Source organism: Acidobacteriota bacterium (assembly GCA_022340665.1).
GTDB lineage: Bacteria > Acidobacteriota > Thermoanaerobaculia > Thermoanaerobaculales > Sulfomarinibacteraceae > Sulfomarinibacter.
In genome coordinates this window covers 1-41,439 of record JAJDNM010000042.1, presented here as the reverse complement: position 1 = coordinate 41,439, position 41,439 = coordinate 1, and the positions used below count along the sequence as shown (strand labels likewise).

Below are 41,439 nucleotides of genomic sequence, written 5' to 3'. Positions count from 1 at the left end.
GCCGTAGCCGCCGCCGCCGGGAGTTTCGAGAATCAGGCGATCACCCGCGTTGACTTCACACCCGTCGATACCTTCGAGCTCACGCCGCACACCGTCCGCACCGACAATGGCCTGGCGACCCGCTTCCCCCTCTCTCCCACCTGCCGCGCCGTAGGGTCGATAGACCCGGTGCTGGCTGAGGATCGAGAGCTCGAGTGGTGCTAGGAACTCGATCTCGCGGACCAGGCCGTCACCGCCGATCCACCGCCCCGAACCGCCCGAACCACGACGTATCGCAAATCGTCGGAGCCGGACCGGATAGCGATGCTCGATCACCTCCGGATCGGTGATGCGCGTGTTGGTCATGTGGGTATGGACACCGCTCGCGCCGTCGCGGCCTGCCACCGCACCGCTTCCGCCACCGACGGTCTCGTAATAACCAAACGACTCATCGCCAAAGGTGAGGTTGTTCATCGTCCCCTGGCTGCAACCTGCCAGACCGAGAGCTTCGAGCAGGGTATCGGTGAGCCGCTGACTGGTCTCGACGTTGCCGCCCACCACCGCCGGACAGCTCACCGGATCGGCGTCATACCCAGGATTGAGGAGTCCACGCGGAATCCGGATCTCAATCGGTTCCAGCAGTCCTTCATTGAGCGGCAGCTCGACATCCACCAGCAATCGCAGAACGTACATGACGACCGAGTGCACGATCGCCGGAGTCGCATTGAGATTGCCACCATGGACCTTCGCGCTGCCGGTGAAATCGAGCACCGCACGGTTGCCCCGAACGGTCAAGGCCGCAACCAGAGGCGACCCGTCGTCGAGGAACTGGAGGCCTTCGTAGCGCCCTTCTCCCATGCGTTCGAGCGCGGCCTCGATCTGCCACGCGGCTTGCCGGCGCAGCCCGTCCATGTGGGTCTGCACGTGGTCGCAGCCGACTGCCTGTGCCAACCGGGTCAACCCCTCCCTCCCGCGCAGGATAGCGGCCAGCATCGCTCTCAGATCGGCCATATTATCGGCCGGCGTCCGGCTCGGGTACGGCCCCTCCCGAAGGAGCCGTTCAATCCGCTCCCACTGCGGTTCACCTTGCTCCAGAATCAGGGTCGGCGGGATGACGACGCCTTCCTCGGCCAGCGACGTCGCATTCGGCGGCACCGAACCGGGCCGGACGCCACCGATCTCGGCGTGATGCGCGCGGCAGGCCACGTAGCCGAGGAGGCGATCGTCGATGTGGACCGGCGCCGCCAAGGTGACGTCCGGCAGGTGTGAACCACCGAACGCCGGGTGATTGGTGACCACCACGTCACCCGAATCGGGCACTTTGAAGTCGACCAGTTCGCGCACACACAGTCCCATGGCACCGAGATGGACCGGAATATGAGGCGCGTTGACCACCAACCGCCCCGCCGGGTCCAGCAAAGTGCAGGAGAAATCCTCCCGCTCCTTGATGTTGGTCGAGATAGCAGTTCGCTGCAGAATCTCGCCCATTTCTCGTGCAATCGACGAGAAACGATGGCTCATGAGCTCGAGCTCGACCGCTTTCGGGCGGCTCGTTCGGAAGTCCCGATCAGCCGCACTCCCGGTTTTCAGGATCTTCAGACGGACGCTGCCGTCGCCCAGCGATCGGGCGCGCCAGCCCGGTCGCACGACCAGCGCGCTGTGATCCTGCTGAACCAGCGCTGGACCGGTGACCTCGGAGCCGGCGGCCAGCTCGGAAGCCTCATACAGCGGTACGTCCCGCCACCCCCCGTCGATGAAACACCGCTGGCGTCGCGTCGCATGCGCGCGGGCCAGATCGAAATCGTACTCAGCCCCGAACGTTTGCACGTCGGGTCGGCGGCTGCTCGCCACTACCCGAAGCGAAACCACCTCGATGCCGCGATCTGTCGGTCGGTAGGAGAACAGCCGGTAGTACGCTCCCTCGAAAAGCCGCCGAATATCTTCGCCCGGTGTCGGCTCCACCTCGAGCGTCGCGTCCTGACCTTCGTACCGCAGCTCGACGATCACCCGACGATCGATCGCCTCGGCGACAACGCCTTCGTCCGTGAGCTCGGCGGCGGCCTTTGCCGCGAGCTCGTCGACCCAGCCATCCAGATCGCATGAAACCTCGTCAAGCCGGCGCAGGACCTCGCGCTGCGCGAATCGCTCGACGACGGCGTGACCGAGCCCGAGGGCACTCAGGAGACCCGCGTCGACGGGCAGGAATATCTCCTCCATGCCGAGGATTTCGGCGAGACGGCAGGCATGCTGGCCCCCGGCACCTCCGAAGGCGACCAGGGCGTATCCCGAAGGGTCGACCCCTTTGCGAACCGAGATGTGGCGAATGGCTTCGGCCATGCGTTCGTCCGCAATCCGCAGAAGCCCCTCAAGAATCTCCTCGTCGCTCCCTCCCCCCCGGCCTGCCGCCTCGAGTTCTTCCCTCAGCTCCCGGAACCGAACCCAGGGGGTCTCGAGGTCGATCGGTATCGGGAATCGTTCCGCCACCAGCCGCCCGAGAAGGAGGTTCACGTCGGTCAGGGTCAGCGGTCCTCCCGCACCGTAGCTCGCCGGCCCGGGCATCGCTCCCGCACTCTCAGGCCCGACTGACAATCGTCCCTGGTCGACGCGGCAGATAGACCCGCCACCGGCGGCCACGGTCTCGATGGCGAGGGCCGGAACCGCCAGTTCGACCGGACCGACCCGATGAGAAAACACGTACTCGAAGTCGCCATCGAAGCGTGAGACATCCGTGCTGGTGCCGCCCATGTCAAACGCGATCACCCGCGGCCGGTTGCAGCGACGTCCCACCAGTGCCGCACCGACGACGCCACCCGCCGGACCGCTGAGCAGGCTGTCCATCGACCGGTATGCACCGGAATCCACCAATCCTCCCGCTGAGGTCATCACCTGCAAGCGCGACTCCCGACCTCCCAGGCCATTTCCGACCGCTAGCAGGTAGTCCGAAATAACGGGTCCGAGATACGCATCGACGGTGCAGGTCTCCGATCTCCGCAGGAGGCCCTGGAAGGGGCTCAGGGCGCTCGATCTCGCCACGTACCCGAAGCCCGCCTCGGCGAGAATCTGCTCGAGCTCCTGCTCGTGGACCGGATTTCGGTGGCCGTGAAGGAGCGTGATGCTCGCACAGGATATTCCCTGCTCGAGTAAATTGGCTACGATCGGCGTCAGAGACGCTCGGTCCATTTCCTCGATCACCGAGCCGTCCGCGGCAAGCCGTTCGTGCACACCGATGACGATCTCTGGAAGCGGCGACGGCTTCTCGATGTGGAGCGCGAAGAGATCCGGCCGCCGCTGATCGCCGATTTTCAGAAGGTCTTCGAAGCCGGCGGTGATGAAGTGTGCGACCCGCGCCCCGGCCCGCTCGAGCAATGCATTGGTCCCACGGGTCGTCGCCAGGCGCATCGTCATCAGCGGCAGCGGCTGACCGTTCACCGCCTTCGTGATCAGCCGCGCCGCCAGCAGCGGCGCCTCCTGGTTCGACTTGAGCTCGACCGGACAGCCGGAGAACAGGTTCTCCGGCAATGCTCCGGCGACGCGAACCCATCCGTCAGCGGCGTCGTGCTCGCAGATCCGGACACCGCGATCATCCCCCAGGACTGTTAGCTCCATACCGTTCAGGAGACCGACGGGAAGGTACATTGATCGGGCAAGGAGAATCCTGTCTCCCTCGACTTCCAGGATTCGATCTCGTAAAGCCCCGCTGGACAATACCTTGCATCGATGCATCTGCCCGGCAGGGTCGCGGGCGATGCAATCGGTGAAAGTCCCTCCGGTGTCGATCCAGACCTGCCACGGCGTCCCGGACTTCAACGGCACAGCTCACCCCGTTCATGCAGAGGAGAAAAGGGAAAGAGGGGAAAAGGAGACGTTGGGTGGGAAATCCGAAATCCGAAATCCGAAATCCGAAATCGGTAAGTGGGCGGCATTCCGAATTCCTAATTCCTCATTCCGAATTCCTCACCGTCCCTTCCCTGTCACCAGGTACGTCGCGAAACTCCCCAGCCAGTGCCCACCCTCGTAGTGCTCGCCGGTGACCGAAGCCAGACCCGCCGCGCTGTGGGCGTCCGCTGCGGCCCTCAGCGCCGGCAGGCGCGGATCATCCTCGGGCAATCCGGCGAGAATGCCTTCGAGCATCCACGCCCGGCTCAGGTTGAGGCCATCGAGGTGGGCGAGCTTGCCATCGGACCGGTCGGTCACCACTGCCACCGGAAGCCACCCGGCACCTCCGTCGGCTGGAATCTCGGGCAGGAAAGCATCCAACCACCGCGCGAATTGGCTCGGCGGCAGGATGCGCCGCATCAGATCCGCTTCGGCGATACACGGTGACAGGAAATCCTGTCCGGAGGGTTCGTAGCCGAGGGGGCACGCCCGGTCCTCGAGGTAGAAACGGAGGGATGCACCCTTGACCAGGGTCACCATATCCTCGTCCCCGACTGCCTCCGCCCAGTCCAGGACCAGGCCGAACGCGAATGCGGTCTGGCTGTGCTCTCCGACCCGGATCGGGTAGTGCAGCTTGGGCAGCCAACTCTTGATGCGCTCGGCCGCGACCTTCTCCAGTGGGGCGAAATTTGCGCTCCACTTCCGCGCCTGCGGATCTTCCCAATCCCTCAACTCCTCTGCCAGGCAGAGCAGCCACGCCAGCCCGTATGGCCTTTCGAAAGAGGCCCGACCCTCACCCGCCAAATATGCGGCGTCGGCGGACAGGTTGGCGGCCGTCAGACTGCGGGCCAGGGCTGTTCGGGCGGCAGCCGCGAACTCCGCCTCCGGATACATCCTCGCGAGCCTCGTCAAGAGCCAGTGGCCGTGGACCGAGCTGTGCCAGTCGAAGCACCCGTAAAAGGCGGGCGTCAGCTCGCGTGGCGGTGCCACGTCCTCATCCGAAGAGAGGACGTGCGCGATCTTGTTCGGGTACTCCTGGTGCACGCACTCCAGGGCGAGGCGGGCAAACCGCTCCACCGTTGCCGAGTCCATCGTTATCTGTTCGGATGCACTCGACGTCGCAGAGAAGAACACCACCGACAGCACCAGAGAAGAAGGAAACCGCACCGTCATACCGCCTCCCTCGGCAATACTACACGCCGCTAACCGTTGCCGACGGAGAGAGCCCCGTACTACCTCACCTGTTTGATGTTCTCGATCGTTCCGTCGACGCCGTTGTAATCCTCCACCTCGACGCGTCCGTCTGCATCGATCCTCAGCGCGGCGGCGACGTGGAGCCGTCCCTCGCCGCGTCCGAAGCGGTCGACCTCGAAGACGGCGATTCCGAATGGGTAGTTGCGGGAGTCCTCTTCGAGGATTTCCTCCTCGGCTCGGATCCTCCGGGGAGTCAGAAAGAGATAACGGTAGTCACGGCCCAAGGGCTCGACCACGACCAGAGCGACCGGGAATGTGGTGGCTCCAAGACGGAGCTGGCCGTCCCGCCGCCCCTCGAGGGCCGCCATCAGGGCAAACTGGCCACCATTTTCCAGCACCGTCGCGAGGCTCTGCAACTCCTCGGCCGGAGTGAATCGGTTGGCGACCAACGTCAGGAGCATGCGGCTCCTGCCTTGGCGAGTATTCACCACTGCCTCGCCGCTGAACTCTCTTCCGGGCTCCGAGGCAAAAGCGGCCGGCACCTGGAGGATGAGTGGAAAAGCCAGGAATAAGCGAGTCAACCCACGCATGACGCCTCCCTTGGCAATACTACACGGAAGGCAAGATGTAGAAGAGGAGGAGGACAGGCGAACAGCGGGAAAAGGCAGAAGGTGACCAGGGAACGGTTTGCCCTGCTCCGGTGTTCCCCCGCAGGTGCCCGGCCATGTGCGAACCGCTTTTCCTTTACACTCCCGCACGGCCTAGGTAGACTTGCATCCGACGCGCCGCGTCATAACATAAGCGGCCTGATCGCAACACTTGGAGGACCCATGAGCGTAGGCATCGTTGGCTACGGCGCCTTCATCCCGAGGCGTCGGATCAAGCTCGAGGAGATCGCCAAGGTGTGGGGCGCCGACGCGCCCTCCTACCGCCGCGGACTCCAGTTGCATGAGAAATCGGTGCCCGGCGCCGATGAAGACACCGTGACCATGTCGGTTGAAGCGATGCGCAACGCGCTCGCCCGTTCGGGGGGCATCGACCCGCTCGAGATCGGAGCCCTCTACATCGGTTCCGAGTCGCACCCCTACGCGGTAAAGCCGTCCGGTACCATCGTCGCGGAGGCGATCGGCGCAACGCCGGCGATCCACATCGCCGATTTCGAGTTCGCCTGCAAGGCTGGCACTGAAAGCCTGTTCGTCGCTCAATCGCTGGTCAAGGCCGGCGAGGTCACGTACGCGGTCGGCATCGGCGCTGACACATCGCAGGGTGCGCCCGGCGACGCGCTCGAGTACTCGGCGGCTGCCGGAGCAGCCGCCTTCATCTTCGGCGACGACGAGGAACGCCTCCTCGCCGAGGTGCTCCACACCTACTCCTGGACCACGGACACACCGGACTTCTGGCGTCGGGAGTACATGCACTACCCCCGGCACGGCAGCCGATTCACCGGTGAACCCGCCTACTTCAGAACCAGCATGTCATCGGCTCGGGGCATCATGGACGAGGCTGGTCTCGAGCCTAAGGACTTCGCCCACGCCATCTTTCACCAGCCCAACGGCAAGTTTCCGATGCGGGTCGGCAAACGACTCGGATTCAACCAGGAACAGCTCGAAACCGGTTGGCTGTCGCCATGGCTCGGCAACACCTACTCCGGGGCCTCGCCAATGGGGTTCACCGCGGTTCTCGACATTGCCAAGCCGGGAGACCTCGTGCTGCTCACCTCGTTCGGCTCGGGTGCGGGATCGGATTCGTTTGTCTTCCGCATCACCGATCGCATCGAGGTGGTTCGCGACCGGGCGCCGATGACCCGACCACAGCTCGACGAAAACCAGATCTACGTGGACTACGGCACGTATGCCAAGCTCCGCGGCAAGATCCGCATGGCCGAGTGAGGAGGTGGCGATGCGCGATGTAGCCGTTGTTGGAATCGGAATGGGAGACTTCGGAGAACTGTGGGAAAAATCTCTCCGTACGATCTGGGCGGAATCCGCCCTCGCGGCGCTGACCGACGCAGGTGTAGGCGAGGTCGACCTCATCACCGTCGGGTGCATGGCCCCCGGCCTCTTCGTCGGGCAGGAGCACCTCGCGTCCCTGCTCGCCGATGAGCTCGGCATGGCTGGCGTGCCGGCCGCTCGGGTCGAATCGGCGTGCGCATCCGGCGGCCTGGCCCTTCGCACCGGTTTCGCTGAAGTCGCCTCGGGACTTTCGGACACCGTCCTGGTGACCGGGGTCGAGAAAATGACCGATGTCGATGGAGCCGATGCGACCTACGCGCTCGGGACTGCCGCCGACCAGGAATGGGAGGGGTTCCACGGGATCACATTCCCGGGCCTCTACGCCATGCTGGCGCAGATCCACATGCAACGCTTTGGTACGACATCCGAGCAGCTGGCAGCGGTGGCGGTGAAAAACCACGCCAACGGGCTTCTCAACCCGCACGCTCAATACCACCTCAAGGTATCGATCGAGGACGTCCTGGCGTCGACAATGGTTGCCGATCCGCTGCGTCTTCTCGATTGCTCGCCAGTGACGGACGGCGCCGCTGCAATGGTTCTGACGACGGTCGAGCGCGCCAAAGAGCTCGCCGGCGACCGGCCGGTCGTGAAGATCACCGGGTCGGGCCTTGCAACCGACGCCATCACGCTCGCCAACCGGGAAGACCTGTCCGAGCTCGGCGCGGTACGTAAGGCCGCAGAGCGTGCCTACGAGATGGCCGGCCGGCAGCCCAACGACCTGCACGTGGTCGAGGTGCACGACTGCTTCACTATCGCCGAGGTCATGACGACCGAGGCGATCGGGCTCTTCGAGCGGGGCGAGGGCGGTCCTGCGGCCGAAAACGGCCTGACGTCGCTGCAGGGGAAGATACCGGTCAATACATCCGGTGGCCTCAAGTCGAAGGGCCATCCGGTAGGCGCCACCGGCGTGGCGCAGGCGATCGAGATCGTCAGCCAACTTCGTGGCGAAGCCGGACAGCGACAGGTCGAAGGAGCCGAGGTCGGGCTCGCGCAGAACATGGGCGGCTCCGGCGGCAGCTCGATCGTTCACATCATGGAGGTGGCCTGATGGATTCTCCGGCACGCGCATGGCGTGAGTACCCACAGCGGTATCGGCTCGAGGCCGCCAAATGCACGGTGTGCGGCAAGATCCTCTATCCGCCCAGAGTGGTCTGCCCGAAATGCGGCGCCTCTACCTTCGAGACGATCACGCTTCCCCGCGAGGGCACGGTCGTGACCTACACCGTCGTTCGCGTTCCGCCGGCAGGCTTCACCGAGCAGACTCCGCTGCCGATCGCGCTCGTTGAACTGATGGAGGGACTTCGCGTGATGGTCCAGGTCGGCGATCTCGCCGATCCTTCCGACCTCGAGATCGGCATGAAGGTGCGCCTCGAGTTCCGGCGTGTTTCCTGGGACGGCGAGGCCGGCGTGATCTTCTACGGCCACAAAGCGGTGACCGCCTGAGAGGCAAGAGCCGCGGAGCGGCGACAGAATAACTCCAACGAAATGTCTGCGGCTCACACCGCAGATGGGAATCGGCCGCCCCCTTCGGGGGCTGTTCCCATTTTTTCATGACGACCCTGGGGCTGACGCCCCAGGCTAAGCATCTCTCGCCCCTTCGGGGCTGGCTGAACCCTTCGCGTCCCGGCATCGTCCGGCGGACGAAGCCGGATGCCGCAGATTGACGTTCACAGTGAGATGGGTGAGAATGCTTCCCATGAACGAAACAGACTTTACGACGAATCTTTGCAGCATCAACGAGATCGACCCCGAGAAGGTGGCCTTTGTCCAGCAGAGAGCGTTGCCCGAACAAACGGTGGAGCGCGTGAGCCGTCTGTTTTCTGCCCTTTCGGACCCGACCCGCCTCAGAATTCTGCACGCGCTTTCGCTTACCGAGGAGCTCTGTGTCTGCGATCTCGCCGCACTGGCCGAGCTTTCTGTATCCGCCGTCAGTCACCAACTTCGCCTTCTGCGTGACCGCGATCTGGTGCGCGCACGACGCGAGGGACGGATGGTGTATTACAGCCTCTCGGATGACCACATCGCGACCCTGATGGGCACCGGCATCGAGCACGCGAACGAATAGACCTACTTGATTTCGAATTTCGAATTTCGAATTTCGGACTTCCCGCCTACCCCCCCCAAGGCAGTTTTGAGTTTTGAGTTTTGAGTTTTGAGTTTTGAGTTTTGAGTCTTGAGTTTTGAGTCTTGAGTTTTGATTCTTGAGTTTTGAGTTTTGAGTTCCACATCATCCCCCTCGGTGGTCCGAGGGGGCGGACGGGATTCCTCATTTCTAATTCCTCATTCGAAAACACCCCACGGTTACAATCGATAGAGGATTTCTCTCGATGAAGATGTCCTTCAACAGTTCGTCGGGATCAGGAACCGGTTGCGCCGGCAAGGGCTTCGGCACGCTCTTCTTCGGCATCTTTTTCCTGATGGGCACGCTTTTCACGGTCTTCATCCTCGGAGAAACCATCCGCCAACTCGCCCCGTGGTCGTGGCCCGAGGTCGACTGCACGATCCTCTCGTCGGAGGTCGGAGAGACGGGCGATGACAGCCAGCCCTACCGACCGGTGGTTCGTTTCCGTTATGAAGCAGCCGGCCGAACCTACGAAAACGACGACCTGACGCGGGGAGACGACGGCACCTCGAGCTACGACGAAGCGCGGGACTACGCGGCAGAGTATCCTCCAGACACGGTGACGACCTGCCGGGTGAATCCGGATGATCCGTCCACCGCAGTCCTCGAGCAGCAGATTCCGTGGATTGCATTCGTTGTGTTCTTCCCGCTCATTTTCGTCGCCATTGGTGGCGGAGGTCTCTACGCCGTCTGGCGGAGTTCCGTATCCGACGGCGACACGACCATCGAGTCGATCTCGCAGAACGCTCCGTCGCGGCGGGGTTACCTGTTCCTGGTCGTTTTCGGACTCATCTTCGTGGTCGTGGGGTGTGCGGTTTTCATACCACTCGCGGGCCTGCCGGCGTTGCGGCTGGCACGATCGGCGACCTGGGATTCGACACCCTGCACCATCGTCGGTTCGCGCATGCGATCTTGGTCCACCGACGACGGGACATCGTACCGAGCCGACATACTCTACGAGTACCGGGCCGGCGGCCAAAGCTGGCGCTCTAACCGGGTCGATTTCTTTGGCTCCCTCTCTTCCGGCGCCGATAGCGCCCGGGAAACCCTCGAGCGATTCCCGGAAGGCGCCGCGGCTGTCTGCTGGGTCGATCCCCGTTCGCCAAACCACTCGGTCCTCGACCGGGAGGTTCACCCGAAATTCCTGCTGGGCCTGCTTCCACTGGTCTTCATCGTCGCCGGCCTGGCGGTTGCCGGGCACGGCTGGAGAATGAGCCGCCGCCAGCAGGCATCCCAGGAGTTCGTTCCGGAAATCCCCGCCGAGGCTGACGGATCGCTGCTCCTGGAACCGGATGTCGGACCGGTGGGCAAGGCCGCGGGCGCGGTGTTTTTTTCCATTATCTGGAACGGGCTTGTTTCGGTATTTGTCTGGCAAGCCTGGAAGACGTGGGACAGTGGGCATCCAGACTGGTTCCTGACCATCTTCCTGGTTCCTTTCGTACTCGTCGGGCTCGCCTCGGTGGGGTTCATCGTTCACTCCCTGCTGGCCCTCGCCAACCCGCGCCCGCGGGTGACCCTGACCCCCGGCAACCCCAGGCTCGGCGACAGCATCCACCTCGAGTGGCAATTTGCCGGACGCGCCACCCGCATCGAGCACCTGCGGGTTTCTCTCGAGGGCCACGAAGAGGCGACCTATCGCCGCGGCACGGACACCATCACCGAAGAGGAGGTCTTCGCATCGTATGACCTCGTCAATACCGTCAACGACTGGGAGATCCCCCGGGGCACGGCGGAATTCACCATACCCGCCGACACCATGCACAGCTTCGAGGCCACGTCGAACAAGATCGTCTGGGAGTTCACGATCGAGGGCGAAATCGGTCGATGGCCCGACGTCGACCAGAACTTCGCGATCCAGATCCGCCCTCAGCGTGCCGGAGATGTCACCTGATGCTCACGCTGCACACCTCCGGCGGCGGCACCTGGTTCAAACCGGGTGGACTCCTGGAAGGCCGGGCAACCTGGCATCTCGACGAGGATGCCGAGGCGATCGAGATCCGGCTCTTCTGGTACACCGCCGGTAAAGGCACCCAGGACGTCGGAATCGTGCGCTCTATCCGGGTCGACATGCCCGAGCGATCCGGGCACCGCGATTTCTCCTTTCTCGTGCCCGAGGGGCCGTACTCCTTTTCTGGAAAGCTGGTCACGCTCGCCTGGGCCGTCGAGCTCATCGCCCTGCCGGGCGGTGAGACCGAACGGCTCGATCTGCAGATCGGGCCGCAGCCGGTCGAGGTCGATCTCAGATGAGTGCACGGGTCACGGCCCGGGAACGGCCTGCGGACAACCCGTTCGCCAGCCACCGCATCGAACGCCTCGTCTACCGAGCCGACGGCACGAGCCTGGTTGGATTGTTCGAGAGGCTCGAAGAAATCGGGGGACGCGGCTTGATTGTCGGCCCGAAGGGCAGCGGGAAATCAACCCTCCTCGAGGAGCTCGCGTCGGCCCTTCCCGGTAAACAGGTGGTGGTGCAGCTCGACGGGAGCTGCCCCCGCCCGTGGCAGCAGACAAAACACCGACTGCCGACACCGGTGACCGCACGCCACACGGTGTTCATCGACGGAGGTGAGCGCCTCGGTGTCGTCGCCTGGAAAAGACTCCTCCGCACCACACGTGCCGCGGCATATCTCGTTGCGACGATGCACCGGCCTGGACGGTTGCCGACGCTGATCGAGTGCCGCCCGGACCTCGCCGTACTCTCCGATCTCGTTTCGGAGCTCGCCCCCACTGAAGCGCAAGCACTCGAGCCGCACCTCGGCCAGCTCTTCCACCGCCACGGGGGCAACATCAGATCATGCTTGCGGGAGCTGTATGACGTGTACGCTGGCAGGTCGAATTTTCAATTTTGAATTCTCAATTTTGAATTACTGACGCTCTGCGGGCGTCGTGACTCGCCGCCATCAGCGCGTGGCCGTACGCTTTCCACGCGCCCTCGAGGCGACCCCCTCAGCTACGGCCACGGTGCGCTGTTGTCGGAGAGTTGCCGCCCAACCTCCCAGAGCACGGGGGTGGGCGATGGGAATTCTAAATTCAAAATTGAGAATTCAAAATTATTGCTGCTCGGGTGGTCGGTCCGCGCTCATCTGAATTCCTTTGGCGCCGACCTTGCGGGCGACATCGAGGACGTGGACGACGATGCCGTAATCGGCTCCCTGATCGCCCTTCAGAATAATGCCCTCGTCCGGAGCGCGTTCGACCAGCTGCCGTATCCGTGATTCGAGGTCCGATTCCGGCACGATTCGATCGTTGATCCAGATCGTCCCGTCGACCGCCACCTTGACTTCGGGCGGGCGTTCCTCGCGATTGATGCCGACACTCTCGGCGGTCTCGGCTTCGGGCAGCTTGAGCTTGAGCCTTTCGTCACTGACGAACTGTGTGGTCACCGCATAGAAGATCAACAGCAGGAAGATGACGTCGATCAGTGGCGACATCTGGACCTCGGGCTTGCGCCGTCCGCGAAGGGGGGCGAGACGCATCAGTCTTCCTCGGCGTCGTCCGTCGGATGTTCGCGGACGAGGTGCAGGAAGTCGAGGATCTGCGCCTCGATATCCGACAGGATCGAGACCGCCCTCGACTCGAGGTAGGAGTGGGTGAAGAGGGCCGGGATGGCGATTACCAGGCCTGTGGCTGTGGTGATCAGCGCCTGCGAGATGCCCGACGAGAGCTGTTCGGTAATGCCCGAGCCTGCCGTCGCCACGACGCTGAAGATCTTGATCATCCCGATCACGGTGCCTAGAAGACCGAGCAGCGGCGCTCCCGCGACGATCGTCGCGAGCGCCGGAAGTCCCCGCTGAAGGCCCATCAGCTGCAGGCGACCGGTATCCTCGAGGATCTCTTTGAGCTCCTCGTACGGCGCGTGACGGTTTTCCACCAATGCGGAAACGAGATCAGTGAACGGCCCCGGGTGACGCCGACAGAATTCGACCGCGGCATCGTACCTGCCGCTCGCGAGCAGGCCTGACAATGTCTGTACTGTCGAATTTTCGAGAAAGTTGCTCCGTCTCAGCACCCACAGTCGCTCGATGATGATGGCGAGTGCCACCAGCGACAGAATGCCGAGCGGGATCATCACGGGTCCGCCTGATATCAAAATGTCGACCACTCAGTGCTCCTATCCGTAGTGCATCATTGTCAATCCCGTGGACGGGAATTGTAGAAGAAGGTGATGGTAACACCCTCGCGATCGACCCCCGTCAGGTCCGACGGGAGGGGTTCGAAGGGTGACGAACCGAATATGGCGTCGCGCGCCGCGAAGTCCATCGGCGGCTTGCCGGACTCATCGACGATCTGCAGACCGGTGACAGTTCCGTCGCGCTCGATAAAGAAGCGAATTTTGACCACCCCCTGCACGCCAAGCCTGGCAATCTCCGGAATGCGCCAGTGACGGCGAATCTTGGCCAACATGGCCTTGGCATAAGGTCCCCAGTCGTACCACTGGGTATCGAAGGATAGTCCGCCGGCGTCTACCTGTCCGCCCTCCGTGTCGGGTCTCTCGAAAAGCCCACCCTCCTCCGGTGGGAGAGCCCAGGCCCCGGGAGGTGGCAGCTTGATGGACGGTTGCTGTTGCTCGGGCTCCGGCACCTCTTCGCCAGCGCCTTCCGTATCGGGTTCGGGCTGTCGATCCTCGGTCGGGCGCTCGATCGGCTCTTCCCGGGACCGATCTGGCGGCGGCACCCGCGGGACCTGCTCGCCTTGCCTCTGCGGCGGAGATCCCGCGCCGAACTGTTGTCCCCCGTCAGCTTCCACCAGTTGTGGTGTGTTGCCCTGCACGCTGGGACGTGATGCCGCTTCGCCCTCGCCACCGTGGGCGCGTCGGTCGAGGTCGGACAGCGGTACCCGGTCCGACACCGGCTCTTCCTCGCGCTCCTCTGCGAGATCGACAAACTCGAACTCGAGAGGAGGCTGCTCATCCAGCGCCGCCTCGGGCGTCAGTTGTACTGCTGCAGCGTCCGACGTCGGCCACAGTTGTTCGACCTGCGGCGCCACCAAAAAGACCAACAGCAAATGGAGCAACAGCGATATCTCGAGTGCTCTGCGAAATGTGCTTCGATCTCGTCGCACATGCCTACCCTAGCAAGTTTCCTGCCACAGCTGGTCCGTCGTGCGGTCTCACGCGCCTGAGTCGCGGTAATTCCTCTCTACATGTGCCATTTGCGCTCGGCGAACGACCGCGATGGTGCCACAAACGATGCCGCATTGGCAGATGGTACACGCATCCACGTGAAGAAACCTTTGCATATCCCGGAATGATCCACCGTGGTAACCCGTTCGAACAAGGAGCGAAATACAGAACGCATATTTTTGCTGGAGGAATCACATGCGAAAGACGGTAATCTTCACAACCCTCGCGCTCGCACTCGGCTTCGGAACCGCCACGGCACAAGGAACGTATGAAATCGACACCGTTCACTCGAACGTCGGCTTCAAGGTCCGCCACCTGGTTTCCAAGGTCAGCGGCGATTTCAAGGACTTCAACGGCACCTTCGTGGTTGACTTCGAAAACCTCGACCGGAGCAGCGTCGACTTCAAAATCACGACGGCGAGCATCGATACCAAGAACGAAAAACGCGACCAACACCTGCGCTCCGCTGATTTCTTCGATGTCGAGACCTACCCGGAGATCACGTTCAAAAGCTCGAAGATCACCAGGGTGGACGACGACACATTCGCGGTTGCAGGGACGCTGACCATGCGTGGCGTGAGCAGGGACGTTACTCTGATGGTGGACTTCCTCGGTGAAATCGAGGCGATGGGCGGCGTGCGGGCGGGATACGAGCTCAGCACCACGGTCAACCGCAAGGATTACGGCGTCTCCTGGAACCGCGCACTCGATACCGGCGGATTCGTCCTCGGGGACGACGTCGAGGTCGACATCGCGCTCGAGCTGGTGAAGCAGTGACAACCGGAGCCTTGAGTTCTCACTTTTGAGTTTTGAGTTTTGAGTTGCCCCTTCCTCACCCTTGGAAAAACGGGAGTGATGCGTGGAAACTCAAAACTCATACCTCAAAACTCAAAACTAAGCCCGCGCACCCATCCTCGACGGTGCTGCCTGTAGGATAAGAGCAATGAACAGCTACGACTTTGACTTATTCGTCATCGGCGCCGGCTCCGGCGGTGTTCGTGCGGCCAGGTTTTCGGCGGGTTACGGTGCCCGGGTTGCTGTGGCCGAGACGTCGCGCCTCGGCGGCACGTGCGTCAACCTCGGCTGCGTGCCGAAAAAGTTGATGGTGTACGCATCGGCTTTTTCGGCCACAGCGGAGGACGCGACCGGTTTCGGCTGGACGGTACCGACATCGGACTTCGACTGGGCGACCTTGATCGCCAACAAGAACCGCGAGATCGAAAGGCTCAACGGGATCTACCGCGGGTTGCTCGAGGGCTCCGGGGTGAAGATCGTCGAGGGCAGGGCACGGCTGCGTGATGCCAACACGGTCGAGGTCGGTGACGAGACATTTACAGCCGAAAAGATTCTCATCGCGACTGGCAGCCGACCCTTCATACCACCAATCCCGGGCGCGGAGCTCGGCATCACCTCCGCCGAGGTCTTCCAGCTCGAGGAACAGCCACAGAAAATCATCATCATGGGAGGCGGCTACATTGCGGTCGAGTTCGCCGGGATATTCAACGGGCTCGGGACCGAGGTCATGCTGGTTTACCGCGGACCGGTCTTCCTGCGCGGCTTCGACGACGACATCCGGACGACCCTTGCGGAAGAGATGCGGAAGCGAGGCATCGATCTGAGATTCAACAGCACCGTCGATCGCATCGAGTGCAGAGGAAATCGATACGCGGTCCACTTCAACACCGGCGAGGCGGAAGAGGCCGACCAACTCCTGTGCGCGATCGGACGCGTTCCCAACACCGCCGGGCTCGGGCTCGAGGCTCTCGGCGTACACCTCAGCGAACGCGGTGCGGTGGTCGCCAACGAATATATGGAGTCGTCGGTCTCCGGGATCCATGCCATCGGCGACTGCATCGACCGCATCGCCCTCACCCCCGTCGCCCTCGCCGAAGGCATGGCGATCGCGGAAACCCTCTTCAACGACAACCCGACTATCGTCGACTACACCAACGTACCGTCGGCCGTTTTCAGCCAGCCCGCCGTCGGCACGGTCGGGCTGACCGAAGCCGAAGCTCGCGAAGCGGGATTCGATGTGGAGATCTACCGTTCCATCTTCCGGCCGATGGTCCACACGATGTCAGGCCGTAACGAGAAGACGATGATGAAGCTGGTTGTCGACAGAAAAACCGACACGGTGCTCGGCGTCCACATGGTCGGCCACGAGGCGGGCGAAATCATCCAGGGAATGGCCGTGGCTCTCAAGGCCGGTGCCACCAAGGCGACCTTCGACCGCACGATTGGCATCCACCCGACTGCGGCTGAGGAATTCGTCACCATGCGCACGCCGGTCGAATTTTGAATTCTCAATTTTGAATTTTGAATTTTGAATTCCTACCCGCACTCCCAGTCCTCCGTGGGTGCGGGGGAATTTCCGAATTCCGAACTCAGAATTCCGAATTCGCTGCTCTGAGCGCCTCGCTCAGAGCAGCGGGCGTGTTGCAGTTGGCGACAACGCCCCGATCGCTCACGTCCACTCCGACGGCTCCGACCTCGCGAAGAACCTCGCGCAGGGTCGGCCCGCCAAACTCACCGCCGGCGATGGCCGAGGCAATCGCGCGTTCCAGGCAGATCGGGTGCCCGTGCTTCCCTTTGTACGACGGGATCACGGCCCGCTCATTCGATGCCACCAGGGCTTTGACCGTCGTCGGGTCCACCAGCGGGTGGTCGACCGGCAGCACGGCAACCCTCCGCCACCCGGGATTTAGGATCAGGCGCGAGAGGCCCGTGCGCAACGAGCCGAACATGTCCATCCCGGGCTCGGGCAGGGCCAAGGCCTCGAGCCCGTCGATCCCAGGGTCGTCCGTGCCCGGCGGGAGTGTCGCCACCACCGGAAAAGCCCCTGCGTTTCTCAGCGAAGCTGCACACGCCTCCAGGAATGTCGAGCCGTCGGGAAGCCTGGCCCACGCTTTCGGCCCACCCCATCTCTTCCCCTCCCCCCCCGCCAAGATCAGTCCCGCCAGACGCGGCGTTCGTTCGTCACGAGGACCCGGGGTGGTTGGGCGGCAACTCAAAACTCAAAACTCAAAACTCAAAACTTAAAACTCAAAACTTAAAACTCAAAACTCACTACTATGGTCATTCATCACGCCACAACGCAACCCGGCGAACGCCGGTGATTTGCGACGTGACTGCGCCCTGCTCGACCGCGCGGACGACCGTTTCCGGGTCGTCGACGACGGTGCCGCAGAGTACCTCGAAGCCGAACTGGAACAGGGTCTGCGTCAGCGGCGTGCTCGGGCCGAGCAGCATGACGAAGGCGTCGGGGCGCACGCACGCCATGATTGTCGGCAGCGTGTGATTGGCGAGAGTGGTCGCGGTTACCGCAACGACGTCTGCCTGGGGAAGCAGGTCATCCATCGCTTCCTCGCCGAGATCCTCCCCCCGGCGGTTGATACCACGCTCGAAGACCCACAGCAGTTCGCAGTCTTCACGCAGCCTGTCGGCAAAAGGGAAGCGACCGACCATCGCCACCCTCTTGTCGCGTCCGCGTTCGCGGAGGACCTCCACCGCCTTCTCCTCGCGCAGTGATGTTGCAGTGGGACCGAGCAGGGCGTTGGCTGCAGCGAGGCCGATGGCGCTTTCGGGCGGCGAATCCGAGTGGAGCAACCTCGTGAGCTGCTGCGGCGTCCGTCGGTGGAGCTCTCCGGCTGCTGCGACCGGTTTCGATCCGTGGAGGTGTGCCTCCGAATGCATGGCCGAGGCCAGCCCGGTGCCGACAGTGGTGCGAACCACGACCCAGTACTGTCCAACCCTGACGTCGATCAGATCTGCGGCGGGCGCCTGCGACGCAGCGGCGATGATGGCGTCGACGCATGAATCGGCGGTCGGACCGGGGCTCTCCATACCGGTCACTCTAACAGGTGCTCAAAGCGCGAAGAATCCGTTTATACTCTCCATGTGTTTCCGTTGCAGCAATTTAGTCTCAATATGATCTGAACTTCGATCGCTTCGAGGGAGGGTTTCATGAGTCGGAAGAAGGAGCTGAAAGACCAGACCGAGAGCGGCGTCACGAGACGGGGCTTCCTCGGGTCGGTGAGCGCTGGAGCGGTGGCGGCAGCTACCGGCGTTGTGCGCCCCGCCGAAGGGGTGCCGGAGATCACTTCGCCCGATGAGATGCTGCAGGTGGCGCTGAACATCAACGGGCGGATCCACCGTCTCCTGGTAGAACCCAGGTGGACCCTGCTCTTCGTCCTCAGGGAACGGCTCGGCATCACCGGCACCAAGGCCGGCTGCGAGCGCGGCGAATGCGGCAGCTGCACGGTCCTGATCGACGGCCGGCCGCGTTACGCCTGCATGACCCTTGCGGTCGAGGCGGTGGGCTCCGAGATCACCACCGTCGAGGGACTGCTCGATGGCGAAGAGCTCGGCCCGGTGCAACAGGCATTCGTCGAGGAAGACGCTTTCCAGTGTGGTTACTGCACCCCGGGCCAGGTGATGGCGGCCGAGGGTCTGCTCCGGATCCAGCCCTCCCCTTCTCCCGATGAGATCCGGCGCGGGATGAGCGGCAACCTCTGCCGCTGCGGCGCCTATCCGCACATCGAGAACGCGGTCGCAAACGCCGCCGAAAAGAAGAAGGGAGGCCGGTGATGGACAAGGACACCGCCTATCACATCAACGGTCCGGTCCCGGAAACTCCCGGCAGCGGAGAATGGCCGGATCCCTGGAAGGAAACCAGGGTCGTCGGCACGCGGGTGGCCAAAGTCGACGCCTACGAGCGCGTCAGCGGAACCGCCGTCTACCCGCACGACGTCTCCCTGCCCGAGATGCTGCACGGCGCAATTCTCCGCTGCCCACACGCTCACGCCAAGGTGTTGAAGATCGACACCAGCAAAGCGGAGAAGATGCCTGGAGTCCAGGCGGTACTCACCGGAGACTCTCCGGGGGCAGACATGCCGTGGTACCAACGGCGCGGCGAGTTCTACGGTCGTCTCCTCGATCCCCACTGTCGGCACGAGGGCGAGGAAGTTGCGGTGATCGCAGCCGAGACGCCTTTGCAGGCCTTCGACGCTATTCGCGCAATCGAGGTGAAGTACGAGGTCCTGCCCTTCGTCGTCGATCACAAAGCTGCTCTCGATACTTCCGCACCGGAGATTCTCGAAGGTGGAAACCGCGTCGGCGAGCCGCAGGTCCGCGAGCGTGGCGACCTCGAAGCGGGGTTCGCCGAAGCCGACGTCGTGGTAGAACACGTCTTCGAGACGCCATACGAGATCCAGGCGCCGATGGAGCCGCACGGCTCGGTGGCGAGGTGGGACGGAAACCGGCTCACCATCTGGGACACTACCCAAGGTGTGTACAACGTGCAACAGACCATGGCCCAGGCCATGGGCCTGCCGCTGGCAAATGTCCGCGTGATCGGCCACTACATGGGAGGCGGATTCGGGTCAAAGCTCGAGGTCGGAAAGTACACGGTCTACGCCGCCCTGCTGGCGAAGATGACCGGCCGGCCGGTGAAGATCTTCCTGCCGCGCGAGGATTGCTTCCTGGTGACAGGCAATCGCCCGGGCAATACCATCACGGTCAAGATCGGGGCGAATAAGGACGGCACGCTGACCGCGATCGATTACAGGAGCCTCGGTTCGGGCGGGGCCTATCCTTCTGGTGCGGGCACCGGAACGCTGGCAGCCTACCTCTACAAATGCCCCAACCTCCGCACCGAGGACACAACGGTCCTCATCAACTCCGGCAGGGCTCGGCCGATGCGCGCGCCCGGCTTCCCGCAGGGCGCGTGGGCGCTCGAACAGGTGATGGACGAACTCGCGCAGAAGCTCGACATCGACCCCGTCGAACTTCGGCTCAAGAACCTCCCCGAGGTGTTCCAGTCTGAGGAAGGTATCCCCTACACCTCGAACCAGCTCGCAGAGTGCCTGCGCAAGGGAGCGGAAGAGTTCGACTGGAAGGGATCGAGAAAGAGACCCCAGCGGGGCGACCATTTGCGAACCGGCGTAGGCGTCGCAGCCTGTTTCTGGGGTTATGGCGGCGGGCCGCCGTCGACGGTGATCGTCAAGCTCTACTCCGACGGCAGCGTCAACCTCAACATGGGCGCATCGGACATCGGCACCGGCACCAAAACCTGGGCGGCGATGATCGTGGCCGAGGAACTCGGAGTGGCGGTCGAGAAGATCCAGATCGAGCACGCGGACACTGCCACCACCCAGTACGCGACTTCTTCCGGCGGCAGCAAGACGGTGCCGTCCGACTCTCCCGCGGTGCGCGCCGCAGCCTACGCTGTCAAACAGGAGCTGCTGCGAATGGCGGCCGAACAACTCGAGGTGGACGAGATCGATCTGGAGCTCGACGAATTCAAGATTACAAGCCGGACGGACCCGGAGAAAACGGTCGAGGTGACCGCGCTCGAGAAGCTGGATCGGCAGGGCGTCGCAATCGGCACCGGCTACCGCGAGCCCAACCCCGAAGGCAAGGCTACCTTCCCATTCGCCGCCCAGTTCTGCGAGGTGGAGGTTAACACCCTCACCGGCGAGGTGCGGTTGCTCCGCTTCCTCGGCGCTCACGACTCGGGCCGGGTGCTCAACCGCCTGGCCTACGACAACCAGGTCTTCGGCGGCATCGTGATGGGCGTCGGCTTCGGGATGACCGAGGACCGGGTGCTCGACCCCCAGACGGGCAAGATGGCCAACGCCAACTTCCACGACTACAAGATTCCGACAATGATGGACGTCGCGGTGGATCACGCCTGTGTGCCAATCGACATCCCTGACAACGATTTCAACACCACCGGCACCAAGGGACTCGGCGAGCCGGCAACCATCCCAACCGCGGCGGCCATTGCCAACGCGGTCGCTCACGCCATCGGCATCCGCGTGACAGACACTCCGCTCAACCCCACCCAGCTGGCACGTCTGCTGGCCGAGCAGCGGAAGGAGGCTTGAGATGCTTCCCAAGTTCAACTACGTCCGCCCCACCACCATCAACGAAGCTCTCAACGTTCTCAACGACCGCCCGGCGGTGATTCACGGCGGCGGCACCGACCTCATGGGCTGTTTCCGCGACGGAATCGTCCGTGCCGACACGATAGTCTCGCTGTCGGCGATCAAAGAGCTGGTGGGCATCCGCAAGGCTCCCGACGGTGGTCTGCGCATCGGCGCGCTGACATCGGTCGCCAATGTTGCCTCCGCCGAACCGGTCGCCTCGTCCTTCACCGCCCTGGCCGAGGCGGCCTCAGAGGTCGCCAGCCCACAGCTCCGCAACCAGGGCACCATCGGCGGCAATCTCTGTCAGAGACCGCGATGCTGGTATTATCGCGGTGATTTCCACTGCCTCCGCAAGGGTGGAGACATGTGCTACGCCTTCGAGGGCGACAACCGCTATCACTGTATTTTCGGCGGGGATCTGTGCTACATCGTCCACCCGTCGGACACCGCACCGGCCCTCGCTGCGCTCGGCGCCGTGTGCCGGATTTCCGGCCACGCCAGCAGCCGCTCGGTGGCGGTCGAGGCCTTCCATGTGCCGCCAACCGAGGATCCGCGGCGCGAGACGGTGCTCGATCCCGACGAGATCCTCACCGAGATCGTGTTGCCGGCGCCGCGGTCGGGGCTGCGATCTTCATATCGTAAGGTGCGGACGCGTGGGGCTTGGGACTTCGCCATAGCCGGTGTCGCCCTGGCCGTCGTCTTCGACGGCGACACCGTCCGCTCGGCGAGGATCTTCCTCTCCGGCGCAGCTCCGGTGCCGTGGCGGGCACAGGGCGCCGAGGAGGCGATAATCGGCACCACGCTCGACGGCGCGACCATCGAAAGAGCCGCAGCGGCGACCGTTGCCGGAGCCGAACCGATGACCCACAACGGATACAAGGTCCCGCTTTTCGAGGGCCTGATGAAGGAACAATTGGAGTCGATCAAACACCGTTAAACCGTTTGGACGTTGAACGTTGAACGTTTCAACGTGGAACGTTATTGGGGCATGACAAAAACCGGGTCTTGCGAGGTGCCGTCGATGACGGTGATGTAGGCCAGATACGGCTGGTCCGCAGAAACGACAATCGATCCCGCGGGATCGGGCTTCACGAAGTTCCTGCCGAAGAGATTCTCCACCGACCACTGCTGCAATGTCTTCGGCGGAAGCGTTTTGAAGGCGGTTGCACGCAGGGTGCCTCCCTGGTCACGAAGATCGATTGTGAACGGTACCGACTGGCCGCCGGTCACCAGGCCGACATTGGTGCGGAACCCGTCGAGCAGGCGGACCCCCGGAAGCACAGTGTCACCCGAGGTCAACGACGTGGATCGCACCGCTCTCACTCCATTGCCTGAGGAGCCTCCGCCCGGACAGGTCTCGCAGGCCGTGAAGACCCGCGACACAACAGAAACCGTCCTGGTCGATCTGACCATGAGGACGCCTTTGCCGTTGCTGATACCGAATTTCTCGAACAGCACGTCATCGATATTTCGCGTCGTGTGGGGTCCGAGCAGGATGTTTTCAGCCACCATGCCGCCACTCGAATTATCGGTTTTTTCTGGGAGGTATTCGAGTTCGACCGATGCGGTGAATCCAGTGGTGTTCCAAATCGCCACCGAGGAGCTCCAGAAGGTGCCGCCCGCACCAGAAAGGTGCGCCACCACAGGCACGATCCAGGTATAGCCGGGCGCCTTGCCGAGGAACACCGCGGAGTCTGTCGACGCATTGTCGACCAGCGAGGCGTAGACGATCCCGGGCTGGGTCAGGGTGACGCGCACGGTCATCGGAACGCCGTCTCGAGCGACCTCGCCGAAGAGTTGCTTGATCGACCATTGATTCTGCTCGCCGGCCTCGATTTTCCGCTGCACGCCTCCAGCCACCAGCCCGTCGTTGCCCCGAAATAGCTCGAAGGTCGCCCAGGTGGCCTCGTCACCCGCTGTGACCGCGACATTGGTACGGAAATCGCCGTCGTGGAAGAGACCCGGCATCGATACCACGCTGGTCGAATGCTCCACATCAGCCGGAAGCCCCGAACCGAGATTGCCGGTGGAAGCCTCTGCGTAGGCGCGGGAAACCACGACCGGCAGAGCTTTCCCGCCGTGCAGAACCTCCACCTCGAGCGGACCGCGACCATCTCCGGCGCGGAACAGGTTCTGCACCAGATCCTCGAGCAGCAAAGTCGCAAAACCGGCCAGCGAACGAGTCACCTGGAAGCTTGCCTTCGTCGGCGACTGGTAGGTGAAGCGAAGCGTCTGAGCGGTAGAGTTTCGATTGCCGATCGCCACGTCCGAGCGCCAGGCAGTCCCGCCGACGCCGTCTGAGTGAACCACGACCGGCACCGTCACCTTGGACGCCGCTGTCCCGCCTCCGCCCGGCGTGGGTGTCCGGGTCGGGGTTCTCGTAGGTGTTGGCGTGGGGATCGAACTGCCCTGGGTCGGAGTCCGAGTCGGAGTCCGCGTCGGTGTGTTGGTGGCCACGGGAGTCGTTCCGAGCGGATATGCATACTGCGCGCAGGCGATATCAGTGGAGTTGTGCGCGTTGCAGCAGTTGGCGTTCATGAGCGCACCGCCGTCACTCACGTGATCGAACCCGAGTCCGTGCCCGAGTTCGTGGGTGATCATCAGCTCGTATTCGTTCCCGGGCATACATCCGGCTCCGTTGTTGACAACCACAAACAGGGAACTCGCGGTCCACCACGAAGTGCCATCGAACGAATGAATGGAACCGAAGTAGGGTCCGCCAAAGGCCAATGTTCCGCTGCAACCATTCAAATCTGCTATGTCGTCACAGGGGTCGTTGAACACCACGATGTTGTTGCCCGGCGGCGGGTAGTCGTTGAAATCACCGTCTTCGCACGTGCCGAACAAAAAGTTCACCTTGCCGCCGTAGGAAAGGTTGATACTGGTTGGGTCCGGCTCGTTGTTCCACCGGCTGATGGCGTTGCTGACCTCGGTAAAGCCACCACCGGGCACCGAGAAATCACCGCTATCCTCCGCCCGGATTGTGAGCGGCGAACCACCGAAATCCCAACGATTCCAGCGAACACTGCGCGTGCCGTCGTTGTCCTCCATAAACGCGCACCCGGCCGGGATGGCCTTGGCTGGAAATTGGGAAGCCAGATCCTCCCGCAGCATCGGATCCCATTTCCATTCCGTCTCGCCGGTGAGGCTGCGGGTCAACCCCTCGACGAACTGATCCTCCATAACCGGACCGGGGACCAGCGCCGCCTTGCCGAAGCCACCGGCACGGTTGAGGTGCGATGCTTCATCCAGCCGCACCAGAACGCGCCCTCCATCATCGGTGGTCTCGCGCCGCAGCACGCTGTCAGCCATCAGCCGCGGTTGCCACCGGCCACGGGGGTCCCTGTCGGCAAAGAAGAGATAGACCTCGCCCTCTTCGAGCTTCGGCGCACCGGCGACGGCCCAGCCGATCCCGTCACTGAAGCCACCAGGAACGATCGACTCGATCACCTCGCCGACTGCAAGCGGTCCCTTGATGACCTTGACGACCTCCATGTCGGTTGCAGTTGCAAGGTAGCCCGGTCTCTCGACAGCACGACTCGCACCTGCCCGGGCGAGGAAAACAGCGTGGCTGTCGCGAGCCAATTCACCCGGATCCGCCGCCGGAACGATCGTCGTCGCCTCGGCATAACCGGAACTCAGGGCGAGCATCATCAACCCGGCGAGGTAGAGCGGGACTCTTCTCATATCCACCAGTATCAACATTTAAGGGTCGGGGATCAATTTCCACGCGTGAGTATCGTCACTCTCAGGTAACATTTCGCGGAAACTTTTACATTACCTTAACCGGGGGTCATTCGCGAAACGTCACATCGGCTGGCTCGGCCGGCATGCGACCATACGCCTCGACCATGTCCCAGAACCGCGCCTGAATGCCCTCACCAAGCATTCGAGGGGTGATTCGGAAGCGCCAGTTTCCTTCGCCCACCGCCGGCGTGTTCATGCGACAGTCGGCGCCGAGGCCAGCCAGATCCTGGTGAGGCACGATCGCGGTGTCGGCCACTGATCCGAGTGCGAGCCTGATCAGATCCCAGTGGATCTCCCGGCCGGAGCTCGAAGCATATCTTCGTACGAGGTCTTTTTCTTCCTCCGATGCGTCCTCCAGGTACCAGCCGACCGACGTATTGTTGTCGTGGGTGCCGGTGTAGACGACCGAGTTGCGCTCGAGGGCGTACGGGATGAAGGTCGACCTCGGCTCGGGCGAGAATGCGAAATGGAGAATCGCCATCCCGGGTATGCCCAGCTCCTCCTTGAGCGCCACGACGTCGGGAGTGATCTCTCCGAGGTCCTCGGCCACCAGCGGCAGGGCGCCGAGCGCGGTACGAACGGCTTCGAAAAACGGTCGTCCGGGCCCCGGACGCCAATTCCCTTCGACCGCAGTCTCCGCCCTCGCCGACACCTCCCAGTAGGCCGCAAAGCCCCGGAAGTGATCGAGACGTACCAGATCGGCCATCTCGAGCATGTGACGAAGGCGCGAGATCCACCACGAATACCCGTCGGCTGCCATGTAGTCCCAGTCGTAGAGCGGGTTACCCCAGAGCTGCCCGGTCTCCGAGAAATAGTCGGGAGGGACGCCCGCCACAACCGTCGGATTTCGGTCTTCGTCGAGCAGGAAGATCTCGGGATGGGCCCACACCTCGGCCGAATCACGGGCTACGAAGATCGGCACGTCGCCGAAAATCCCGACGCCCAGCTCGCGCGCCCAGTCCCGTAGAGCAGTCCACTGGCGGAAGAAGAAAAACTGGCAGAACTCGACGAAATCGACCTCCTGCTGGTGCTCCTGCATCCAGCTCACGAGAGCATCCGAGTCACGCCTCGCGAGGGGACGTGGCCACTCGTACCACGGCATTCCATCGTGGCTGTCGCGAATCGCCCGGAAGAGCGTGTAATCCGCGAGCCACGCCCGGTGTTGCTCGCGAAACCCGGCGAGCTGCCGCATCAGCTTGGGAGGCGATTCGTCACGAAAACGCAGGTAGGCCCTGCGGAGAAGCCCGATCTTGTATCGCCGGACCTCTTCGTAGTCGACCCATTCGGCGGGTAGGTCCGGCACCTCGGTGACTCCGTCCTCGCTCAGGACCCCGTCCTCGACGAGAAGGTCCGGACTGATGAGGAGCTCGTTCCCGGCAAATGTGGAAATCGCCGAATACGGCGAATCTCCGGGCCCTGGAGGGTGAAGGGGCAGGACCTGCCACCAGGTCGCACCGGCGCCTGCAAGCCACTCGACATACGCGGCTGCGGTCGGCCCGAAATCCCCGATACCGAAACGGGACGGCAGAGAGGTCGGATGGAGGATGACTCCGGCGGTTCTGTTGGTTTTCATTGGGGCAATGTTAACGCACCACATATTTCGAATTTCGGATTTCGGATTTCGAATTTTTCCTCTCTGTCCGATCGTCGGTCCGGATGGAAGTGTAAATGAGATCAGATGTTCTGGGTTTGAATTGCTGTTGTCCGGGTGGGTGGGCGGGAAATTCCAATTTCGAAATTCGAAATTCGAAATGCGACCTCTGTGCTAAATTTCCACGTCTTGAAGGAGGCTCATGCTCCCGGAAGTCAAAATCAAGCAGCCGACGGCCGAAGAGTTCAAGGACCGGTTTCTCCACTATCTCCGCTACACCTGTGGTCTCGAGCTGCGTCACGGGCGCCCCGCCGACCACCTGATGGCACTCGGGCGTGCAGTGCGCGAGTCGATCATCGACCGTGAGATCCTCACCCGTCGAACATATGACGAAGCGAAACCAAAGGTCGTCCACTATCTCTCGATGGAGTACCTGGTCGGTCGGCTGATGCTCAACAATTTGATCGCCATCGGGCTCCTCGACACGGCTCGCGAAGCGATGCAGATGCTCGGACTCAACCTCGACACCATCATCGAGGAGGAAACCGATCCGGGCCTCGGCAACGGAGGACTCGGGCGCCTCGCGGCATGCTTTCTCGACTCGCTGGCGACCCTCGATTATCCGGCCTTCGGGTATGGCCTGCGCTACGACTACGGGATGTTCCGCCAGAATTTCGAGAACGGCTGGCAGGTCGAGCAGGCGGACACCTGGCTCGACGAGGGGTACCCGTGGGAGGTGGCGCGTCACGACCGAACGGTGCCGGTCCGCTTTGGCGGTCGGATCGAGTGGGTCCATCGCGAAGGCGGGAGCCCCCGACCCACCTGGACTGGGTGGCGCGAGGCCTACGGTGTTCCGTTCGATGTCCTGGTCGCCGGCTACGGAACCAACACTGCGGGTGTGTTGAGACTGTGGGACGCGCGCGCGGCGTCGGAGTTCGACTTCCACATCTTCTCTCGCGGTGGCTACCTTCGAGCCGTGGCAGAGCGGGAACGCGTCGAGGCGGTCACCCGGGTTCTTTATCCGGCCGACGATATCGAGGCCGGACGCAGCCTCCGTTTGGCCCAGGAGTACTTTCTGGTGGCGTGCTCGGTGTACGACGCGATGGACCGCTTCCGCCACCGTCATGGCGAGCTCTGGGAGATGCTCCCGGACAAGGTTTCATTCCAGCTCAACGACACACACCCCGCTCTGACGGTCGCCGAGCTGATGCGCTATCTGCTCGACGACGCAGGCCTCAGCTGGGCTCCTGCCTGGGAGCTCACCAGAGCAACCTGCTCGTACACCAACCACACGCTGTTGCCAGAGGCCCTGGAGACCTGGCCAGTTTCGCTCATGGAACCTCTCATTCCCCGTCACCTGCAGATCATCTACGAGATCAACCGGCGCTTCATGGAGTCAGTCAAGGGCATCTACGTCGACAAACCCGACTCGATGCGCCGAATGTCGATCCTGAACGAGGGCAGCGACAAGAAGTTGAGCATGGCCAACCTTGCCATCATTGGCAGCCACAGAGTCAACGGAGTTGCCAAGCTCCACACCGAACTGCTGCGGACGAGGGTGGTCAAGGACTTCGCAGACCTCTGGCCGGAGAAGTTCCTGCCGATCACCAACGGCGTGACGCCTCGGCGCTGGCTGCTCGCATGCAACCCGCGGCTTGCGACAGCGATCAGCGAACACATCGGCAGCGAATGGCCTCGTGATCTCGACCGTTTGCGGGACCTCGGCCACCACGCGGACAGCCACGACTTCCAGGATCAATTCCTGGCCATCAAGCACACCAACAAGCTGGACCTGGCCTCGACGATCCGCAACCTCTGCAACGTCAGGCTCGATCCGAGCTCGATGTACGACGTCCAAATCAAGCGACTACACGAGTACAAGCGGCAGCTTCTCAACATCATGCACGTCATCCACCTCCACCGGCAGATCAAGGCGGATCCGACACGCGATATGCAGCCCCGGAGCTTCGTCTTCGGCGCCAAAGCGCCACCCTCCTATTACATGGCCAAGCTCATCATCCGCCTGATCAACGGCGTCGCCGAGGTGGTCAACAACGACCGCGAGGTGGACGGGCGAATCCGCGTCGCTTTCGTGCCGGACTACCGGGTCACGCTGGCCGAGAAGATCATCCCCGCCGCGGACCTTTCGGAGCAGATCTCGACAGCCGGGATGGAGGCCTCGGGCACCGGCAACATGAAGCTCGCCCTGAACGGCGCCCTCACCGTGGGCACTCTCGATGGCGCCAACATCGAGATCAAGGAGCGGGTCGGAGACGACAATATCTTCATCTTCGGTCTCACCGCCGAGGAGGTGGAAACCCGCCTCGCGACCGGAGCCCATCGTCCGTGGAAGATCTACGAGTCGGATCCGGATCTGGCCGCCGTCATCGACGATCTGCGAGACGGAGTGTATGCAGGCTCGGATGCACAACCTCTGCGAGAGATCTGGTCGTCGCTGATGGAGCACGGCGACCGCTACATGGTGCTGGCGGATTTCCGGTCCTACGTCGAGGCCCAGGAGAAAGCCGCGGAGCTCTACCAGAATCCGCGCGCTTGGGCGGCGGCGGCGATTCGCAACGTCGCGGCAATGGGCTACTTTTCATCCGACCGCGCCATCCACGAGTACGCGGAAAAGGTGTGGAACCTCCGCGCGGTCGAGGTCAAGGAACCGGGCTGAGGCGTCGGATACATTCTCGGGCGGGGGCAAACCCCGCCGCTACGACCCGATAGTCCGCCGAAACACTCGTAAGGGAGCGGTTTGCGCTCGCCCGTCCACTCTGTTCTCGTACCCATCCCCAACCGGGTGGGCGGGAATGGCTGACCCGGAATTGACACAGATCCTTCGACTCGTCCGCTATGCGGCCTCGCTCGGGATGGCGTTCCGGCTGGGCTGCCGAGGCCAGCCCGCCGTCACGCCACGCACCAGAAGTCGGTGCCTTCGCGCATTCCGATGCCTTCGAGCTGCCGACGGATCAGGTCCCTGGCGCCGCGCGAGCCGACGGCTGCGAGCACTGTCATCTTCGGTCCGACCGTCGCTCGGAGCTCGTCAGCCTCGATGATCGGCTTGTCGCGCAAGGTGCTGCCGATCTTCTTGGGATCGATGTCGACGAACGCCTCCACCGGCGCGCCACCCCGCAAGAGGTGCTTGGAGATGCGCCTCCCGGTCTGGCCGGCCCCCCAGATAATCACGCGCTCTCTATCAGCCAGTGGTCCTTCGAGCAGGTACTTCGCCTTGCAGCGGAGAAAGTTCTCCACCGAGTACCGGCCGTCCACCCGCGTCAACCGCTCCGCGTGCTCGCGCCAGAAAAAGAGGTACGCCTCGACCTTCGAGAAACACACGCCCGCCCCGAAGAGGCGAAGCCACAGGTCGTAATCTTCGGCCCAACCCTCGTCGTGATACCCGCCGACGTCCTCGTAGCACTCGCGCCTCACAACAGCTGACGGATGCGGGATCGGCGATTCGACGAACCGCTCACGATGGATCGATTCCGGTATCAACAGCGAGTTGAGCCACTCTTCGTATTGACGGTAGCCTTCCGCCACGTTGTGCCAGGGGAAATGTCGCACGAGGCATGACATCACGCCCACCCACGGCATGTCCTCGAGGTCTTGAACCTGCAGCTCCAAGCGCCGCGGATGGCAGATATCGTCGGCATCCATCCGCGCGATGTATGGTGCCTTGCACAGCTCGAGCCCCGTGTTGAGGGCCTCCACCAGGCCGGATCGTTCCCGATGTACGACGTTGACCCGGGGGTCTCGCTGCTCCCACCGATCCAGCACCTCGGCGGAGCCATCGCTTGAACCGTCGTCGACGGCCACTACCTCGTAATCCTCGAGCGTCTGGCGCTCCAGGCTGCTGATGCAGTCCTCCAGATACTCGCCCGGATCGCAAACAGGGAGAAGGACGGAGACGATCGGCTCGGACATATCCATAAAAGCATATCGCACCGAAGGCGAGACGGCGTACCTGCATTCTTGCCACATCCCGCGAAAGCCGCATCTGCCGCCCCTCCTTCCCTGGCTTTGAGGTGTCACGAAATTCCGGTATCGTAGCCCTGAAGTGCTGAACACCAGTTCGTCGAGCGTTACGAAACCGGTCTTCGCGGCCATGGTGCTCCTGCTCATGGCGGGGTGTTCGAGCGTCCATCGCAAACCGGTTCCGATCGACAAAATGGACAGTGCCACCATTCCCGGGATGCCGGGCATCAGAGACTGGAGCGACCGGCCGAGCCGTCATTTCCAGGAAGACCTCGTCCAGGCGGTGCGTGATGGTTGGGCGACCGAGGCATCGGTGACGGGTGACCATCCCGTGAATGTGCTCGTCCTTTCCGGAGGTGGATCCAACGGCGCGTTCGGAGCCGGCTTCCTCAACGGATGGTCGGAAAGCGGCACGCGACCTGTCTTCAAGCTGGTGACGGGAATCTCGACCGGCGCCCTGACGGCGCCCTACGCCTTTCTCGGCCCCGACTACGACGACGAGCTCGAGACGGTTTTCACCAACGTCACCAACAAGGATATCTACACGATCCGAAACCCTCTCGTAGTCTTCAAGAAGGACTCGTTGGCCACCACCAAACCGCTGGCCCGCAAGATCGAGGAAGTCGTCACTGCGGAACTGCTGGCTGCCATCGCCGAGGAACACAGCAAAGGACGACGCCTTTTCGTCGCCACCACGAATCTCGACACCCAACGGCTGGTCGTCTGGAACATGGGGGCGATCGCTGCGAGCGGCCACCCGGGTTCCCTCGAACTGTTCCGCAGCGTCCTTCTCGCATCATCCTCGATACCGGTCGCCTTCCCTCCGGTCTACTTCGAGGTCGAGGTCGACGGGGAGCGGTACGACGAGATGCACGTCGACGGCGGGGTCATGGCCGAGCTTTTTCTCTGGGGGGCGATGGTCGACATCGCTGAAGCCACCCGACAGCTCCAGGTCGACCAGACCAAACGCCCGGAGGTATCGATCTACGTCATTCGCAACGGTCAGATCGACGCCTCGATCGAGCAGGTCAGGCCCAACCTGGTCAACATCGCCACGCGATCGATGATCACCCTCCTGAAATCGGTCGCCACGGCTGATCTGTTGCGGATCTGGGCGCTCTCCGAGCGCCACGGAATCGACTTCAATTACGTTGGCATCCCGCATACCCATTCCGAGGCGACGGTCAGCGCGTTCAATCCGGCCGAGATGAGGCGGCTGTTCGATCTCGGCCGCGAACTCGCTCTCGCGCCGGGGTCCTGGAGAAGCGATCCGCCACCCTGGGTGCAGTGACGAGCGTTGAGTTTTGAGTTTTGAGTTTTGAGTTACTGACGCCCTTCGGGCATCGTGACTCGCCCTCCACCTTATTTCGGGCGGGTGGGGGAAAACTCAACACTCAAAACTCAGAACTCAAAACTTGCCCTGGAATTCAGAGCTCCTTCAGAATTCTCTTGACCAGACCCGGTCCTTCATAGACCAGGCCTGTGTAGAGCTGGACCAGGGTCGCGCCGGCTTCGAGCTTGGCACGCGCATCCCCGGGACCCATGATGCCGCCGACGCCCACGATCGGGATCTCTCCGCCGGTGTGTTCGGCGATGCGGGCGATGATACGGGTGCTCATCTCGGTCAGGGCGGAGCCCGACAGCCCGCCCTCCTCTTTGGCGAGGGCGTGATCGACGCCTTCACGGCTGATGGTCGTGTTGGTGGCGATAATCCCGTCGAGGCCCGACCCGGCGATCACATCGACCGCCGTTGTGAGTTGTTCGTCGTCGAGGTCGGGCGCCAGCTTGACAAGGACAGGCACCCGCCGGCCGATCGCGTCGGCCGTCCGGTCGCGACGTGACGCCACCCTGCCGAGCAGAGTCCCCAGAAACGACGCCTCCTGCAGCTTGCGCAGGCCGGGCGTGTTCGGTGAAGAGATGTTGACCGCGAGGTAGTCCGCGAGCGGGGCGAACACCTCGACCAACCTCCCGTAGTCGTCGGCCGCATCCTCGAGTGCGGTTGCCTTCTGCTTGCCGATATTGACGCCGATCACAGCCCCGCCCTGCCTCCTGCCGCGGAGCTGCGCAGCCACGTAGTCGGCACCCCGCCCGGGGAAGCCCATCCGGTTGATGATCGATCGCTCCTCGATCAGGCGAAACACGCGCGGCTCCGGGTTACCCGGCTGCGGTGCGGGCGTCACCGTGCCGACCTCGATGTGACCGAAACCGAGGCAGGCCAGGCCGCGCCAGCCGTCGCCGTCTTTGTCGTATCCGGCGGCCAGGCCGACCCGGTTGGGGAATCGAATTCCGAACGCTTCGACCGGCTCTGCCGTTTTCACCGAGTAGATCGAGGTAATTGTTTCGCGCAGCCCTGGCGCTCTGCCGATTTTGGCGATTGCCGCCAACGACAGCGAGTGCGCGACCTCGGGATCGAGGTGGAAAAGCAGCGAGCGGAAGAACGGATAAACCATCAGTCGTCGTCGATCATACGCATTTTCGCCGGCAGCGGCGACGGGCGGCGGGGGGCGATCCTATGGCGTAGGCGTACCGGCTTCGCCTCCCAGCTTCGGCCGCGCATCCGAAGATTGAGCATCTCGACAAAGACCGAAAAGCCCATCGCGAAGTAGATGTGCGGTTTGGGAATATGTTGACCGAGCCCCTCCGCGACCAGCGACATGCCGATCAGAAGCAGAAATGAAAGCGCCAGGATCTTGATCGTCGGATGGTCCTCGACGAAATCGGAGATCGGGCCTGCGGCGATCATCATGACCAGAACGGCGATCACCACTGCTGCCACCATCACCGCCACGTGCTCAGCCATGCCGATCGCGGTGATCACCGAGTCGAGAGAGAAGACGATGTCGAGGGCCATGATTTGGGCGATGGTGCCGGCAAAAGACGCGCTCGAGCTCCGCGCGTGTTCCTCCTCCTCACCCTCGAGGTTGTGGTGGATCTCGAAAGTGGCCTTGCCGAGCAGGAATATGCCCCCACCAACCAGTACCGCATCGCGCGCCGTGAACGGGTGGCCGAAGACCGGGAAGAGCTCCACGGTCAGTCGGGCAACCCACGCCAGCGACAGCAGCAGGCCAATGCGCATGACCATTGCGCCCGCCAGGCCGACGGTGCGCGCCCTCGCCCGCTGTTCCTTTGGCAGCCTTCCCGAGAGGATCGAGATGAAGATGATGTTGTCGATACCGAGGACGATTTCGAGGGCCGTCAAGGTCGCCAGCGCGACCCAAGCCTCGGGACTGGTCATCCAATCGAGCATGATTCCCCCGTAAAGCGTCAGTGGAGAAAGCTTACAGCAAGTCGGCGACCACACCATCCTGGATGCTGGATGCTGGATGCTGGATGCTAGATGTTGGATGTTGGATGCTGGACGGCGGATGGTCGATGCAATTCCCAGACGCCGATGCATGCCTGGGAGGGGTGGACGGAGCCAGTATCGAGCATCCAGGATCCAGCATCTGATTCGCCCGGCATCATTCCAAATGTAAAGCGGACTTGACAAACAGAATTTCACGCCCTACAATGTCAATGGAAAGCGAGCTTGACATGAGCGAGAAGATCACAAATCGGGTCAAGGAGCTCCGCGGAGAGCTGGGCTGGACCCAGCAGCAGCTCGCGGAAGCGGTCGGCGTTTCGCGTCAGAGCATCAACTCCATCGAACGCGATCGCTACGTGCCGAGCTTGCCCCTGGCCCTCAAGTTCGCCCGTGTCTTCGACCGACCGACCGAAGAAATCTTCCATCTGGAGGAAAAATGACCTTCATCCCGATTCCCTTTGGCAAACCCGACGAACGTTTCATGATCCATCGGCTCAAGTCGACCAGCCTCGCAGGTGTCATCGGCGCAGTCCTTGCCGTTGGGCTATTCGCCTACCACTACTACGGCAACGGCATTTGGCGCTGGGACCTCTTTGCTGTCGCCGCCACCATGGCGGCGGTCAAGCTGGCTGCGATGGCCTGGTATCGGATCAAGGATTGAGAGGACACCATGCTGTTGAGAAAACGACTTCACGATTCGCAGGCGATGACCTCCTTCGGAATGATGTGCCTCGCCGTCGGCATCGTTATGCAGCGCTTCATCCACCCGCCGACCGACTTCTGGCAGGGCTTCGTCTCCGGTTTCTCGGGCACCCTCATCGGCGTGTCGATCGTGTTCAACCTCCGCGGCCTGACCCTGTGGAGGAAGGAACAAGGGCGGGAATGAATTTTGAATTTTGAGTTTTCAGTTTTGGGTTACTGACGCCCTTCGGGCGTCGTGACTCCCCGCCATCGGCGAGTGGCCGTAAAGCCTCCCAACCCTCCTCACCGGCTCAGCTCCCGCTGAGCCTGCGATCCCCACGGCTACGGCCACAAATCGCCGCTGTCGGTGAGTTCCGACCTATTCCCACAACCTCTCGGGATACACGCCTCTGTCGACCAGATCCGCGAGCACCGCCTCGGTGATCTCGCGGTCCTCCGGCGAGGTCATGCCGCACCAGCGCTCGTCAGCAGGCAGGACCGCAACCCGAGCATTCCCGGTGCCCAAGGCGAAGGCCACCGCTTTCGGTAGGTAGTACTCGTCCTTCACCGACGGTTTGTCGTCGAGAAACGCGGCGAATCCCTTCTCGAGGTGGCGGAGGAGTTCGTTGGTGAAACCCCAGAGGTTCATCGAAACCAGGGACTCCAGAGGTTGACGGTGCAACTTCCCCGCCGCATCAGCCCACACCGCCTCGCCTCTATCACGCCTGATCGCAGGTATCTCTTCGAGACCGACCAGATATCCCTCGACGTCCTGTACGCAGAGCGCCCGCGACACCTCTCCGGTTGGCGGCAGGGTGTCGCCCAGGCGGTAGCCCACCATCGCCCAGCGGGCGAGACCATCGGGAGACGGCGTGCCGAGGTAGTCGTCGAGGGCGGCAATTGCCTTTCGGCCGTAGAGATCATCGGCGTTGGCAACGATGAAGTCATCGTCTTCGAGCAGGGGTGCGGCGGCGAGGAGCGCCTGGCCCGTTCCCCACGGCTTGCTTCGGCCCGGTGTGACCACGAATCCTTCCGGCAGCGCGTGCAATTTCTGTTGCACGAAGGTCAGGTCCACCTTGCGGCCTGCACCCTCCTCGAGGTGCTTGCGGACCGCTTCCTCGTTCTTCCTCTGCACCACCACCACGACCCGATCGACGCCGGTCTGCAAAGCGTCGTAGATGGTGTAGTCCATCAGCGACGCACCACCGGGCCCGACCTGTTCCAGCTGCTTGAGCCCGCCGTATCGCGAGCCTATGCCCGCCGCAAGAATCACCAGCGTCGGCTTCACTGTCGGATCTCCACCTCGGACACGCCGAGCCACGTTACCAGAGTCTCGGACGCGGTCACCTGATCAGCGTACTCCAGCGATCGACTGAAGATGACATGATTTTCGTTTCGCTTCCAGAACTGCACCTGGTCTTGCCCTCCGACTGAAATCGCCGGCGCCAACCACGGGTCAGCGTCGCCATATACATTAACGTATCCGTCTCGGTTCTCAGCCAACCATCGATCGCGGGTCGATCGCTTCAACGATCAGCTCCACGATCTCGAGGATCAAAACCGCCGAACCGGGAGGCTACCGAGCATCCCCTCGAGCGATTGCCAGCTCGGACCAACCCCGACGACAGGGGCCAAGGCCAATACCATTGGCAGGTGCGGCTTCACAGCGCCACCTCCGTGCCAAGCTCCAGGCGGCCGGCCTCTTCGAGCACCAGGCCGGCAACCGCCAGATCCTGAACTGCGTTGCCGACCGACTTGAAGATGGTGATCTCCGAATCATCGGTGCGCCCCGCGCGCGAGCCCGACAACACCTCACCGATTTCGGCCGGGGACGCCGCCGGGTCGATGTGTCCCTCCCCCATCGCCATCACCAGGTCTCCGGCCTCGGCCAGGCATGCCTCGCGAGAGTCGACGAAAACGGTCGATCGGCCCATTGTCTCGCCCGGGATTTCGCGCATATCCGGTTTGTAGGCGCCAATCGCGTTGACGTGCGTACCACTCGCAATATCCGCGTCGCTCACCACCGGGCGACCGCTCCAGGTGGAAGTGCATACGACGTCTGCTGCAAAGACCGCGGCCACGTTGTCCAACACCCGCACCGTCCGTCCGAGTCGACGCCGCATTTCAGTGGCAAAGGCCTCCGCCCGATTGCGGTCGCTATCGAAGACCAGCGCTTCGCGGATGGTCCGCACACAGCACACAGCTTCGAGCTGGCGTATCCCCTGGACGCCGGCACCGATCACCGCCGCCACAGCCGCATCCTTCCGCGCCAGCGCCTCGGTCGCGACCCCGGAGGCGGCACCGGTCCGCACTGCGGTCAGGTGCTCACCGTCCATCACTGCCAGCGGCATGCCCGTCTCGGCGTCGAAAACCACGACCAGAGCCTGGATCGTCGGCAGGTTGCGCTCGACGTTTTCCGGGACGACCGTCACCACTTTGAGGCCCAGGCGCTTGTCCCGCAACAGGTGAACCGGCATGAAGAGGGCGGCGCCCCCATCGGCCAGAGCCAGCGGCGTCCGCAACGGTACATCCGCATCGCCGCCGGAGAGATCGATGAACGCCTGGCGCACTGCCGTGATCGCCGCCGGCATCGACAGAGCCTTGTCGACATCCTCAGCCGAAATGAACCGCAAACTGTGACTCATCGCAGGATGAATCCGTTACGCAGCGGATCGTCCGGATCGATCAGGAACTCGTGCCGTCCGGTGATCGAGGCCGAACCCTCGACTTCCGGAATCACGGCTGGAAAGGGGCCGAACTTCGTGTCCTCGAGCACCCGCACCGCGAACCGGCTGCCGATGATGCCCTCGATAACCATGGTCTGGCCGACCTCCAGCTCGCCCCTGGCCCGGTGGATCGCAGCGCGCGCCGATACCCCGGTGCCGGTCGGCGAGCGGTCGACCTCGCCTTCGGCGAAGACACAGACATTGCGGGAATCCGCACCGTCCGACATGGGCACACCGGTGAAAATCGTGCCGTAGAGGAAGCTCAGGTCCTTCTCGAAGGGATGGGTGATGCCACCTTCGGCCATCAACGCCCGTTTGATGGCCATGCCCTTGTTGATCAGCTGCTGGAAGGATTCGGGGCCGAGTGTTACGCCGACCTCCGCCGCGTCGACGAAGACGTAGAACGCGCCGCCGAACGCCACGTCACCGCGTACCGAGCCGAGGCCGGGAACCTGCACCTCGCGGTTGGGGTGCAGCACGAATGAGGGGACGTTGGTGAAGGCGACGCTGGTCACGCGGCCGGCGTCGACCCGTGCCCTGGCGGTGATCAACCCGGCCGGAGTGTCGACGCGGAGGGTGGTCTCGGGTTCCTTGGCCGGGAGGATCCCGGCCTCGAGGACGACGGTGGCGATGGCGATGATGCCGTGGCCGCACATCGTCGAGTAGCCCTCGTTATGGAGGAAGAGGATGCCGAAGTCGGCGTTCTCGGTCTGCGGCGGTACCAGCACACAGCCGTACATGTCGGCGTGGCCACGCGGCTCCCACATCAACGCGGTACGCAGAGCGTCGTGGTGCTCGAGGGCCGATCGCCGGCGCTCCAGCAGAGTGGATCCATCGAGCTCCGGGTAGCCGGAGAGGACCACCCGGAAGGGCTCACCGCCCGTGTGGGCGTCGATCGTCCGAATCCGGTGAACTCCCTCGCGAGGCTGCCATTCGAGCGCTCCTTTGAGATCGACTGTCATCGCGTCTCCTTCGGGGGGGTATTGTAGCGATACCGACATGGTCGACTGGCCTTGTGGTGCGGGCGGGCGGATCGAGTATCGGAGGACCGGGCGGAAAATCCGAAATCCCAAATCCGAAACGGCCGGGTTCGAGGCATTCCCAATTCCGAACTACGAATTCCGAATTCCGAATTCAGCACCCTCCTCCCTGCTATCATCGTCCCGAATCCGTCGCTGGAGGGCACATGCCTTCATCTGACCGTTATCAGCCTGAAAACAAGGTGCGTTTCGTGACCGCAGCCTCGCTCTTTGATGGCCACGACGCCGCCATCAACATCATGCGCCGCATCCTGCAGGCGCACGGGGCGGAGGTCATCCATCTCGGCCACAACCGCTCGGTCAAGGAGATCGTCGACGCGGCGATTCAGGAGGACGCCCAGGGCATCGCGGTCTCCTCCTACCAGGGCGGCCACATCGAGTTCTTCAAGTACATGATCGATCTGCTGAAGGAGCGCGGCGCGGAGCACATCAAGATCTACGGCGGCGGCGGCGGTGTGATCGTCCCGCGCGAGATCAAAGAGCTCGAGGACTACGGCGTCGCCAAGATCTTCTCCCCCGACGATGGCCGCGAAATGGGACTCGACGGCATGATCGACTACATGATCGAGAGTGCAGACTTCGACCCCGCCCAGCTGGACTCCAATGGCCCGCTCGGCGCCGGCACCGACAACTGGCTGGCCGTCTCCCGCGCCATCACCCGCATCGAGGAGGGCCTGCCGGTCGAGACCGACGCGCCCAAGACTCCCGCCCCGGTCCTCGGCATCACCGGCACCGGCGGCGCAGGCAAGTCCTCCCTCACCGACGAGCTGGTCCTGCGTTTCCTCGCAGACCACCCGGACCGCACCATCGCCATCCTTTCCATCGACCCCACCAAGCGCAAGACCGGCGGCGCTCTGCTCGGCGACCGCATCCGCCTGAACTCGCTCGGCTCGGACCGCGTCTTCATGCGCTCGCTGGCCACCCGTCAAGCCCACCGTGCCCTCACCCGGCACATCGACCAGTCGATTTCCGTCTGCCAGGCCGCGGGCTTCGACCTCATCATCGTCGAGTCCTCCGGCATCGGCCAGGCCGACTCCGAGATCGTCGACATCTCCGACGTCTCGCTGTACGTCATGACCCCCGAGTACGGCGCGGCGATGCAGCTCGAGAAGATCGACATGCTCGACTACGCCGACTTCGTGGCGATCAACAAGTTTGACCGGCCGAAGGCGCTCGACGCCCTGCGCGACGTGCGCAAGCAGTACCGCCGCACCCACGAGCTTTTCGACGGCCCGCCCGACGAGGAGCTGCCGGTCTACGCCACCATCGCCTCGCAGTTCCACGACTTCGGCTGCAACGCCCTCTACCAGGGGCTGGTCGTCCGCTTCGCCGAAGATTTCGGCGACTCCTGGAGCCTCGAGGGCACCTCGGCCGTGCCCGCCGGCGAGCCCCAACGCCACCCGGTGATCCCCGGTGAGAGATCCGGCTACCTGCGCGAGATCGCGCGCACCGTACGCGACTACAAGGCGTGGGCCGAGGGCCAGATCCAGCTGGCGGCGAAGCTCTACCAGCTGGTCGGCGCGCGCGCCATCCTCGGCAAGCGCGAGGGCGGCGGCGGCATCGAGGACTTGTGGAGGCTCTTCGAAGAGATCATGGCCGGCGATGCCGGCGCCGAGTCGCCGCTGGCTGACCTCGACGCCGAGATCCGTCGCACCGCCGCCGACCTCGAGGACGACTCGCGCAAGCTGATCGCGGCTTGGCCCGAGATTCGCGAGGACTATGCGGGCCGCGAGTTCACCTACACGGTTCGCGGGCGGGAAATCAGCGTGCCGCTGACCGCCACCTCGCTCGCAGGCACCGAGGTACCCAAGGTGCAGCTGCCGCTGCGCATCACCTGGCCGGGCATCCTGCGATATCTCTTTCTGGAAAACGTCCCCGGCGCCTTCCCATACACGGCCGGGGTCTTTCCCCTCAAGCGCACCGCCGAGCTGCCGACCCGGATGTTTGCCGGCGAGGGCGGACCCGAACGCACCAACATGCGCTTCCACCTGCTGTCCGACGAGCAGCCCGCCAAGCGCCTGTCGACCGCCTTCGACTCGGTCACCCTCTACGGCTCGGACCCCGACACCCGGCCCGACATCTACGGCAAGGTCGGCGAGGCCGGCGTCTCCATCTGCACGGTGGAAGATGCGGAGCGTTTGTACGCCGGCTTCGACCTCTGCAACCCGGCGACCTCGGTTTCGATGACCATCAACGGTCCTGCGCCGATGATCCTTGCGATGTTCTTCAACGCTGCCGCCCGTCAGCAAGCGCGTCAGCGATTGATCGAGTCCGGCCGCCTCGAGGCCGAGCCGGAGCAGGCCTTCCAGCCGGTAGTCGACGGCAAGGACTGGGAGGCGCTGGAGCCGTTGCTTCGCGACGGCGAGTGGGACGAGATCCTCGACGCCACCATGAAGACCATCCGCGGCACCGTCCAGGCCGACATCCTCAAGGAGGACCAGGCCCAGAACACCTGCATCTTCTCCACCGAGTTCGCGCTCAGGATGATGGCCGACATCCAGCAGTTCTTCTGCGACCACGACGTCCGCAACTTCTACTCGGTGTCGATCTCCGGCTATCACATCGCCGAGGCCGGGGCCAACCCCATCACCCAGCTCGCCTTCACCCTGTCCAACGGCTTCACCTACGTCGAGACCTACCTCGCCCGTGGCATGCACATCGACGACTTCGCGCACAACCTGAGCTTTTTCTTCTCTAACGGTATGGACCCCGAGTACACCGTCATCGGTCGGGTGGCGCGGCGCATCTGGTCGATCGCAATTCGCAACCGCTACGGCGGCAACGAGCGCTCGCAGAAGCTCAAGTACCACATCCAGACCTCGGGCCGCTCGCTGCACGCGCAGGAGATCTCCTTCAACGATATCCGCACCACCCTGCAGGGCCTGCTCGCCATGGCCGACAACTGCAACTCGCTGCACACCAACGCCTACGACGAGGCCATCACCACCCCCACCCCGGAGTCCGTCCGCCGCGCGATGGCCATCCAGCTGATCAACGCGCTGGAGTTCGGCCTGCTCAAGAACGAGAACCCCCTCCAGGGCTCGCACATCGTCGAGTGGCTGACCGACACCGTCGAGGAGGCCGTGCTCGAGGAGTTCGAACGCCTGTCGGAGCGGGGCGACGTGCTCGGCGCGATGGAGG

The 41,439-nt window shown here is 63.2% G+C and carries 35 protein-coding genes; 18 read left to right on the top strand and 17 right to left on the bottom strand.

Annotated elements, in window-relative coordinates:
• From LJE93_05795 to LJE93_05785, 3 genes are all read right to left on the bottom strand, one after another.
• Positions 1–3,585: hydantoinase B/oxoprolinase family protein (locus LJE93_05795; protein MCG6948411.1), on the bottom strand; the 3,585-nt coding region annotated here is incomplete at its 3' end.
• Between the two features lie 348 nt (positions 3,586–3,933).
• A complete protein-coding gene (locus LJE93_05790; GenBank protein ID MCG6948410.1) occupies positions 3,934–5,028 on the bottom strand; it encodes a DUF2891 domain-containing protein in 1,095 nt (364 codons plus the stop codon).
• A 59-nt stretch (positions 5,029–5,087) separates the two neighbouring features.
• Positions 5,088–5,639 carry a hypothetical protein gene (locus tag LJE93_05785; protein ID MCG6948409.1) on the bottom strand — a complete coding sequence of 184 codons (552 nt, stop codon included), beginning with the start codon at positions 5,637–5,639 and terminating at the stop codon, positions 5,088–5,090.
• 240 nt (positions 5,640–5,879) lie between these two features.
• Between LJE93_05785 and LJE93_05780 the strand changes: the two genes are divergently transcribed.
• The 7 genes from LJE93_05780 (at position 5,880) to LJE93_05750 (ending at position 12,029) form a co-directional block, all read left to right on the top strand.
• A complete protein-coding gene (locus LJE93_05780) occupies positions 5,880–6,938 on the top strand; it encodes a hydroxymethylglutaryl-CoA synthase (GenBank protein MCG6948408.1) in 1,059 nt (352 codons plus the stop codon).
• A gap of 10 nt (positions 6,939–6,948) precedes the next feature.
• A complete protein-coding gene (locus tag LJE93_05775) occupies positions 6,949–8,109 on the top strand; it encodes a thiolase domain-containing protein (GenBank protein MCG6948407.1) in 1,161 nt (386 codons plus the stop codon).
• Complete coding sequence (locus tag LJE93_05770; GenBank protein MCG6948406.1) at positions 8,109–8,504, top strand: Zn-ribbon domain-containing OB-fold protein; 396 nt, start codon at positions 8,109–8,111, stop codon at positions 8,502–8,504. Before LJE93_05775 ends, LJE93_05770 begins: the two co-directional genes overlap by 1 nt.
• A gap of 253 nt (positions 8,505–8,757) precedes the next feature.
• A complete protein-coding gene (locus tag LJE93_05765; protein MCG6948405.1) occupies positions 8,758–9,126 on the top strand; it encodes a metalloregulator ArsR/SmtB family transcription factor in 369 nt (122 codons plus the stop codon).
• Positions 9,127–9,388: 262 nt separating this feature from the next.
• The gene (locus tag LJE93_05760; GenBank protein ID MCG6948404.1) at positions 9,389–11,074 is read left to right on the top strand and encodes a DUF3592 domain-containing protein; all 1,686 of its coding nucleotides are present in this window, start codon (positions 9,389–9,391) and stop codon (positions 11,072–11,074) included.
• Complete coding sequence (locus tag LJE93_05755; GenBank protein MCG6948403.1) at positions 11,074–11,430, top strand: hypothetical protein; 357 nt, start codon at positions 11,074–11,076, stop codon at positions 11,428–11,430. The genes LJE93_05760 and LJE93_05755 overlap by 1 nt, the downstream gene beginning before the upstream one ends.
• Positions 11,427–12,029, top strand: a complete 603-nt coding sequence (locus LJE93_05750; GenBank protein MCG6948402.1) for a hypothetical protein — start codon at positions 11,427–11,429, stop codon at positions 12,027–12,029. The genes LJE93_05755 and LJE93_05750 overlap by 4 nt, the downstream gene beginning before the upstream one ends.
• 201 nt (positions 12,030–12,230) lie before the next feature.
• Here LJE93_05750 and LJE93_05745 read toward each other — a convergent pair whose 3' ends face one another.
• Genes LJE93_05745 through LJE93_05735 form a run of 3 tightly spaced genes read right to left on the bottom strand, consistent with a single transcriptional unit; the run spans position 12,231 to position 14,241 of the window.
• Positions 12,231–12,656: a biopolymer transporter ExbD gene (locus LJE93_05745; GenBank protein MCG6948401.1), complete on the bottom strand. Its 426-nt coding sequence runs from the start codon at positions 12,654–12,656 to the stop codon at positions 12,231–12,233.
• Positions 12,656–13,282 (bottom strand): MotA/TolQ/ExbB proton channel family protein, encoded by a 627-nt coding sequence (locus tag LJE93_05740; protein MCG6948400.1) that lies wholly within the window; start codon positions 13,280–13,282, stop codon positions 12,656–12,658. Before LJE93_05740 ends, LJE93_05745 begins: the two co-directional genes overlap by 1 nt.
• A gap of 29 nt (positions 13,283–13,311) precedes the next feature.
• Positions 13,312–14,241 carry a TonB family protein gene (locus LJE93_05735; protein MCG6948399.1) on the bottom strand — a complete coding sequence of 310 codons (930 nt, stop codon included), beginning with the start codon at positions 14,239–14,241 and terminating at the stop codon, positions 13,312–13,314.
• Between the two features lie 256 nt (positions 14,242–14,497).
• On the opposite strand from LJE93_05735, the gene LJE93_05730 reads away from it, so the two are divergent.
• Both LJE93_05730 and gor read left to right on the top strand, forming a co-directional pair.
• Complete coding sequence (locus tag LJE93_05730) at positions 14,498–15,079, top strand: YceI family protein (protein MCG6948398.1); 582 nt, start codon at positions 14,498–14,500, stop codon at positions 15,077–15,079.
• A gap of 166 nt (positions 15,080–15,245) precedes the next feature.
• Entirely contained in the window at positions 15,246–16,601 is a 1,356-nt protein-coding gene (gene gor, locus LJE93_05725) for a glutathione-disulfide reductase (protein ID MCG6948397.1), read from the top strand.
• Positions 16,602–16,686: 85 nt separating this feature from the next.
• Here gor and LJE93_05720 read toward each other — a convergent pair whose 3' ends face one another.
• Both LJE93_05720 and LJE93_05715 read right to left on the bottom strand, forming a co-directional pair.
• On the bottom strand, positions 16,687–17,247 hold the full coding sequence (locus tag LJE93_05720; protein MCG6948396.1) for an NTP transferase domain-containing protein: 561 nt from the start codon (positions 17,245–17,247) through the stop codon (positions 16,687–16,689).
• Positions 17,248–17,377: 130 nt separating this feature from the next.
• Complete coding sequence (locus tag LJE93_05715; protein MCG6948395.1) at positions 17,378–18,145, bottom strand: DUF364 domain-containing protein; 768 nt, start codon at positions 18,143–18,145, stop codon at positions 17,378–17,380.
• Between the two features lie 120 nt (positions 18,146–18,265).
• Between LJE93_05715 and LJE93_05710 the strand changes: the two genes are divergently transcribed.
• Genes LJE93_05710 through LJE93_05700 form a run of 3 tightly spaced genes read left to right on the top strand, consistent with a single transcriptional unit; the run spans position 18,266 to position 22,168 of the window.
• The gene (locus LJE93_05710) at positions 18,266–18,889 is read left to right on the top strand and encodes a (2Fe-2S)-binding protein (GenBank protein ID MCG6948394.1); all 624 of its coding nucleotides are present in this window, start codon (positions 18,266–18,268) and stop codon (positions 18,887–18,889) included.
• On the top strand, positions 18,889–21,189 hold the full coding sequence (locus LJE93_05705) for a xanthine dehydrogenase family protein molybdopterin-binding subunit (GenBank protein MCG6948393.1): 2,301 nt from the start codon (positions 18,889–18,891) through the stop codon (positions 21,187–21,189). Before LJE93_05710 ends, LJE93_05705 begins: the two co-directional genes overlap by 1 nt.
• Before the next feature lies 1 nt (position 21,190).
• Positions 21,191–22,168: a xanthine dehydrogenase family protein subunit M gene (locus LJE93_05700; protein ID MCG6948392.1), complete on the top strand. Its 978-nt coding sequence runs from the start codon at positions 21,191–21,193 to the stop codon at positions 22,166–22,168.
• Positions 22,169–22,209: 41 nt separating this feature from the next.
• Here the strand turns inward: LJE93_05700 and LJE93_05695 are convergent, their stop codons facing one another.
• Positions 22,210–24,918 carry a matrixin family metalloprotease gene (locus LJE93_05695; protein MCG6948391.1) on the bottom strand — a complete coding sequence of 903 codons (2,709 nt, stop codon included), beginning with the start codon at positions 24,916–24,918 and terminating at the stop codon, positions 22,210–22,212.
• 106 nt (positions 24,919–25,024) lie between these two features.
• Positions 25,025–26,551: a 4-alpha-glucanotransferase gene (gene malQ / locus LJE93_05690; protein ID MCG6948390.1), complete on the bottom strand. Its 1,527-nt coding sequence runs from the start codon at positions 26,549–26,551 to the stop codon at positions 25,025–25,027.
• Positions 26,552–26,771: 220 nt separating this feature from the next.
• Between malQ and LJE93_05685 the strand changes: the two genes are divergently transcribed.
• Positions 26,772–29,246 carry a glycogen/starch/alpha-glucan phosphorylase gene (locus LJE93_05685; GenBank protein MCG6948389.1) on the top strand — a complete coding sequence of 825 codons (2,475 nt, stop codon included), beginning with the start codon at positions 26,772–26,774 and terminating at the stop codon, positions 29,244–29,246.
• Between the two features lie 233 nt (positions 29,247–29,479).
• Here LJE93_05685 and LJE93_05680 read toward each other — a convergent pair whose 3' ends face one another.
• Positions 29,480–30,496, bottom strand: coding sequence for a glycosyltransferase (locus LJE93_05680; GenBank protein ID MCG6948388.1), 1,017 nt, complete (start codon positions 30,494–30,496; stop codon positions 29,480–29,482).
• A 133-nt stretch (positions 30,497–30,629) separates the two neighbouring features.
• Between LJE93_05680 and LJE93_05675 the strand changes: the two genes are divergently transcribed.
• Positions 30,630–31,838 (top strand): patatin-like phospholipase family protein, encoded by a 1,209-nt coding sequence (locus LJE93_05675; protein ID MCG6948387.1) that lies wholly within the window; start codon positions 30,630–30,632, stop codon positions 31,836–31,838.
• Positions 31,839–31,974: 136 nt separating this feature from the next.
• On the opposite strand, the gene LJE93_05670 is transcribed toward LJE93_05675, so the two are convergent.
• The gene (locus LJE93_05670; GenBank protein MCG6948386.1) at positions 31,975–32,997 is read right to left on the bottom strand and encodes a quinone-dependent dihydroorotate dehydrogenase; all 1,023 of its coding nucleotides are present in this window, start codon (positions 32,995–32,997) and stop codon (positions 31,975–31,977) included.
• A complete protein-coding gene (locus LJE93_05665; GenBank protein ID MCG6948385.1) occupies positions 32,997–33,794 on the bottom strand; it encodes a TerC family protein in 798 nt (265 codons plus the stop codon). Before LJE93_05665 ends, LJE93_05670 begins: the two co-directional genes overlap by 1 nt.
• Before the next feature lie 299 nt (positions 33,795–34,093).
• Between LJE93_05665 and LJE93_05660 the strand changes: the two genes are divergently transcribed.
• The 3 genes from LJE93_05660 to LJE93_05650 are packed head-to-tail and all read left to right on the top strand — an operon-like array spanning position 34,094 to position 34,737.
• On the top strand, positions 34,094–34,291 hold the full coding sequence (locus LJE93_05660; GenBank protein ID MCG6948384.1) for a helix-turn-helix transcriptional regulator: 198 nt from the start codon (positions 34,094–34,096) through the stop codon (positions 34,289–34,291).
• Positions 34,288–34,512, top strand: a complete 225-nt coding sequence (locus LJE93_05655; protein ID MCG6948383.1) for a hypothetical protein — start codon at positions 34,288–34,290, stop codon at positions 34,510–34,512. The genes LJE93_05660 and LJE93_05655 overlap by 4 nt, the downstream gene beginning before the upstream one ends.
• A gap of 45 nt (positions 34,513–34,557) precedes the next feature.
• On the top strand, positions 34,558–34,737 hold the full coding sequence (locus tag LJE93_05650) for a hypothetical protein (protein ID MCG6948382.1): 180 nt from the start codon (positions 34,558–34,560) through the stop codon (positions 34,735–34,737).
• Between the two features lie 174 nt (positions 34,738–34,911).
• On the opposite strand, the gene LJE93_05645 is transcribed toward LJE93_05650, so the two are convergent.
• From LJE93_05645 to LJE93_05630, 4 genes are all read right to left on the bottom strand, one after another.
• On the bottom strand, positions 34,912–35,820 hold the full coding sequence (locus LJE93_05645) for an NTP transferase domain-containing protein (protein ID MCG6948381.1): 909 nt from the start codon (positions 35,818–35,820) through the stop codon (positions 34,912–34,914).
• Positions 35,817–36,062, bottom strand: coding sequence for a hypothetical protein (locus tag LJE93_05640; protein ID MCG6948380.1), 246 nt, complete (start codon positions 36,060–36,062; stop codon positions 35,817–35,819). The genes LJE93_05645 and LJE93_05640 overlap by 4 nt, the downstream gene beginning before the upstream one ends.
• Positions 36,063–36,193: 131 nt before the next feature.
• A complete protein-coding gene (locus LJE93_05635; GenBank protein MCG6948379.1) occupies positions 36,194–37,177 on the bottom strand; it encodes an ornithine cyclodeaminase in 984 nt (327 codons plus the stop codon).
• The gene (locus tag LJE93_05630) at positions 37,174–38,220 is read right to left on the bottom strand and encodes a proline racemase family protein (GenBank protein MCG6948378.1); all 1,047 of its coding nucleotides are present in this window, start codon (positions 38,218–38,220) and stop codon (positions 37,174–37,176) included. Before LJE93_05630 ends, LJE93_05635 begins: the two co-directional genes overlap by 4 nt.
• Before the next feature lie 224 nt (positions 38,221–38,444).
• Here LJE93_05630 and LJE93_05625 point away from each other — a divergent pair.
• A partial coding sequence (locus tag LJE93_05625; protein MCG6948377.1) for a methylmalonyl-CoA mutase family protein occupies positions 38,445–41,439 on the top strand: 2,995 nt, incomplete at its 3' end.

Coding starts and splice junctions, on each gene's coding strand:
- LJE93_05790 (MCG6948410.1), bottom strand. CDS start 5,028: ATGACGGTGCGGTTTCCTTCTTCTCTGGTGCTGTCGGTGGTGTTCTTC.
- LJE93_05785 (MCG6948409.1), bottom strand. CDS start 5,639: ATGCGTGGGTTGACTCGCTTATTCCTGGCTTTTCCACTCATCCTCCAG.
- LJE93_05780 (MCG6948408.1), top strand. CDS start 5,880: ATGAGCGTAGGCATCGTTGGCTACGGCGCCTTCATCCCGAGGCGTCGG.
- LJE93_05775 (MCG6948407.1), top strand. CDS start 6,949: ATGCGCGATGTAGCCGTTGTTGGAATCGGAATGGGAGACTTCGGAGAA.
- LJE93_05770 (MCG6948406.1), top strand. CDS start 8,109: ATGGATTCTCCGGCACGCGCATGGCGTGAGTACCCACAGCGGTATCGG.
- LJE93_05765 (MCG6948405.1), top strand. CDS start 8,758: ATGAACGAAACAGACTTTACGACGAATCTTTGCAGCATCAACGAGATC.
- LJE93_05760 (MCG6948404.1), top strand. CDS start 9,389: ATGAAGATGTCCTTCAACAGTTCGTCGGGATCAGGAACCGGTTGCGCC.
- LJE93_05755 (MCG6948403.1), top strand. CDS start 11,074: ATGCTCACGCTGCACACCTCCGGCGGCGGCACCTGGTTCAAACCGGGT.
- LJE93_05750 (MCG6948402.1), top strand. CDS start 11,427: ATGAGTGCACGGGTCACGGCCCGGGAACGGCCTGCGGACAACCCGTTC.
- LJE93_05745 (MCG6948401.1), bottom strand. CDS start 12,656: ATGCGTCTCGCCCCCCTTCGCGGACGGCGCAAGCCCGAGGTCCAGATG.
- LJE93_05730 (MCG6948398.1), top strand. CDS start 14,498: ATGCGAAAGACGGTAATCTTCACAACCCTCGCGCTCGCACTCGGCTTC.
- gor (MCG6948397.1), top strand. CDS start 15,246: ATGAACAGCTACGACTTTGACTTATTCGTCATCGGCGCCGGCTCCGGC.
- LJE93_05715 (MCG6948395.1), bottom strand. CDS start 18,145: ATGGAGAGCCCCGGTCCGACCGCCGATTCATGCGTCGACGCCATCATC.
- LJE93_05710 (MCG6948394.1), top strand. CDS start 18,266: ATGAGTCGGAAGAAGGAGCTGAAAGACCAGACCGAGAGCGGCGTCACG.
- LJE93_05705 (MCG6948393.1), top strand. CDS start 18,889: ATGGACAAGGACACCGCCTATCACATCAACGGTCCGGTCCCGGAAACT.
- LJE93_05700 (MCG6948392.1), top strand. CDS start 21,191: ATGCTTCCCAAGTTCAACTACGTCCGCCCCACCACCATCAACGAAGCT.
- LJE93_05695 (MCG6948391.1), bottom strand. CDS start 24,918: ATGAGAAGAGTCCCGCTCTACCTCGCCGGGTTGATGATGCTCGCCCTG.
- malQ (MCG6948390.1), bottom strand. CDS start 26,551: ATGAAAACCAACAGAACCGCCGGAGTCATCCTCCATCCGACCTCTCTG.
- LJE93_05685 (MCG6948389.1), top strand. CDS start 26,772: ATGCTCCCGGAAGTCAAAATCAAGCAGCCGACGGCCGAAGAGTTCAAG.
- LJE93_05680 (MCG6948388.1), bottom strand. CDS start 30,496: ATGTCCGAGCCGATCGTCTCCGTCCTTCTCCCTGTTTGCGATCCGGGC.
- LJE93_05670 (MCG6948386.1), bottom strand. CDS start 32,997: ATGGTTTATCCGTTCTTCCGCTCGCTGCTTTTCCACCTCGATCCCGAG.
- LJE93_05665 (MCG6948385.1), bottom strand. CDS start 33,794: ATGCTCGATTGGATGACCAGTCCCGAGGCTTGGGTCGCGCTGGCGACC.
- LJE93_05655 (MCG6948383.1), top strand. CDS start 34,288: ATGACCTTCATCCCGATTCCCTTTGGCAAACCCGACGAACGTTTCATG.
- LJE93_05650 (MCG6948382.1), top strand. CDS start 34,558: ATGACCTCCTTCGGAATGATGTGCCTCGCCGTCGGCATCGTTATGCAG.
- LJE93_05635 (MCG6948379.1), bottom strand. CDS start 37,177: ATGAGTCACAGTTTGCGGTTCATTTCGGCTGAGGATGTCGACAAGGCT.
- LJE93_05630 (MCG6948378.1), bottom strand. CDS start 38,220: ATGACAGTCGATCTCAAAGGAGCGCTCGAATGGCAGCCTCGCGAGGGA.